Raw genomic sequence first — 57,671 nt, 5'->3', positions numbered from 1 at the left:
GATGATGAAACCCATGAACGCTGGCTTGCGAATTCGGCGGCCAAGACTGACCGACCGAACGGGCAGGACCCGGATCAGCAGCGCGCCGGACGGGCCAAATATGATGCGGCGTTCGGGGCATGGTTCGAACGGTTCGCCGCCAAGGTGCTGGTCAAAGACCGGGCACCGGCACAGCTTGGATGCTGTGATTAGGGCCTAGGCGTTTTCGGCGACATTCATGTGATGTGAAAGCCAATCGCGGATTGCGGTTTCATCAAGCGACAGGGTTTGAGCCATGCCGCCATGAAATTCATCCCAGGCATCGGCATATTCATCGCGCACGCCAACCAGAACCGGGATTTCAAGCACCATGGCGCGTGAAATCACATCACGCAGGCCACGGCCATCGGCCTCGCTTCGGCCAAAGCGCGCGACAATCAACAGATCGCAATCGGTTTCGACATCGCGTTCAAGCTGCTCGGAAAGCGATGACAGGGCATCGCCATCAAGCTTGCAGCCCTTTGCCATCGCACCACGGTTTTTGGTGATCGGCATTTCATCGCCGCTGCGCAGATTGCGGACATAGACAAGCGTGCCACAATCCCGATCCTTGCGGCGTTTTTGCACGTAACCGGCAATGCGGTTGGCGTCAAAACCATGGGCAATTTCGCCCAGCACGTCGTCAATCGGGTCTTTTGGCCGGAAAGGGATACCGGCCAAAAGGGGCCCGTTTTCTTGGGTGTCTGTCACGCTGTCTGGTCCATCTTCACTTTATTGCCATTCGGGAACACCCGACATATCAGGAAGATGATGCGCGATCCCTTTGTGACAGTCGATACAAGTCTTTTCACCGGTAAATAAAAATTTCTGATGAGCCTCGGACGCGCGGGGGCTTTGTCGGGTGGTATCCATCGATTCCGCGGAATGGCAGTTCCGGCATTCGAGCGAATTGTTGGCCGAAAGCCTTGCCCATTCGTGCTGGGCCAGTTCAAGACGTTTCTCCAGGAACTTGTCACGGGTGCTGATGGTGCCAAAGAGTTTACCCCAGACTTCCTTCGAGGCCTGCATTTTACGGGCGATCTTGTCCGTCCATTCATGCGGCACATGGCAATCCGGACAGGTTGCGCGAACGCCCGACCGGTTGGTGTAGTGGATCGTGGTTTTCAGTTCCTGATAAACGTTGTCGTTCATTTCGTGACAACCGATACAGAATTGTTCGGTGTTGGTGGCTTCAAGGGCGGTGTTGAAACCGCCCCAGAAAATGACCCCGGCGATAAAGCCGCCAACCGTCAGGAAGGCCAGACTGTAATGCACGCTGGGCGTTGTCAGTACCGTCCAGTGCCTTTTGATAAAGTTCTTCATCGGCCCCCTCCTTATTCCGCGATGCGGGTGCTGTTATTGGGCAGGAGTTGGTCGATATCGACAAAGTTGTTGTCGACCAGAGGTTTGACTTCTTTTTGCGGCACATGGCATTGCGTGCAGAAATAGCGACGCGGGCTTACCGCGGCCAGGAACTGATTATCCCGATCCATGAAATGGGTGATCGACACCATTGGTGCGCCACTGTCACCCGTGCGCGAGCGGGCATGACAGGACAGGCATTTATTGGCGTTGCGATCAATCTGGTAGCCTTCGATATCATGGGGGATGGTCGGCGGCTGTTCCGGGTAGTTGCGCGGGCGTTTTTCGCTGTTGTCTTCAAAGTTCGACATTTGCGGGGCCGGGGAAACCTGATCAGGGGCGGCACTGCGTAATGTGGTGATCGGTTCGGCGGCCATAGCCATGCCTGCAATGCCAATGATCGCAAGGGAAAGCAGCCATTTTGCGGATATTTTCATGGTTTCCTCCCTCACACTTTTTCAATGCGGATGGCACATTTCTTGAAGTCGGTCTGCTTGGACATCGGATCGGTGGCATCGAGCGTGACCTTGTTGATCAGTTCGCTGGCATCAAACCACGGAACAAAGACCAGTCCACGGGGGGGCTTGTTCCGCCCGCGGGTTTCAACACGGGTGCGCATATCGCCACGGCGTGACGTGATTTTGATTTCATCCCCGCGGCGCAGACCCTGTTCGGCCGCATCATCGGGATGCATGAAGCACACGGCATCAGGGAAGGCGCGATAAAGTTCGGGCACGCGCTGGGTCATGGAGCCGGAATGCCAGTGTTCGATCACACGGCCGGTGCACAGCCAGTATGGATATTCTTCATCCGGGCTTTCGGCGGCCGGTTCATAGGGCAGGGCAAAGATGCGGGCCTTGCCATCCTTGTGGCCATAGAATTCGACCCCGGCGCCGGGCGTGACATAGGGGTCATATCCTTCGCGGTATCGCCACAGGGTTTCCTTGCCATCGACCACCGGCCAGCGCAGACCGCGAACTTCGTGATAGGTATCAAAGGGTGCAAGGTCGTGCCCGTGTCCGCGACCAAAGGTGGCGTATTCTTCGAACAGGCCCTTTTGAACATAGAAGCCGTATTCTTTGGATTCCTGGTTGTTGTAATCAGGCGATGTCTGTTCCAGCGGGAACTTGTCGACATTGCCGTTGCGATAGAGCACGTCAAACAGGCTCTTGCCACGCATTTCCGGTGCCTTGGCCAGAAGGTCTTCGGGCCAGACATCTTCCATGGTGAAGCGTTTGGAAAATTCCATCAATTGCCACAGGTCGGATTTGGCATCGCCCGGCGCATCGACAAGCTGATGCCACATATGGGTGCGGCGTTCGGCATTGCCGTAACAGCCTTCCTTTTCCACCCACATGGCGGTTGGCAGGACAAGATCGGCGGCCTCGCAGGTGACAGTGGGATAGGCGTCCGAGACCGTGATGAAGTTTTCCGGGTTGCGATAGCCGGGCCAACCTTCCTCGGTCATGTTGGCGGCAGCCTGCATGTTGTTGTTGCACTGAACCCAATAGGCATTGAGCTTGCCATCGCGCAGCATGCGGTTCTGAAGCACCGCGTGATAGCCGACCTTATCGGGAATGGTGCCGTCAGGCAGTTTCCAGATTTCTTCGGCATGTTTGCGGTGTTCAGGGTTGGTCACCACAAGATCAGCGGGCAGGCGATGGGCAAAGGTGCCGACTTCGCGGGCGGTGCCGCAGGCAGACGGTTGTCCGGTCAGCGAGAAGGGCGAGTTGCCCGGCTCGGCGATTTTGCCGGTCAGAAGATGGATGTTGTAAACAAGGTTGTTGGCCCAAACCCCGCGGGTATGCTGGTTAAAGCCCATGGTCCAGAACGAAGTGACCTTGGTATCGGGATCGGCATAAAGTTCGGCCAATGCTTCGAGGCGTTCCTTGGGAACCCCGGTCAGTTCATGGGTTTTATCAAGGGTGTATTCCGCGACAAATTCGGCATATTCGTCGAATGTCATGTCGGTCGAACCACCGGCATCGGCGGCGTGTTTGGCCGATTGTTCCCGCGGATCTTCCGGGCGCAGGCCATAGCCGATATCGGTATTGCCACGACGGAAAATTGTGTGCTTGTTGACGAAGTCGGTATTGACCCGGTTGGTTGAGATGATGTGATGGGCGATATAGTTCAGGATCGCCAGATCGGTTTGCGGTTCAAACACCATCGGGATATCGGCCAGATCAAAGCAGCGATGCTCGTAGGTCGACAGCACGGCAACCTTGACATGCGGGGCAGACAGACGGCGGTCGGTCACTCTTGTCCAAAGGATCGGATGCATCTCGGCCATGTTCGAACCCCAGAGCACGAAGGCATCGGCTGCTTCCATATCGTCATAGCAGCCCATTGGTTCGTCCATGCCAAAGGTCCGCATGAAGCCGACCACGGCAGAGGCCATGCAATGGCGGGCATTGGGATCAATATTGTTGGACCGGAAACCGGCCTTCATCAGTTTGGAAGCAGCATAACCTTCCCACACGGTCCATTGGCCGGACCCGAACATGCCAACCGAGGTCGGACCTTTGGCCTTAAGGGCGGCTTTCCATTTTTCGGCCATGACGTCAAAGGCCTCGTCCCAGGAAACCGGTTCGAAATCGCCATTTTTGTCAAACACGCCGTTCTTTTTGCGCAACAGCGGTTGGGTCAGACGGTCCGTGCCATACATGATCTTGGACAGGAAATAACCCTTAACGCAGTTCAGACCGCGATTGACCGGGGACAGAACATCGCCATGGGTGGCAACCACATGGTTGTCCTTGGTCGCGACCATCACCGAACAGCCGGTGCCGCAGAACCGGCACGGGGCCTTGGACCATTTAAGCTGGGTATGTTCGGACTCAGTGACCAGATTTTGGGCGGATGCCGGCAAACTGATGCCGGCCGCAGCGGCCGCAACGGCGGCGGCCTTGGCTTTAAGGGCATCTCGGCGGGATATCTTTGCCTTGAACATGGTTTCGTTCCTTGATCCAGAAAGCGGAGTGCTTTTTAAAATTTTCAGTTGGCTTTTTCGCTGTGGTGAAACACCAGATTGACGCCAAGGACGCCGGGGATTTCACCGATCTTTTGCATGGTGTCGGCCAGTTGCCGGTCAGTATCGGCTTCAAGCACGACAACCAGCTTGCCGCTTGCGTCTTCGGAGGTGACTTCCGCACCCGCAACGCTTGCAAGCCGGGATTTAAGATCGTCCATCTGTTCGGGACGGGTTTGCACGATCATGCTGGAGATCACCCCGATATCTTCATTCATGGGCATATTCCTTGTGCGGTGTGATCAATATGGCATCGGCCGGGCAGGCCCCCTGACAGGCCCCGCATCTTGTGCAGGTATCGCTATCAATGATGACCCTTGCCCGTCCGCCCAGTTGTGGCGGAATGCGAATGGCCCGTTCCGGGCAGATGTCGCCACAGGACCGGCAATAGATGCCCTGTTCGGCAAAGCAGTTTTTGGCGACCGTGATATCAAGATGCCATGCCGGTTCGACTGAGCGGTCAAACACGTTTTCAGAGCAGGCATCGGCGCATGCCTCGCAAAAACTGCATTCACCCTTGTTGAAATCAATGGCAGGCAGGTTCGCACCATCAAGGGCAATGATGCCTTCCGGACATGCAGGCACACAGTCCGCACAACCGGTACAGTTGGCATCGAATTGAACAGCCCAGGGGGGACGGATTGCCGATAACTCCGGGCGTGATTGCACATCCGTTCCCGAACGGAACCGGTCCAGAAATGCCCTGCGGCCCGGATCTTTGAGGGTATCAGGCATAAGCCCGCCCTCCGCCGATCAGACCGGTGGTCCGGGCGGGCCCGCAAACATTTGATAAATCCAGATTGAAAAACCGAGCCCGCCGACAATCGCGACCGCAAGGGCCGGTGCCAGAACAATGGCCAAGAACAGGAAACTGCGAAGTTCCGTCTTGCGCCGGGCATCACCTTCTAGAGTGATTTCTTCCGTCATGGTCGCGTCTCTCTCTGTCTCATTTCTGAGGTCAGAAGCCTTACAATCGCATCAGTTTGGGTGCGTATGCTGGCATTCTTTTCAAGGCTCCCTCATTGAGGTGGGGAGTACCCGGACAGAGTGTAAGGGTATTTGGGGTCGTTGGGCAATCCTAAGTATAATAAGTATTATTTAATTAATATTATAACGATTATAAAAAGCGGCTGTGTTGCAGGCGGTTCCGGGGAAAGGGCCGAGACGGGACTAGAACCGGTCAATCACCGTAACGCCGGTTCCGGCGAAGTGATTCATGTTCATCAGGGCGGTTGCGCCTTCGGCGAGTGTGACTCGATCCCCGATCAGTTTTTGCGGGGCGAGTTTGCCGGTCATGATCATGTCGATCATCGCGTCATAGCGGAATGCCTGCATGCCGTGGCTGCCAAGAATTTCAAGTTCATGGGCAACCACCCGATCCATCGGAACCTTGGCATGGGCGTGGTCACCGGTCATCAGGCCGATCTGGATATGTTTGCCGCGTTTGCGCAGGGATGAGACAGAGTTAAAGCAGGTCACCGCACTGCCAAGGGCATCGACAGAAACATGAACGCCGCCACGCGTCATGTCCTTGATCGCGGCAGGAATGTCGTCAATTGTCTTGGCATTGAGAACGGTATTGGCACCAAGTTCCTTGGCAAATTCCAGTTTGGTGTCGTCGATATCGACCGCAACCACATAGGCCCCGGCGGCCGCGGCAATCATGATTGCCGACAGACCGACACCGCCCGCGCCGTGGACCGCAACCATCTGACCAGCAGTTACCTTGCCCTGGTCAATCACGCCGCGGAAACTGGTGGCAAAGCGGCAGCCAAGGCTGGCGGCCGTCGCATAATCCATTTCATCAGGCAGGCGCACCAGATTGGTGTCGGCATAGTCAATGGCGACATATTCGGCAAAACTGCCCCAATGGGTAAAGCCCGGCTGGAACTGATGATCGCAGACCTGATGGTTGCCGCTGTGGCATTCGGGGCAGTGGCCGCAACCCGATACAAACGGAACGGTAACGCGATCGCCTTCTTTCCAGCGTTTGATATCCTTGCCGACCGCAACCACGGTTCCGGCAAATTCATGGCCGGGCACGTGGGGAAGCTGGACATCGGAATCATGACCCATCCAGCCGTGCCAGTCACTGCGGCACAGGCCCGTGGCACCAACTTTGATCACGACACCGCCATTGGTCGGGGTGGGATCGTCAAGTTTCTGGACGTCAATCGGACCCTGATATTCGGTGAAGAAGGCGGCGCGCATTGGAATTCTCCGGGGATGGTGTTACGCGATCAATTATTGTCTTTGTTGTTGTCCGGATGCAAGCGGACAACTTTGGGAACGCCAACAGACGGCTTGGCCGCCGGTTTTTCCGACGGGGCAGGCTGATAGCGTCCCCACGGGGATTTGTCGGCATTTTCGCCTTCCTTGCCCCAGGGGCCGCGCTGATCATCACGCATATGGGCATGCTTGGCGGCACGTTCGGCCTCGTAGGCTGCGGCCCAAGGCGGAATGTTTGATCCGGCATTGCCATCGCGTGCCTTGCGACCCGGGCGATACATGCCGAATGCCGGTGCGGCGGATCCATCATGCCAAAGCGGTACATTGCGATGTTTGAACAGCGGGATCAGCGCCATCCCGGCAACAAAGCCGGCGATATGGGCGACCCATGCGATGCCGTCATCAGCCCCGCTGCCAAAATTGATGATCTGGGTTACAAACCAGAAACCGAGCACAAAGACCGCCGGGACATAGAAAATAAACACCCAGAAGAACCAGACCAGCACGCGTGCCTTGGGATAGAGCAGGAAATAGGCACCAAGCACCCCGGCAAGCGCACCGGATGCGCCGATCATCGGAATTTCGGACTGGGTATCAAGGATGCCATGCCCAAGGGCGGCAGCAACCCCGCAGATCAGATAGAAGACCAAAAAGCGGAAATGCCCCATCGCGTCTTCGACATTGTTGCCGAAAATCCACAGATACAGCATGTTGCCGCCAAGATGCATCCAGCCGCCATGCATGAACATGGCCGAGAAAATCGACAGGAAGTCAAAACCCGCGGGGAAGGGGGAAAGTTCCGGCGGCAAGCTGGCATGGCCAAAAACGATGGCCGGGATCGCGCCATATTGCAGATTGACCAGCTGCGCCGAACGCGGATCGAGCGAAACCGTTACGAGGAAAACCAGAACATTGACGGCAATGATCCCATAGGTGACCCAGGGCGTGATGGTGGTCGGATTATTATCCTTGATCGGCAACATCGACGATAAGCCTGTTCCCTGTTTTACGAAGAGGCGAAGGGTATCTGTTTCCCGAAATCAGGCGACATCTGCCTGATGACGCGGTGTCAGCCGATCCCGCAGATAGGTTGCCAATTGGCGATATTCGCGTTTGCGGGCCGAACTTCTGCGCCAGACCATACCAATCCGGCGGATCGGCACCGGGTTTTCAAACGGCATGATTTTCAAAAGATCGGGACGGCGTGCCTCGACCTCAAGCGACATTTCAGGAAGCAATGTCGATCCAACGCCAGCAGCAACCATCTGAACCAGTGTCGAAAGGCTGTTGGCCTGAAAATCGGCGGACTTGCTCCAACCGGCTTTCTGGCAGACTTCAAGCGCCTGATCGCGCAGGCAATGGCCGTCTTCCAGCAGCAACAGCTTTTCATCTTTGATATCGGTGATTTCAAGGCGGCGCTTGTGGGTCAGCGGATTGTCCGGGCTGCAGGCAAAGACGAACTGGTCTTCGAACAGATCAAATTCTTCGAGCCATGCTTCTTCGATCGGCAGGGCAATCAGGGCAAGGTCAAGTTTACCCGCCGAAAGCAGCTTGATCAGGTTGCCGGTCTGATCTTCGCGCAGGAAGGGCTGCAATTTCGGGAAGCCGGATTTGATGCCGGTCATGACATCGGGCAACAGATACGGGCCGATGGTCGGGATAACGCCGATATGGATCGGGCCTGACAGCGGTTCGGTTGCGGCCTGTGCCATGGTGGTCAGTTCGTCGACTTCCTGCAAGATGCTTCGCGCCCGCGAAACGACTTCTTCACCCAGCGGCGTGATCAGGACCTGACGCTTGTTGCGTTCAACAAGCTGCGCACCAAGAAGGTTTTCAAGTTCGTTGATCGCCGCCGACAGGCTGGGCTGCGTGATAAAGCAAGCCTCGGCCGCACGGCCAAAATGGCCGCATTCCGCAAGAGCAACCAGATACTTGAGCTGCTTGATACTTGGTTGGGCAGCCATAAATTTTTCCTATCAACAACTGAGGATTTATCTATTTGTCTTAGTTAGTCCATTTCACTACAAATCGCCAGCAGGGAGTGCATTTTTTGCACTTGCACACAAGATGACGCGGCCTGTCGGGGGCCGTTAATCGGGAATTTTAACTGGGTTATGGAGTAACCAAACTAATGCTTACCGTTGGTGATATTCTTCCTGAATTCAATCTCACTGGTGTTTCGGGTAAAACCCCGGACAGCTTCGCACCGGTTACTGACAAGTCCTATGAAGGCAAATGGAAGATCCTGTTCTTCTGGCCGAAAGACTTCACCTTTGTCTGCCCGACCGAAATCGTTGGTTACGGCGAACTGAACGGTGAATTCGAAGACCGTGACGCGGTTCTTCTGGGTTGCTCGACCGACACCGATTTCGTCCACGCTGCATGGCGTACCCACCACGAAGATCTGGGCGACAGCCCGTTCGTATGGCTGGCTGACGAGAAAAAAGAACTGTCGGCTGCTCTTGGTGTTCTGGCGAAAGATGCCGGTGTTGCCCTGCGTGCGACCTTCATCGTCGATCCGGACAACATCATCCGTCACGTCCAGGTTAACGACCTTAACGTTGGTCGTAACCCGCAGGAAGCACTGCGTATTCTTGACGCGCTGCAGACCGACGAACTTTGCCCGTGCAACTGGAACCAGGGTGATGCAACCCTCTAAGTCGCCCTTGGTGATTTAGTCCAGACGATATTGGGGTCGGGCATCTGCCCGATCCCGTTTCAGCCAAAACATTTTCATTCCATGTTTCAAGCTTTGCCCGACCGGTGCAGGCACTGGCTGATCTGTTTTTGTTTTTGCATTTTGTTTCAGGGGATACCCAAATGACGTCGATTATCGAAATCAAGGACGCAATGCCGGCCTATGCCAAGGATTTGAAACTGAACCTGTCGAGCATGGCAAACAATCCGGGCATGACCGACCAGCAGGTTTACGGCACCGCCCTTGCGTGTGCCTTTGCATCGCGCAACGCCAAACTGATCAAGGCTGTTGCCGCAGAAGCAAAAGAAAAGCTGTCCGAGGAAGCAATTGAAGCCGCCAAGGGTGCGGCGGCAATCATGGGCATGAACAACATCTATTACCGTTTCGTCCATCTGGTTTCGGATGCCGAATACGGTTCGATGCCGGCCCGCCTGCGCATGAACATCATCGGCAAGCCGGGCATTGATAAAGCCGATTTCGAGCTGTTCTCGATTGCAGTTTCGGCGATCAATGGCTGTGGCATGTGCATCGATTCCCATGACAAGGTCCTTAAAGGTGCCGGTGTCAAAAAGGAAACGATCCAGAACGCGATCCGTATTGCTTCTGTGATCCATGCGGTTGCTGTTGTCATCGACGCAGAAGACGCGCTGGCCGAGTAACGCCGGGCGCGTTCAGCAAGACCTAAAAAAAGAGGGTGTCAAAATTGACACCCTCTTTTGTTTTGGATGGTTGTGCTGATCAGGCTTTGCGTTTGTTCCGGTAACTGACCAGTACGGGCAGGATGACAATCAGTACCGCCATCACATAAAGCCCGATACTTTCCCAAGACGAGATCAGGATAGACCAGTCCCCGCGCGAGATGGAAAGAGCACGGCGCAGGTTATCTTCGAACAGATGACCCAGCACAAAACCCAGAATGATCGGTGCCAGCGAGAATTCGAGTTTGCGCAAAATCCAGCCGAAAATGCCAAACCCGATAATCAGCAACAGATCAAACGGATTGCCGACCACAGAATAAACGCCGATGAAGGCAAGAACCGCGATCAGCGGGCTTAGATATTTCTGCGGGATTGTCAGCATTCTGGCAAACAGGCCAACCAGCGGCAGGTTGATCACCAGCAGGGCGAGGTTGCCGATATACATCGAGGCGATCAGGCCCCAGGCGATTTCCGGACGCTGTTCAAACATCATCGGACCGGGCGTGACGTTAAACAGCATCAGCGCACCAAGCAGAATGGCCGTCGTTCCCGATCCCGGAATGCCAAGCGTCAGCATCGGAACCATGGCCCCGCCAGCCGCGGCATTGTTGCCGGCTTCCGGTGCGGCCAAACCACGCGGATCACCGGTCCCGAACTTTTTACGGTCTTCGCCAGCCATCCGCATTTCGGTGCCATAGGTGACAGCCGATGCAACCGAGGCACCAACACCGGGCAAGACACCGATGATAAAGCCGATGATCGAAGACCGCAGCATGGTCCAGCGGATCTGCATCAGGTCTTTCCAGGTGACGAAGCTTTTGCCGATTGGCAACAATTTAAGCTTGCCCGAGACCTGCTGTTCGACAAGGTGGATCAGTTCCGCCATACCAAAGAAGCCAATCACCACGACAAGGAAATCAAACCCGGCAAGAATATCGGGAATGCCGCCGGTATAGCGCGGAACGCCGGTATTGGCGTCGATCCCGACCGTGGCCAGCATCAAGCCGATAGCAGCCCCCATCAGTGTTTTGACCTGATTTTTACCGACAAGCGATGACAGGCTTGCAAAGGCAAAGACCATCAGGGCGACATAGTCGGCGGGGGTGAAGGTCAGGGCGAATTTGGCAAGGAACGGACCAAAGAGCGACATCAGAATGACGGCAATGGTGCCACCGACAAAGGAGGCAACAGCCGAAATCGACAAGGCCCGGCCAGCTTCGCCGCGCTTGGCCATCGGGTTGCCATCAAGGGTGGTCATCACCGCCCCGGCATCGCCCGGCACATTCAAAAGAATGGATGAGATACGCCCGCCATATTCGGCACCATAATAGATGCCAGCCAGCAGGATCAGGGCAGATTCAGGCGGCAGACCCATGCTGTAGGCGATGGGCAGCAGAATGGCGACGCCATTGATCGGACCAATACCGGGCAGCGCACCAATCAGGGTTCCGGCAAAACAGCCGATCAGGACGAGCAACAGGTTCAGCGGCATCAAGGCGACACCGAAACCGCCACTCAGGCCAGTTAGAACTTCATTCATGGGGATAAACTCACAAAAGCGGTGCCAGCAGACCTTCTGGCAGGTTCAGGCCCAGCAAAAAGTCACAAATGCCGTATCCGATGATGCCGGTCGCACATCCAAAGGCGATGGCGTGCAGGCGGTTTGCGCCCAGCATGACGGAAAAGAGACTGCAGAACAGGGCGGTTGAAACCACAAAGCCAAGCGGTTCATAAAGTTCTGCGTAGCCCAGCAGCATAAAGACAAGGATCAGCAAACGAAGCCAGACACTGCGTGCGAGTGCCAGTCGGATGGGATCAGGGCGAACAAGGATGTAAAGGCTGCACAACAGGAAGACGATGGCCAATACCTGTGGCCATGTTTCCGGTCCGAGCGGGTCATATTGAAAAGGCGCCTTGATGACGGCAAAGGCAACATAGGTGTAGATGCCGCCTGCAATCAGGGCACACAGGGCAAATAGGCGATCAGCCATTGGGATCTCCGGCCTAGCGAGCGCAAGAAAACAGGCGATCCCCCACAGGGAGAAAGGGGGACCGCCCATGTTTGGCGATTACTGGATCAGGCCAGCTTCTTTGGCGATGGCGCGAAGCTTCTGGATGCGTTCCTTGACATTGTCATCAAGGTCCTTGCCTGCGATGTTGAGCGGCAGAAGGCCTTTGTCATGCTGGATTTTGGCGAATTCTTCGCTGCCATAGGCTTCCTTGAAGGCTGCTACCCATTTGTCATAGGCATCGTCAGAAACGTTTTTGCCCATGTAGAAGCCGCGTATGATGGTCCATTCCGCGTCATAACCAAGTTCCTTGGTGGTCGGGATGTCGGCAAACGGTGCCGGCAGACGGTCCGGGGACATCACAGCCAGAACACGGAGCTGACCGGTTTCAAGATGTGCGGTCATTTCACCGATGTCGCCGGTATAGACATCGATGCTGCCACCCAGAAGACCGGTCAGAGCGTCGCCGCCACCATCATAGGCAACATAGATCATTTTGCGCGGGTCACGGTCGACGGCCTTCAGCAGAAGGGCTGCTTTCATCCAGTCCTGCGAACCAACCGAACCGCCTGCACCGATTGCAAGGCTGCTTTCATCGGCTTTGACCTTGTTCATCAGGTCATCAAGGGTTTTGAATTCGCTGTCGGCACGGACAATAACGGCACCGAAATCAGCACCGACGGTTGCCAGAAAACGAACGTCGTTTTCGGTCCATTCGCCATATTTGCCCGTCGCGATGTTCAGAAGCGAGCCGGAAGAAAAGGCGACGATGGCATTGGGGTCATCGGTACGGGTGGTGTTGAACAGCGTGATGGCAACGGCGCCGATGCCGCCAGGCATGAAGCTTACCTGCATCGGGTTGCCAAGTTTGTCACCGATTCCACCCTGTGCGACGCGGCAGGTCAGGTCAAAACCGCCACCCGGTTTTGCCGGTGCAATGCATTCAGGTTTTTTGATATCTGCGGCATGTGCGCTTCCAAAGAAGCAGCTGGCCATGACAACAGATGCTGCGAACAGCTTTTTCATAATGGTATCCTCCCGTTGGATTATTGTTTCCGCGTATCAATCGTCGATCCGCAAGATTGCTATACGCCACGAGACTGACCTTGCCATGACGGTGTTCTGACGGGAGGCTGACCGCTTCCTGACCTGAAGCTGACATCAAATGTAACAAATTGTAAGAAGCCGAAACCGAGCCTAAAATCCGGCCATGCGAATTCTTTTGATCGAAGATAATGAAACACTCGCGGAGACGATCACCGATCGTTTGACCGCGGACGGCCATGCCATAGATTGCGAGCGCGACGGCGAGCTTGCGAATGATCTGTTGCGCCACAAGCAGTTCGATCTTGTTCTTATGGATATCAATCTTCCGGGGCGCAGCGGGTTCGAGATTTTGCGATCCATGCGTGCGCGCGGCGATACCACACCGGTTCTGATCCTGACCGCAAGATCGGAAATTGATGATCGTTTGATCGGGCTTGATGGCGGGGCGGATGATTATATCGTCAAACCGGTTGATCTTCGGGAACTGGCCGCACGGTGCCGCGTTTTGATCCGTCGACGGACCGGGGCGGCATCAAATGAATTTCGTGCGGGAAATCTTGTATTTGACCGGGCGGCAAAAATTGCGACGATTGACGGGCGCGATGTTGAATTGCGCAACAGAGAAGTACAGTTGCTTGAAATCTTTATCGGCAATCTGCAACGTGTTCTGACCAAGGAAGATCTGGCCGATAAGGTGTATTCGTTTGACGAAGCACCAAGCATGAACGCGGTCGAGCAGATGGTCACCCGGTTGCGCAAGAAACTGAGCGGCGGGCCGATCATCCTCAAGACCATTCGGGGACTTGGCTATATTGCCCATATTGCGGAAGAATAAGGTGGCGGTTCAACATTCCCTTCGCCAGCGGCTTTTGGTCAGCATGGCGGCCGGGTTTGCGATCATCCTTGTCAGTATTGCCATCGGTATCTGGAGCTATGCCAGGGATGCGGCCAATCATTCCTATGACCGCCTTCTAAGCGGGGCGGCGTTTGCCATTCTGGAACGCACATTGGTAACCCCCAATGGTCCCGGGGTTGAAATCCCCTATTCCGCACTTGAGATGATCGGGCTTGCGGAAAGTGACCGGGTATTTTACCGCATTTTTGCAGCTGATGGCACGACCCTTACCGGGTCTGAAAGCTTGCCGGTTCCGGATCAATACCGCCCGACGGACCAGCCGGTTTTCTTTGATACCCGTTATAGCGGCGAAGATGTGCGCTTCCTGCTTCAGGGGCGGTTTCTGGCCGGGGCCGGTTATGGTGACTGGGTGGTTGTTCAGATCGGACAGACACGCATTGCCCGGGATGCCTTTGCCCGGGAAATGATGATCAATGCGATTGCGCTTTTGTTGTTTGTCACGGTGATCGGGCTTGGGTTTGTCTGGTTCGGGATTAACCGGGCGCTTTCGCCGCTGATCGGGATTGAACGACAATTGCGCCACCGCGAACCGACCGATTTTTCACAGATCCTGATCACGCCGCCACGTGAAGTTGCCAGCCTGACCCGTTCGATCAACGGGCTTATTTTACGACATAAGAAAAGTCTTGATAACGCGCAGGCCTTTATCGCCGATGTCGCGCATCAAACCCGAACATCCCTTGGCGCGTTACATGGATTGCTTGAAAGTGCCAGCCGTCAGCCAGATGCGGAACAAAGACAGGTCCGCATCGCCCAGGCCGAAGAACAGGCGGAAAGAACAATTCGTCTGACCAATCAGTTGCTTTCGCATGCCATGATCATTCATCGCGCCGATAATACGCCGCTTGAACGCAAGGTTCTAATTGATGTCATCCGTGCGGTGTTTGGCGACATCATTCGGGATTATCTGAAATACGATACGGACTTTTCCATCGAAAGCGACGGGGAACCGGATACGCACACATATGTGATGCTTGATGAAATCGGGATCCGGGAAGCGTTGCGTAACCTGATTGACAACGCGATCAAACATGGGGCTGCCCCGCACAAGATCGATATTGTCGTGCGTTCATCGGGTTCACATTGCCATCTGATAGTTGATGATAACGGGCCGGGGATCGAGGGTGCGAAACATGCGTCGGTGCTGCAGCGGTTTTCAAGTCTGAGCACCGGTACGGGCCTTGGTCTTGCCATCGTCAAGGCGGTGGCGGACCGGCATGGTGCGGACCTTAATCTTGCGCAGTCACCAAATGGTGGCTTGCGGGTAGAGATGGTGTTTCCTGTGGTCGGAGGGGCAGAAGAATGACAATGCCACGGGGCAATATTTTGTCGGCCTGCATGCGGGTTTTGATTGCGATATTTGTTGCGATGGGGGCGTCAGTTTGGGGCACCCAAGCATCTGCACGCGTGCAGGTGCATGTCTGGTCAGCGACCGATACGTCGGCGGTTGAGCCCTTTATCAAGGTGTTCGAGGCGCGCTATCCGGACATTGACGTTGTCTATAGCGAGTTCAATACCAGCGAGCTTTATCAGGTTGTCATGTACAACATTGATAACCCGAAGATGGAAGCCGATGTGATCATCAGTCCGGCCATGGATTTGCAGGTCAAGCTGGTCAATGAAGGACTGGCATATCGGTTTGAACCGGAAAATGCCGACGCGATCCCCGGCTGGGCGCAATGGCGAAACGAGCTTTATGGATTTTCCTTTGAGCCCGCGGCACTTGTTTACAATAAGAAGGCGTTTGCCGGATTAAAGAACCCGGTTTCCCATACCGACCTTTCCAATCTGGTGCGTGACAATCCGGAATTGTTCAGCGGAAAAATCGGGACATACAACATCCGGCAATCGGGGATTGGCTATTTCTTTGCCACCCAGGATGCAATTCAGAATAACCAGACATCGCGTTTGACCGAAAGTTTTGGTCGTGCCGGGGCAAAGCTTTATTGCTGTTCTTCGGAAATCCTTGATCGGATTGCAACCGGGGAACTGGTTCTGGGCTATAACGTGATCGGGTCCTATGCGATTGCCGCCGCCGAAAAGAACCCGGATATCGGTGTTTACTTCCTGCGGGATTACACAATCACAATGAGCCGCACGGCCTTTGTGCCCAAAACGTCGCAGGCCAAATACCAGGCCCAGCTTTTTATCGACTTCCTGCTTTCGCGCGATGGGCAACAGGTTCTGGCAGACAATTCATCCCTGATTCCGATCAACCAGAATGTGGAAACGGTTCTGACACCGCATCTGGAAAACATTCCGGTTTTTCGGGTGAAGCTGGGCATCGGACTTTTGGGTTTTCAGGACGAGCTTAAAAAGAATAGCTTCCTAGAGGATTGGGAATCCTCGATTTTATGGAGCGGTGGTCAGAGATAGACTGCCCTGGGCATCATGGAAAATTCAAGCCCCGGTGACGGAATGTGACCGGGGCTTTTGCATGGGTCAGGCATCAGCAAGTTCGGCAAGGCCGAGATGTTTCAGGCTGGCGTCGATCACCTGATCGGGTTGATCGAAATGCGGGATGTGGCCGCAATCCTTGATCAGCATTTTGGTAGCTGGGCCGCCGACATTGGCGCAGATGGTGTCGACCTGATCGTCACTGCCGAACTGGTCGTCATCGCCCTGAATGACCAGAAGCGGGCAGGTGATGTTGGCCAGTTCATCCACCATGTTCCAGTCGCGAAATGCCGGTTGACGCCAGGTATCGACCCAGGCGCGGAACACCGCATCGGTCTGGAAGAAGTGATGGCGTTCTAGCTTTGATTTCCAGTCGGTATTGGCATAGATGCCCGCCGCATCGTTGATCCCGGCAATCGTGACGTCTTCGACATAGACGTGGGCGGCCTCGGAAATAACTGCGGTGACATTGTCCGGGAAGCGGGCCGCATATTTAAGCGCAATGGTCGCCCCGTCACTGTGGCCAAACAGGATTGGTTTGATCAAACCCAGTTCGGTGATCAGGCCATGCAGATAGATGTCGCTTTCGGTGTTGTGGAAATCAATCGCACGCGGGATATCACCATCGGCATGCGGGTCGGATCGACCATGCCCGCGCCGTTCATAGACAATCACCGGATGGCGGGTTGCGGCGGCAAGCTTGGCGGGGAAATCCCGCCACATGCGGATCGTGCCCAATGCTTCATGCAGGAAGATGATGGTCGGGGCGTCTTTGCGGACGTCATCGGGTATGATCCGCTGACAGGACAGGCTTATCCCGTCGACGGTGGCATAGAAGGTTTCATTTTTCATGTCTTGTCCGATTTATCGGTAATTCAGTGCGTAATTGTTGAATTCGATAATGGACAAAAAAACAGGGCCCGGCAAGTGCCGGACCCTGAATGATTATTCCTGATCCCGAAAATCGGGAACAGAAACCTTATTTCAGTGCTGCGCAAGCACGTTTGATACGTGCGCATGCTTCGGTAAGGGCCGCATCCGATGTCGCATAGGAAATGCGGAAATACGGAGCCAGACCGAATGCCGAACCCTGAACCGCAGCAACGCCTTCTGCTTCGAGCAGGTAGGTGACGAAGTCGGTGTCGGTTTCGATTTTCTTGCCATCCGGGGTGGTTTTGCCAATGGCGCCCGCACAGGACGGGTACACGTAAAACGCACCTTCCGGGGTTTTGCACGACAGGCCTTCGCATTCGTTCAGGGCTGCGACAACAAGGTCACGGCGCTTTTTGAAGACTTCTGCGCGTTCTTTCAGGAAGTCCTGCGGACCGTTCAGAGCTTCGACCGAAGCAGCCTGGCTGATCGAGGAGGTGTGGGTGCTTGACTGCGACTGAACCTTGTTGATCGCTTTGATCAGGTCTTTCGGGCCCGCAGCATAACCAAGACGCCAGCCGGTCATCGCATAGGATTTCGACACACCGTTACAGGTCAGCGTACGCTCTTTGAGTTTCGGCTCGATCTGGGCGATGGTGGTGAATTCGAAACCGTCATAGACGAGGTGCTCATACATGTCGTCAGACATGACATAGACGTTTTCGTGTTTCAGAAGAACGTCGGCAATCGCACGCAGTTCGGCACGCGAATAAGCAGCACCAGTCGGGTTCGACGGCGAGTTCAGAACAACCCATTTGGTGTTAGGCGTGATCGCAGCTTCGAGCTCGGCAGCGGTGATTTTGAAGTCGTTTTCTTCCTGGCATTCGACCACGACCGGGGTGCCCTCGGCCATCAGGGTCATGTCCGGGTAGGAAACCCAGTACGGTGCCGGGATGATGACTTCGTCGCCCGGGTTCAGCGTTGCGAAGAACGCGTTGAACAGGGTCTGTTTGCCACCACAACCAACGGTGATCTCGTCGATAGTGTATTCCAGGTCGTTTTCACGCTTGAACTTCTCGACAATTGCCTTGCGCAGCTCGGGAGTGCCAGCAACCGGAGTGTACTTGGTCTTGCCAGCATCGAGCGCTGCTTTGGCAGCTTCTTTGATGTTGTCGGGGGTATCAAAATCCGGCTCGCCTGCGCCAAGACCGATAACGTCAACGCCAGCTGCCTTGAGTTCAGCGGCTTTGGTGGTTACGGCAATGGTGGGAGATGGTTTGATACGGCTCAAACGGTCGGCAATAAACGCCATTGGTCTGTTTCCCTGGAATGAAAAAAGAAGTGAAAAGAATCGCGTTCTTTCGGATCGGACCCTACGCCTGCCCTAGAAGAGTTTCAAGGCAGATTCTCGCCATTTGCGGGTTCTTTGGGATGAATTTATCCAATTTTCGGGCCTGTATGCGCTTTGATCGGGAAGAACAGGATGCATAACGTCAGTGATCGGGCATTGTTCCGGGAAAACTGATCCTGACGTCTCCTGACATTTCCTGACAGGAGCTGTCAGGGGTGGGGCTTGCGATCAGGCGTATCTGACTTATAACTAGGGGCAAGATCAAAAGAGGGATTTGCCCGATGGATGCGCTACCGGAATTTCTGACCAAACGTCGCCCGCCCGTTGAAGGTTCGCGGGAATTCAAGCTGGTGACGGATTATCAGCCCGCCGGCGATCAGCCATCGGCCATCGCCGAACTGATGGCGGGCATTGACGGCCATGAACGCGATCAGGTTCTGTTGGGTGTGACCGGGTCGGGCAAGACCTTTACCATGGCCAACATCATCGCCAATACCCAGCGCCCGGCACTTGTCCTTGCGCCAAACAAGACTTTGGCGGCACAGCTTTATGCCGAGATGAAGGGCTTCTTCCCGGAAAACGCGGTCGAGTATTTCGTTTCCTATTACGACTATTACCAGCCCGAAGCCTATATCCCGCGTACCGATACCTATATCGAGAAAGACAGTTCGATCAACGAACAGATCGACCGGATGCGTCACGCCGCAACCCGCGCCATCCTTGAGCGCAATGATTGTATCATCGTGGCATCGGTATCGTGCATTTACGGTATCGGCGCGGTCGAAACATATCTTGAGATGACCCAGCGCATTGCGGTTGGCGACGAGTTTGATCGCAACGACATCATGAAGCGATTGGTCGAGTTGCAATATACCCGCAATGACGCGGCCTTTTCGCGTGGCACCTTCCGGGTGCGTGGTGATGTTCTTGAAATCTTTCCGGCCCACGCCGAAGACCGTGCATGGCGCGTTTCAATGTTCGGTGACGAGATCGAGGAACTGGCAGAGTTTGACCCGCTGACCGGGCATAAATTTGCAACCATGGATTCGGTCACGGTTTATGCGAACTCGCACCATGTGACACCGCGCCCGACCCTTGTGCAGGCGATGGCCGGCATCAAGCAGGAACTGAAAGACCGTCTGGCCCAGTTCCGCGAAGAGGGCAAGTTGCTGGCAGCCGAGCGGATTGAACAGCGCACGACCTTTGATCTTGAGATGATGGAAACGGTTGGCCATTGCAAAGGGATTGAAAACTATTCCCGCTGGCTGTCGGGCCGTAATCCGGGCGATCCGCCGCCGACCCTGTTTGAGTATCTTCCGGAAAACGCGTTGCTGTTTGTCGATGAAAGCCACGTGGCTGTGCCGCAGATTGGCGGCATGTTCAGAGGCGACTATAATCGCAAATTTACCCTGTCCGAGCATGGGTTCCGCCTGCCAAGCTGCGTTGATAACCGTCCTTTGAAGTTCGAGGAATGGGAAGCCATGCGCCCGCAAAGCGTGTTTGTTTCGGCAACACCGGGCAATTGGGAAATGGAACGCACCGGGGGCGTTTTTGCCGAACAGGTGATCCGTCCGACCGGGCTTATTGATCCGGTTTGCATCATCCGTCCGGTTGAAACCCAGGTCGATGATCTTTTGGGCGAAGCCAAGGCATGTGCGGCCAAGGGGCAGCGTGTTCTGGTCACGACCCTGACCAAACGCATGGCCGAAGATTTGACCGAATATTTGCACGAACATGGCGTTCGTGTGCGGTATCTGCATTCCGATATTGATACGCTTGAACGTATCGAGATCATCCGTGATTTGCGACTGGGCGTGTTTGACGTTCTGGTCGGCATCAACCTTTTGCGCGAGGGGTTGGATATCCCGGAATGTGCGCTGGTTGCTATTCTGGATGCGGACAAGGAAGGGTTCCTGCGTTCCAAGACGTCACTGGTTCAGACCATTGGCCGTGCGGCGCGTAACGTTGACGGTCGGGTGTTGCTGTATGCCGACAAGATGACGGACAGCCTGGAATATGCGATTGGCGAAACCAACCGCCGCCGTGAAAAGCAGATGGCCTATAACGAGGAACATGGCATCACGCCTGAAACGGTGCGAAGCAAGATCAACGATGTTCTCGAAAGTGTGGCGGAACAGGATTACGTCACGGTCGATACCGGCGTTTCGGGCGATACATTGATCGGCCATAACCTGCGTGCGCATATCGAAGATCTTGAAAAACGGATGCGCGAAGCGGCAGGCAATCTTGAATTCGAAGAAGCAGCTCGTCTGCGTGACGAGATCAAGCGTCTTGAGGATCAGGAACTTGGACTGGCCGAAGCAGGCCCGATGGCGCGCAAGATCGGCACCAGCGGACCGGGATCAAAATCAGCCAATGGACCCAAATATAAAGGTCGACGTCGCAAGGGCCCATAACCTTGCATGGCACAGTTGCTCGATTGATGGTTGATGAATATTCATTCATATCAATATAAGCCGTGGCAATCGGTGCAACGAAACCCAATCTGCAAATGAAGGGGCAGTTTAGCGCCGGTTCAAACTGTTGGGTCGTGCCAGATGGAGAATATCTTGGTGCAGCGCTTGGTCTTCGCGATGATGTTCTGTGCCTTTGGTTTGATCAGCCTTTTGGTGGCTGTTCAACCATCGGTGGCGCGCACCCTGATTGTTGCGGTCAATAATGCGCCGCCCTATCGGGTCATATCGGTCTACACCAACAGCGCGTCCTATTCCGGAATTTACATTGACGTTATCCGCGACGCGGCAAAGCGCATCGGGCTTGATCTTTCGTTTGAGGTCGTGCCGTTCAAACGTGCCTTATATTTGCTTGAACGCGGTGAGGCGGATTTGATGTTGGGCCCGAACCGTACCGATGAACGCCAGAAATATATGTATTATTTCGGCGCGGCCTTACCCGACGAGCCCAAGGCCGTCTATATCAACGAGATTGGCGCAGAAATACGCGACATCAAGGATCTTGATGAAAGGTCGGTTGGTGTCCTGCGCGGGGCAAATTACAACCGCCAATTTGACGAAGCCAAAGGAATCCGTCTGGTCGAGGCCGCGGATTACAGTACGCTGTTTCGAATGCTTGATATGCAGCACATCAATGCGCTGATCGTGCCCGAACTTCAGGCCGTCGAACAAATCAAGCGGGAAGGGCCGTATCATATCCGCAAGGCGGAACTGGTTTTGCAGGGGCAGCCATCCTTTATCGCGATTTCCCGCCGGTCAGACTATTTCACCGATGGCAGTTTTACAGAACTGGAACGGGTTCTTGTCGAAATGCGGCAGGATGGCACGTTTGGTCGAATTTATAGCCGCTATGCAACGCCAGCACAGTAGTGCGAAGACGTAAAAGAAAACGCTGACAACCATGCAGAATTGTCAGCGTTTTCGATTTTGTGATCCGGAACGGACAGGGAGGGATCACATAAACAGTTTCTCGTTTTCCATGCCCTTGTAGATATCGGCCACGTATTCGCCATAACCGTTGTAAATCTGTGTCGGGACACTTTCGCCGTTATTGAGCAGTCGCTCGTAAGCCTGGCTCCAGCGTGGATGGGGAACACCGGGGTTCACATTGGCCCAGAAGCCGTATTCGTCGCTGTTGATGTCTTCCCAAAAGCTTTTGGGGCGCTGATCCGTGAAGGTAAAGCGGACGATGGATTTGATGTTTTTAAATCCGTATTTCCATGGCGTGACCAAACGCAGTGGCGCGCCATTCTGTTTGGGCAGTTCTTCACCGTAGATGCCAGTGGCGATCATGGTCAGTTCATTGGTGGCCTCGGCCATAGACAGGCCTTCGACATAGGGCCAAGGATACCAGAACTGACGCAGGCCTGGCATGGTGTCCTTTTGGCTGGCAGTTTCCATTTCGACATATTTGGCACCCGACAGCGGTTTGGCGAAATCAACCAGCGCCTTCATCGGGAAACCGGACCAGGGAACGGTCATTGCCCATGCTTCGACACAGCGGAAACGATAGACACGTTCTTCGAGCGGCATCTTGCGCACGAGGTCTTCGAAATCAATTTCGATCGGATTTTCGACCAGACCGTCAATCTTGACCGTCCATGGACGGGTGTTCATGGCCTGGGCGGCCTCGGAAATCGATTTGTGGGACCCGAATTCATAGAAGTTGTTATAGGTCAGCGCCTTGGCCTTTTCGGTCAGTTCGCGATCAACCGTATAGGCGGGATTGCGGGCAACCGGATAAAGGGAGGCGGTTGATGCCGCACCCTGTGCAAACGCGCTGCCAAGCGGCAAGGATGCGGCTGTCGCACCGATGGAACCGGCAGCGATGCCTTTCAGAAACTGTCGACGGTTTTGGTAAACCGATTGCGGTGTTGCGTCGCGTTCCGGGATTTCCCAACCCTTCTTTCGGCGTATCAGCATGTCGTCCTCCAATTGCGCAGTTGATCCACTGTCCGTGCAAAAGCCGCTTTGGGCAAGTCACGCCTCGGTGATCAGTTGGTGAAATGCCATCGAATTCACCTGCTTAGGCCCGAGGTTCTACGTCAAAAGTGGGTGATCTGATCAAGCGAACGATCAATTGATCGTGCGAAGTGATCGGATGGCGGGTAGAATGATCGCAAACAACATTGATCAGGGTGGATTGCGTGTTTGAATTCAAGGATATCGAAATTCTGCAAGATATCGTCAAGGCGGGCGGTTTTCGCGCCGCTGCACAGAAATATAACCTGTCACAATCGGCGATATCGGCCCGTGTATCGGGGCTTGAGAAGAAACTGGGTATCATGCTGTTTGATCGCAGCAACCGGCAGGTCCGCTTGACGGCGGCCGGTTTGCGATTTGTCGAGGAAGCCCAGCGTCTGTCGCGGGCACGTGATCGTATCTGGCAGGAACTGACCCATCCCGGTGAACTGAGCGGAACTGTGCGGATCGGCGTTGCCGAAACCATCGTGCATACGCTTTTGACCGATATGCTTAACAAGTTGAAGGATGACTTTCCGAAGGTGCGTTATGAGTTGTCGGTGGATACATCCGGGCAGTTGGGCAAGGCACTTGAAAATGACGAGATGGATGTTGCGATCATGCTGCGCGAATCCGTGCCCCAAGGTGCGGTGGCAGCCCCGTTAAAGCCGGTCGAACTGGGATGGTATTGCGCCGAAACGATGGAATTGGGGGACAAACCCCTGTCGTTAAGTGAGTTGGCAAGCCATGCAATCGTGACATTTCCAAAAGGTACGCCACCGTTTCGCGAGGTCGAAAGCATCTTTGCCGCGCCCGATATTTCGCAACCGGCACTGCATGGATCCGCATCGCTTTCAACCGTGAAACATCTGGTCGCGGGCGGCTTCGGGATTGGGGTTTTGCCGACCTTGATGGTCAAAAATTCCGTTTGGGATGAACACATTAAGCAGATTCCTGTGCGGGATGAAGCATCCCTTACCGCGCTTCATTTTGTCATCACCTATTACCCGGAACGAAACCGTGAAATCGGTGCGGCCGTGCAGGAGGCTGCAAAATTGTTTGATCAGATTGATCGTTAAATACGATCAAAAAACAGATAAAATGATTTCTTGACAAGATCGGTCCCGTTTCACAATCTTTGTAAAGAGGCAGAGAATGGGACTGAAAAATGAACGCGTCACAAAGCGCCACCCGTTCCGTTGACACCGCAAAGGAAGCTATATCGTCGATAACGCCACTGGCGTTGCGCAAGGCGATCCGAAGCGGCGAACATACAGGGACAACTACCGGCTATTCTTCGGGTTACCTTCAGGGCAACCTGGCGATCCTGCCGGCTGACTATGCAGATGAGTTTCTGCAATTCTGTGCAAAGAACCCAAAATCATGCCCGTTGATCGGGATGTCCGAACCGGGATCACCCCACATCCCGGCACTGGGCGCGGATCTTGATATCCGCACCGATATTCCGGGCTATCGCATTTTCCGTGGCAGCACCGATTTTACCAGCACCAGTGACCTGACCGATGTCTGGCGTGATGATCTGGTAACGTTCGTTCTGGGCTGTTCGTTTTCCTTTGAAGCGGCAATTACCCGTGGCGGTGTGCCTGTGCGTCATATGGATGCGAACCGCAACGTGCCGATGTATGTGACCAATATCGAAACGTCGCCTGCCGGCCGTTTCCATGGTCCGTTGGTGGTTTCGATGCGCGCCTTTACGCCCAGCGATGCGATCCGGGCGATCCTTTATTCTGATCGATATCGTTTGGCCCACGGGGCACCGGTTCATATCGGTGATCCGTCGCAAATCGGTATCGCCGATATCATGAAACCGGACTTTGGAGATGAACCCGTCATTCATGAAGGGGACATTCCGGTTTTCTGGGCGTGTGGAGTCACGCCGCAGATGGCAATTCGCAATGCCTTACCTGAATTTGCCATTACGCACGAACCCGGCTTGATGCTTGTGACCGATGTCCTTGCCGAAGCCGCGGAATTTTCCCTTCAGACCAAACCTGAAACAAACCAATCATAAACGTTACATCAGAGGAGTTTTCTTATGAAAAAGATGGTTTCTTCGCTTTTGGCAGTTTCTGCCCTTGGTGCGGGCTTTGCCGCAACCCCGGCATTCGCCGAAGACCTTTCGGTCGTTGGCAGCTGGAGCAGCCTGCCGCTTTATAAGCAGTACGAAAATCCGTTCTGGACCGAAACGTTCCCGGCAGATTCCAAAGGCGCATTCAATGTCGAGATGACCACCCATGACCAGATGGGCATCGGTGGCGGTGACGTTTTCCGTATTCTCAGCGACGGCGTTTTCGACATTGCGATGACCGTTGGTGATTATGCAGTTGGCGATGCACCGGAGCTTGAAGGCCTTGACGTGCCGCTGGTCGCAAACACCGCAGCCGAAGCAAAAGCAATGGTCGAAGCAGCCCGTCCGATGGTTGATGACATCTTTGCAGAACGTTTCAACGCCAAAGTTCTGGCCGTTGCACCGTACCCGCCGCAGGTTGTTTTCTGTGCGGGTGAAGTCAACACCCTTGCCGATCTTAAAGGCAAGAAAGTCCGTGGTTCGGGCCGTATGACCACCAAGTTCCTCGAAGCACTGGGTGCGACCGGCGTGAACGTTGCCTTCTCGGAAGTTCCGGGTGGTCTTGAGCGTGGCGTGATCGATTGTGCCGTTACCGGTGCCGGTTCGGGTTACAGCGCAGGCTGGTGGGAAGTTTCCGATCACCTGATGACCATTCCGCTTGGTGGCTGGGATCCGGTTGTGACCGCGATGAACATGGACAAGTGGAACAGCCTGAGTGCCGATCAGCAGTCCTTCATCATGGATGAAGTCAAAACCAAGTTCGAAGCACCGGCTTGGGCGTCTGCCGCAGACGCACTTAAAACCGATGTTGCCTGCCTGACCGGCAATGGCACCTGCCCGGCAGGTGAATCCGCCAAAATGAAACTGGTTGAAGTTTCCGAAGCGGACGTTGCCAAAGCCAAGGAAATCCTGACCACCACGGTTCTGCCGGAATGGGCAGAGCGCGCAGGTAACGATTGGGTCAAACGCTGGAATGATAGCGTTGGCGCGACCGTCGGTGTTACCGTACCGCTGAACTAATCAAAAGTGTATGGCGGAGACCGAAATCGTGACCCAAAAACTGATTGCGGCCATCCGCCGCACCAACCGCATGATCGCGCTGCTCGTCGGACTTGTTCTGATGGGCAGCGTGGCCCTGATCATCGCCGAGATTTTGCTGCGTGAAGTTGGCATCTCGCTTGGCGGGTCAGAAGAAATTTCAGGTTATGTCATGGCAGGTGTTGCAAGCTGGGGGCTGTCCTTTGCCCTGACCGAGCTTGCCCATGTCAGGATCGACCTTATTCGTCTGAAATTGAAGCAGCGCGGCAAGGCATTCCTTGATTTGCTGTCGATTGTTGCACTTGCCGGTGTGGCATCGGTTGTCGCCATTCAATGCTGGCCGGTTCTGGCCAAGACCATCGAACGTGGATCAACAGCCAATACGCCGCTTGAAACACCGCTTTGGATTCCGCAGATCATCTGGTTTTCCGGATGGCTGTGGTTCGCGGTCTGTTCCTGTGCGCTGGTGATCCTTACCCTGAGTCTTTTGATGCGACGCGATCTTGAACAGGCGGATACGCTTGTTGGTGCCCGCTCTGAACTGGAGTTGGAAGCATGATTTTCGCTGTTACCGCATCCTTGCTGGGTCTTTTGGCCCTGTCGATCCCGGTCGGGATTGTCCTGTTCCTTTTGGGGATTGGTGTTGATCAGTTCTTTACCCCGTTTCCGCTGTTGCGCGGGCTGGGTCAGGTTGTCTGGTCTTCGTCAAATTCATCAACTCTGATCGCCATTCCGTTCTTTGTGCTGCTGGGTGAAATTCTGGTGCGCGGCGGGATTGCTGCGAAAACCTATGAAGCGCTTGATAAGTGGTTCTCCTGGCTGCCCGGTGGCCTGATCCATGCCAATATCGGCACGGCAACCATGTTCTCGGCAACGTCGGGTTCCTCGGTCGCCACGGCGGCAACTGTTGCAACGGTTGCGATGCCCCAGGCCGAAAAGCTTGGTTATGATCCCAAACTGTTTTCCGGTGCGATTGCCGCAGGTGGCACACTGGGCATCATGATCCCGCCATCGATAAACCTGATCGTTTACGGGTTCCTGACTGAAACATCGATCCCGCGTCTGTTCCTGGCCGGTCTGGTGCCGGGCCTTGTGATGGCGGTGGCCTTCATGCTGGTGACTGCGGCGCTTTGCAAAGTCAAACCGTCGCTTGGCGGGCAGAGCCGGTCCTTTACCTGGTCGGAACGTTTCGTCAGCCTGAAGCATTTGCTGCCCATTCTGGTGCTGTTCTTCGTGGTGATCGGATCGATCTATGCCGGTTGGGCGACCCCAACGGAATCCGCCGCAGTTGGTGTTGCCATCGCGCTTTTGATTGCCGGTTTCAACAAGGGTGTTTCCAACGAGATGATCAAGCTGTGCCTTTTGGGCACGGTGCGGATTACCGCGATGATCATGCTGGTGATTATCGGCGCCTATTTCCTGAACTTCACCCTGACTGCGGCCGGTATGGGCCGCGAGCTTAAGGAACTTCTGGTCGGTCTTAATCTGAGCCCGATGGGGACCCTCTTGGTGGTGATCGCGCTTTATATCGTGCTGGGCTTCTTTATCGAGACCCTGTCGCTGATGGTGGCGACCATTCCGATCATTGTCCCGATCATGGTTGGTATGGGCTTTGACAAGGTCTGGTTCGGTATCCTTCTGATCGTTCTGATCGAGATGGCCCTGATTACCCCGCCGGTCGGATTGAACCTTTATGTCGTGCAGGGTGCGCGCAAGAACGGACGTTTGTCCGAGGTGATGCTGGGTACCATTCCGTTTGTTCTGGTGATGGTGGCCATGATCGTCGGCCTGATCTTCCTGCCCGACCTTGCACTGTTCCTGCCCGAATATCTCTGATCAGGCAGGTCTGAATTCCTTAAATAACCGAGGCGGAATACGAGCCGGACAACCCGGTTCGTATTCCTGCCCCGCGTCCGGTCCCGGCTTCCCCAGCCCGACGGATGATCGAAAACAAATGAACCCGGATTACAAAAATGCAGATGAATTTCACCCTTGCGGGCAAAGAAATCGCCTTTGATATCACCCATTGCACCGTTGCCGGCTGGACCGGGCGCGATGCCCATGCCATCCAGCATCACATTGACGAACTGGCCGCAATCGGCGTAAAGCCGCCTTCAAGTGTGCCGCTTTATTACCGTACCGCATCGGGCATGGTGACCCAGCAGGACGTGATTGAAGTTGTTGGCAAAGGTACATCGGGCGAGATCGAACCGTTCCTGATCGCAAGTGACGGTGTGCTGTATATCGGTCTGGCATCGGATCACACCGACCGCGAACTTGAAGCGCATTCGGTTGCCCTGTCCAAGCAGATTTGTGAAAAGCCTGTCGCACAAGATATCTGGCGTTTTGACGAAGTCGCCGATCACATCGAACAGATCGAAATGCGGTCGTGGATTTCCGAGCAGGATGGCGATGACTGGGTTCTGTATCAGGAAGGCACGATTTCCTCGATCCGTCCGTTGACCGATCTGATTGACGGTTCGGGTCTGATGTCATCGACCCCGGCAGGCAAGGCATCGGTGATGCTGTGCGGGACCCTTGGCGCCAAGGGCGGCGTGCGTCCGGCAAAACGTTTTAAAATGGCATTGCATGATCCCGTGCTTGGCCGCACGATCGAACATTCCTATACAATCAATGAATTGCCGGAAATTGCCTAAGCCAGTTTCCGTCTGAAACAAAACGACAAAAGAAGGATGAGGCCGCCAAATGGGTGCGATGATCGACAAGGCACAAGCAGCAATCGACAAGGTAAATGAACTTGGCGATTTGAAGGGCAAAATCTTTACCGAGTTTGACCCGGAGCGGATTTTGGCGGCTGCGGAAAAGGCCGAAGAACTGGCAACTGCCAATCCGGACCTTCCGCTTGCCGGGATGCTGGTTTCGATCAAGGACCTGTATGACGAGGCGGGTATTGCCACCACGGCGGCCTCGAAACTTCTTTTGGATCGCGCACCGGCCGAAACCGATTGTGATGTCGTGCGTCTGGTCAAGGAAGCCGGTGCGATCCCGTTCGGGCGGACAACGCTTAGCGAGTTTGCCTATTCCGGTGTGGGCCTTAACCCGCATTACGGAACGCCCGGCAATGTGTTTGATGCCGATGGTATTCCCGGTGGATCAACATCGGGTGGCGGTTTGACCGTTGCCCATGGTCTGGCCGATATCGCCCTTGGCACGGATACAGGTGGATCGATCCGAATTCCGTCGGCGATCAACGGCCTTTATGGTTTCAAGCCAAGCCGTCTTTGTGTTTCGGGCAAGGGCATTCATCCGCTGGCAAAAAGCTTTGATACGCCGGGGCCGCTTGCCCGTGATCTTCAGACCGCCATCACGGTTTATGAGGTCATGACCGGTGAAACCGTCCCGACCACAGCCCCGGCATCGTTGCGCATTGGTGTGCCGACCAGCGGGTTTGTGGATGGTCTTGATGATCGGGTCAAAGCCGAATTCACAGCGATTTGTGACAAGCTTGAAGCCGCCGGCCATGAATTGGTCGAGGTCGAGCTTGGCTTCATTGCCGAGAACGCCATCCTGAACAAGAAGCTGGTGGCGTTTGAAGCACATGCGATCTATTCGGGTGATTTTGACAAACTTGAAACGGTTGGCGACCCGCGCGTTTTTGCCCGTTTGAAATTTGCCGAAACGCTTTCGAAGGATGACATGATTGCCGCATATGCCAAGCGCGTTGATGTGGTTTCAATGTTCAACGCCGCCATGGCCGATGTGGATGTGATGATCGCACCGACCTTGCCGATGATGGCGCCGAAGATTGCCGAGGTCGAAGCCGACTTTGACAATCTGAATGCACTGATGTTGCGCAATACCGGTTATTTGAACCTTGTTGATGCTTGCGCGATTTCAATGCCGGTTGCGGTGGACGGCGAAACCGTTCCCGCCGCCCTGATGATTGCCGCCCCGCACGGGCAGGATCATGTGGTTTTGAATGCCGCGCGGCAACTTGATCCGTTGTTTGGCTAAGCACCCGATACAGACAAAAAAACGGCCCGGACGTGAATTCCGGGCCGTTTTTGTTTGGTCGGGACGCGTAAATCGTTGTGATCAGCCTTCAAGAAGCGAACGCAGCATCCATGCGGTTTTTTCGTGAACCTGAATGCGGGTGGTCAGAAGATCGGCGGTCGCATCATCGTCAGAGCTGTCGCAAATCGGATAAAGCGAACGCGCGGTTTTGATCACGGTTTCATGGCCGGTCACCAACTGACGGATCATGTCCTTGGCAGCAGGCACACCTTTTTCTTCTTCGATCGAAGACAGTTCCGCATAGGCCGAGAAGCTGGCCGGGGCGAAAGCACCAAGCGAACGGATACGTTCGGCGATTTCGTCAATCGCGGTGGAAAGCTCGGTATATTGTTCTTCGAACATGGTGTGCAGGGTCTGGAACATCGGACCGGTGACGTTCCAGTGGAAGTTATGGGTTTTGAGGTACAGCGCATAAGAATCAGCCAGAACGCGGCCCAGGCCGTCGGCGATTGCAGTGCGGTTCGTCTCGTTAATTCCGATATCAATCTGCATGTGCTATCTCCTTTTATCGGGGATGGGGAACGCCCCGAAGGTTTACTGTGTCTTTCTCTTTAGAAAGACTATGAAACATGCGGAAAATTTACGCCAATCAATAGTTTAATGATTTGCAATAGATCAATTCTATTACAAAAAGTGTGGTTATAGATTTTACCATTCGGGAGGGGCTACTTTCCCGATTTCTGGTGTTGGGCCACCACACTGTCGGCCTGTTTTCCTGCAAGTTCCTGCATGTGTGAATAACGTCTTGTGAAGAAACCTGTTCCCTGCGTCAGTGATCTTAATTCTGTGACCATGTCGGCGGTTTCCGATGTCGGTATCTGGACATCGATTTCATCCCAGCCCTGCCAGCCATCCTTGGCGTTGAAACCAAGAATTTGTCCGCGTCGTGTGCTGACCAGACGCTGGGCCTTGGATGTGAAGTCCGAGGGGATGGAAACGGTGCATTGATCAACCGGTTCAAGCAAAACCGGCCCAGCGTCCTTAAGTGCATCGCCAATCGCGATGCGTCCGGCCATCTGGAAGGCCTGATCGGAACTGTCGACCGTGTGATAGGACCCGTCAACCAGTTTGACCGCCACATCAATCACCGGAAAGCCAAGCGGGCCGGATCGCAATCCGTCGCGCACACCTTTTTCAACAGCCGAGATATATTGACGCGGAATAGCGCCGCCAACGATATGTTCGGAAAACTCAAACCCGTCCCCGCGTCCCTGCGGGCGCAGTTCGATGGCGGCATCTCCGAACTGTCCGTGACCGCCGGTTTGCTTTTTATAGCGTCCGCGTGCGGCGGATGGTTTGCGAATGGTTTCCTGATATCCGGTCAGAACCGGGGTCGTGGCAATTTCCAGATGATAGTGATCATGAAGATGGGCCAGCGCACATTGCAGATGAATGTCGCCCTGTCCGGACAGGACAAGTTGGCCGGTGCTTTCATGATGCCCGAAGGTCAGGGAACGGTCCTGTTCGCAAAGGTGACGAAGTGCTTCGCTGAGTTTGACGTCATCGCCGGGTTTGGTGACTTCAAGCCCGGTTTGATAAAGCGGGGGCAGGGGATCGGGCCACAAACTGTCAATCTGGCCATCGGTGCCGATCAGGGTGCCGGTGCGCAATTTTTCCACCCGTGGCAGACCGACAACCGCGCCGGTGACACCAAGATCGAGTTTTTCATGTTTGTCGGCAATGAGGGTGCAGAGGCTCGAAACCTTGTCAGGGCCAAAGGCATCGCCATTTTTGATCTGTCCGGACAAAACACGGGCAAAACAAAACCGTCCAGCATGTGACAGATGGACGGTTTTAAAAATTTGCAGCACAGATTGGCTGCCATCGGGTTCAATGCCCAAGCGATGGGCGCAAACGTCCGATGTCGGGGCTTCGTGCCGCAGGGCTTTGAGCAAACGGACAATCCCGTGATCCTGTTCGGCCGAGCCAAAGAAAACGGGAACGATCAGGTCCTTGGCCAAATCCTGTTCGAGATTGTCATATATCGTGTCGGCCGCCGGTGCCTGATCTTCGAGGATTTGTTCAAGAAGGGCATCGTCAAAATCGGCAAGGGTTTCAAGCAGTCCCTCGCGGGCTTCGCCTTCGCGGTTGGACAGGCTTGATGGCATCGTAATCAGTTTGGACGGCTGACCTTCCAGATATTGATAGGCGCGTTCCGAGACAATATCGACAAAGCCGGTAATCGCAGCATCATGCCCGTCGCCGTCGCGGATGGGAATTTCGCGCAGGATCAAGGGCCGTTCCGAGATCGATTGCAGGGCATCAATATTGTTCCGCAGACTGATACCGGCATGATCGGTCTTGTTGATGAAAATCAGATGAGGGATGCGGTTGCGATCGAGAAATTTAAGGATTGGCGCAACGGTCATGACCCGCGTCGGATCACAATCCACCACCACAATCGCGACATCGCAGATCATTGCGGCTTCGCGGGCGTCCTGGGCAAAGTCGACAGAGCCGGGGCAATCAATGAAATGCCATTCTTCGCCGAGATAGGTTGTTTGAACCGATGTGAGTTCGGTGCTCATTTCGCGGGCGCGCGATTGGGGATTGTTATCCCCGACGGTATTGTGATCGCGGATGGATCCTTTGCGATGGATGCGCCCGGTGGCAAGAAGCAGGCTTTCAAGCAGGGATGTCTTGCCGCTGGAATAGGGACCAATCAGGGCGGCCACACGCGGCGGATGGGGGGCGGACGAGGATGTTGAACGGGCAGTGCCGGGCATTGGCATCTCCTTGCACAAGAAGACCGTTATCCCATGGAGCCGAGTAAATCTGCCTTCGGTTCCACGCTGTTGCGGCGTTTGCCGCCGGTCTGGACGTTTCGAAGGCCCGGTTTTGTCCGGGGCGTTATTCTGCGACAGGATGCGCGCGGGGTACGTAAGCCCAAAGCCAATTCACGGGACCAGCGACAGGCGCGAAACAGTTTGTGCTGTCGCTGTTGGCAATGCATCCCATCAATAGATCATGGTTGCTATCAATAGTATCAAGGGGTTGGGGTGAATGTGCCCTGATTTGAACATAATTCGCCCCGAAATGGCCCAATCAGGCCTGTTTTCCCGCCTTGTTCTTCGGCAAATTTCATTCTTGTCAGTCGAGGAAATGGCCAGTCCAATCTGTCCCCCCTCACAAGACTGAGCCGATTGTTTTCAGGTTTGTTCCCCCACCTGGAATGCCGCGACTGACAGGTCTCCCCAAGACCATAATGACCCCGAATATGTTGGGGCGGGTTTAACCCGCCCCTTTTTTTTGCGTGCAGCATTGTCGGGGTGCCGTATTTGCCCCAATTCGCCCGCAAATGGTCATTAACGACAGCTTTTTAAGCCCTATTTACATGGCATATTCCTAATTGTCGGAAGCGAAAACATCGATGCAGTGTACTCCCTCACGACGCATCGGGGCCCGATTGAACGTTTTCTCCCCCGTTACGTTCAAACCCCACGGGCAAGGCAGCGCTTCCGATCGGTCTCCCCAAGACCATCTGTCCCCAAGATCCCGGGCGAGCTTATAGCTCCCCGGGTCTTTTTTTGTCCGCCGGTCATGGTATTCCTGCCGATTGGCGCGGAATGTCTATTCGTTGAAATTGCGGGCGATTGTCGTTCCCGCCGCAAGGTCCTGGTCGATGCTTTTGTCGGGGTGGTCGGAACCGTTCCGGTTTCTGGTTATGCCGAAAACCGGTGTCGCAGATTGTCGCCCGCGTACCGTGACTTCGCCTCGTGATATCCAGTCGGGGATATCGTAATGATGGCCGCACGCCTTTACGGTCGCCTCTGATGCCAGAATATAGCTGTTAAATTGCTTGTTCATGGTTTCCAGTCGGGCGGCAATATTGACGTTGTCGCCATGCACCGTCAATGTCAGGCGATTCTCCGAGCCGACTGCGCCGGTCATGATTTCACCAGTATTGATCCCGCAACGGGTTTTAAGTTTTCCTCCGAACCCGTAAATGCGGTTCTCCGAGACATCCTGAATGGCCAGTGCGGTGCGCACCGCACTCAGTGCATGATCGGTATCAGGTGTCACAGCATTAAAGGTTATCAGCATACCATCGCCTTGGTATTGGGTAATGACGCCGCCAAACCGCGAGATCACCGCGTTGGTTTCCGTAAAATACTCGTTAAGCATGGTGGCCAGTTCTTTGGGCGTCAGCGTTTCGGCAATTGACGAGAACCCTTCGATGTCGGTGAACATTACCGTGGCGATCACCGCATCACCGTCGCCGGGTTTAATCTGTTGTTCGGCATGGGTGATGCGGTTGGCAATTTCCGGCGAAACAAAGCGTGACAGATCGCGTGCCGCAATTTCGTCGGTGACGGCCCGAATAAAGGATCGTTTGGCCCGCATGACTGCAATGGCAAGGACCAGTGTTACCAGAACGATTGCAATGATCTTGTCGATCTCGGCCCCGATCAGAATCGCGTTGGAGGTCAGATATGTCACGTAATCGCGGGTGATCATGCTTTTCCCGCCTTCGCTCCAGATGGCGTAAGACGCAAGAACCAGCCATCCCAGCGCGGCTGTGGCCCCGGCAATGAGGATATAGCGAGGATCAAAGCGCAAACTGCGTAACGCAATGAAGATGAAGACATACATCATGGTCGGGGCTTTGAGATAGAAGCTTGCCGGTTGCATGTACTGGATATGGAAACTCCAGATCAAGACAAGCAGCAGACCGATATCGGCGATCACTGACAATGTCAGGAACCAATCGGTCAGTGCATTGCGATAGGCCAGCGCAAGACGTTTGAGCGTGAACAGGTAATAAAGTCCCAGGGCCCATGGCACGGGTTTTATCGCGTCGCTTAGGGATGTACTGGGGGAAATGGCATAGAGACTGGCAAAAATCGTGACGAGCAAGAGCTGTATCCAGCCAATCAGTTTTTCGCTGTCATGTTGTTGTTGGTCGATTGCAGCTTGCACCCGTTCGGGCAGATGGTTTTGTGCTTTGTTGCCAAACAGGAATGCGCCGAGGGTGCTTCTCATGATCTGCAGTTTCCCGGTTATGGTGCGGATTGAACCTGCTTGACCAACGGAAAACGCCAAAGGCGGGGGACGCAGGATCATGCATCGTCAACTATGCCAGCATCGAACAAGTATACATGTCTGCCCGATGGTCTGCATCTGTGTACGGTCAGAGTGCGATCAGAGATGGGAAAAGCGAAAAAAAAGCCGGGCAACAAATGTGCCCGGCAAGTTTATCAGGGAGGCTTCACGTCTGGGAGTGATGAAACATAGCGTTCGAGGCTTCACGTCAAAATTCGCTTTTGTTCGGTTTTAAATAAATATATCATGGCCTTAGTGTTCGTTGTTGTTCGCCGGAAATTGTATGCAATTGCCGCGAAACGGATGCAAATTAGTCCCCAGCTAGTCCCCGGAAACGGGGCAGGAGAGACCGGCCATGCGAAAGCGCCTTACCGACCGTTTCCTTGCGACCCTGAAACCACCGCCTAACGGGCGTCTGGAAGTCACCGACGATTCCGGGGCGGGGCTGGTATTCCGAATGTCGAATGACGGGGCCTGTTCGTGGGCGGTGCGTTATTCCATTGCCGGAAAGCAAAAGCGCGTCACATTGGGCCGTTATGTGCAGGCAGACCCCAAAATCGGCATGACCCTTGCCAGTGCCCGGAAAAAGGCGGCGGAAATCACCGCAAACGCCAAAGAAGGCACCGACCTGCCCGATAAGGAGGCCCGCCAGCGGGCAGAGGCCGAGCAAGCCGCCAAGCGCCCCCAGACGGTCGAGTCCCTCTTGCGCCGCTATGTCGATGCCTATTGCAAGCAAAACCAGCGCAAATGGCTGGAAACCGAACGCATGTTTGAAAATCATGTTTACCCGGTAATCGGGCGATTGCCGCTTTCGGATTTGCGCCGTGCCGATATTGTCGCCCTTCTGGACCATTTGCAGAATGACAAGGGCTTTACCGCGCAAGTGAACCGGGTACGTAGCAATCTGATTGCCGCGTTCAACTGGGCGATTGAACGGGAATATCTTGATGCCAACCCGGCGGCGGCGGTGAAACGGCGCAAGATTGAAAAGCCGCGCAACCGCACCCTTTCGGACGCCGAACTGATTGCAATCTGGAAGGCGGCGGACAAATTGCCCTATCCGTCCGGGCCTTATCTGAAAACGCTTATTCTGACCGGGCAGCGCCGCGATGAAGTCCGGTGCATGACATGGGACGAAATCCGCCACGCCGCACTTGCAGGATGCCGTGACGGGGCGCAAGCGGCGGGCGGTATGGCATGGGTTATCCCCGGCGAACGCAATAAATCCAAGCGTGACCATATCGTGCCGGTTTCCGGCCTGTTTGAAAACCTTCTGGCAGACTTGCCGCGCCTGTCCGATGCCCCCACCGCCCCGGTCTTTACTTCCAACGGGCAAAAGCCCTATGCCGGAACCCGGCGGCTTAAGGAAATCATAGACCGCGAAAGCGGTGTGACCGGCTGGGTGTTTCACGACATCCGCCGGACGGTGCGGACAAATTTTGCCATTCTGGGAGTATCAAGAGAGGTGGCCGAACGGGTGTTGAACCATGCCACCCCGTCACTGGAAGGCACCTATAACACCCATGAATACTGGCCGGAAAAACGCGATGCCTTGCAGCGGTGGGCGGATCGGCTGTCGATGATGCTTGAGGGCGGATCGGACAATGTTGTGCCGTTACGTTCTGGGGCAAGTGTTTGATTGGGACATCAAATGACGAATGATACGCAAGCTGGTAGTAATTTTCTTTACGACGAAACCAGTGCAGAGAATTTTATTAAGCCGACAATGAATATATATGAGGCCTTGCGCTGGATTGCTTTTGGGTTGCCGCCTCTAAAAACGCCAGCGTTGGAAGACATGTTTCTTTATGATGATGTTCTTGCCTGTCGGGAAGAAAAAGCGGGTCCGATTCCTGAATTGGCATCTTTCAAAATGTTCTACGATGAAGAAGCAGAATTGAAAAAAGCGCTTGTTATGGGAAGGCTGGGCGCACGTGGATTAGATGATGCCGACATTGCATGTGACGGTGAGTGGGGGCCTTCAGAAAAAGACTTGATTGATATTGACCAAACATTTTGGGAGTTGTTCGAAGGGTGGAACTATCAGCAACCATACAGCAGAGTAAATTTTGGTTTTTGCGGTTGGTATGGGCATGTCCAGTTCAAAACAGATGCTGTTATTGCACTGTTTCCGATCAGTAGCCGCGTTCATAGAGATTGTGTCAGTGCCGAGAACGATATCTATCAATGCACAACGGTTACAGAAGAAAAAGAAGAGCGCAAAAAACCGGGACGAAAACCCAACATTCCAAAAGATGAAATGTACAAGGCAATTGCAATCTGCGCACTGGCGGGGAAAATTGACACGGATATGAGTGAAGATGCTGCTTCTGCTGCCGTGTTTGATCTTTTGGAAAAAAGTGGAATTTCGAACATCCCAAAAGCTGACACCATTGGGAGAGATTACCTCCGCAAACTGCGTAAGGATGCCAGAATTAAATCAGGGAAAATGCCTGCTGAATCTATTTCCCCGGAAGAATAATCTATTTCCCCTATTTCCCTGACTGGTTTAGGCGATTTTAGTCCGCCAACATGCTTGTGTTGTTGCAATTGTGCGCAGCAAAACAAGAGGTGACTAAATGACATTGCTGTACTCAATTCCAGATTGCTGCCGACTTCTGTCTATTGGCAGAACTACGGTGTACGGATTGCTTCAATCCGGGCAATTGGAAAAGGTTAAGATTGGCCGTAGGACTCTTGTAACCCGGAAATCAGCACTTGCGCTTGCAGGCCTCCTTGAAAATCAGGAGGGCAACGGATGCTGATTGTATGGAAAAGCCCGGCATCGCGGGGAGGCGATGTCCGGGCTAAGGGTCTTTCAATTATTAGACGGGATTACTGTAACGCAGCTTACCCGTTTGCACAATTCCTGTTTCCGCTGGCGGATATAGCCGGGGCAATGCTGGAGGGTGTGAAATGAAACATCCAAAGCAAACAATGCGTTTTCTCTTGCCCGGTGCAGGCTGGGCGCGTGTTGCCAATGGCCGGGTGGCGTGGGCACTTGCGGAATTGCTAAGGGCTGGAAAGCGCGGGGTTACGCCAATAGATAATCCTGGCCCCCGCTGGTCAGCATATATATTTACCCTTCGGACCGAATACGGTCTTGATATCGAGACGGTGAATGAGCCGCACGGTGGCCCTTATCCCGGCACACATGCGCGTTATGTCCTAAAATCCCGTATCGAGGTCGTAGAATGAATGTCTGGCGGTGGGGGCGTAATTGCCCCCGCCACCTTTCCGGTCATGCAGGAGGGTGGCAGAATGGGTAACAGGAAACGCAACAAGCTTTTGCCAAATGGGCGCAATCAGCAAAGCCGTTTTGTGAAGCTGGAGCATTTCGAAATGGACTGCCCTGCCTATCGGGAAATGTCCTTACTGGGCAAAGCGTCATTAATGGAGTTTCGTCGCCGATATGATGGTCGAAATAATGGCGAAATCAGTTTTTCCGTCCGGGAACTTGGCAGTCGTCTGGGATGTGCCGATAACACGGCAAACAAGGCGATTTGGGAATTGCAACGGCTTGGCTGGATCAAGGTAGCAGTCAAAGGCACATTCACGCGCAAAACCCGTCATGCGACAACATGGATTCTGACCAATCAGCCATTGGGGGATGAATTGCCAACCAAAGAATATGCCAGATGGAGACCGGAAAATTAAAACCCGGTATCAGATCTTAATACTGTCGGTCTCACCTGTTGAGACCGGCTGTATTATCTTCCCCGGCAAATAGGCCCTTACGGTCTTAATTTTTAATACCGAAACCACAAAAACCGCTGCTTTGACGGTATCAACTTTTGCGACACATATAGTTTACCATGTGGGGACGCACCGAATTTTTAGAAACGGTATCGCGAGAAGACCGTTGGTCCGATTGTTGGAATTTTTAGAAGCGGTGAAATGGCGGGGGAAGATTTTTCCATAGTCACATGCGAACAAGAGGGCTTTGCGGATAATTTCGTGAAACCGAAAAAAGGGCGGCTATCCGGTTTGCGGGCGAGTTTTTCGTATCCGTAAAAAAAAAGGGCAACAATCCGGGCCTCAAGATTTTTCTGACATCGTTACGCGAGAGGAAAATAGGTTTTCTGGCGGCTCAGAAATCGAACATTGCCCAGCCAGATGGAAATTCGGGTATTAGTTTGTTGTCATGCAGCTTCTACGCGATATGCTGTTGAACAATGTTGAAAGATATTGCTGTGCGCTTCTGTCAGATGAATTTCCGGTAGCGATAAAAAGGGGAACAAAATGAAAATCGCGAAACTGTTAAGCCTCTTCGTGTTGCTTTCTGCTGTGTCGGCGTGTTCCTCCATTAACTACAATTACAGCGGCAAGACAGAACTGTTTTCCGAGCCAGCCATTAACGAAGTACAAGAGGCTTCTGTTGGGGACTACATGCTTAACCAAGGCAGGCGAGTAACGACGGAATTTCTTACGTTATCTCACCTGATCGACGGGGTTGCATACGATATTCCGCCGGGGTCTTATATTCGGATAGGTGACTACAAAGGTAATCCGTATTTCTCTACCACCAACACCAAAGGTCAGAGTGTTGTTTACCTTCCGGGCTTTATCGACCCTCCAATTGCCTTGCACACCAAAAAAGACAACGAAGTATGCGTTACCTCTGTCTCCTATCAGTCTGCATCTTGCTATGACGGACAGATGAGAGTTGAGGAGCTATCTGCAAGAGATAATCAGAGTGTTCAACAAACCTTGATTTACAGTGGTTCGGTTGGAAAAAAGATCAACATATCATATCGGGAATTCAATGACGGGCTTGCCAGAGACGCATTTACCAATGATGTCGAGTACGATATGGGGGAGTCCAATATCATTGGTTACAAGGGCGCTCGCATTGAGGTTCTGGATTACGACAATAGAACCATCAAGTTTAAGGTTTTAAAGCATTTCCGAGACGACTTTTCCTACGAGATAAAACCCAAAACAAAATGAGACTATCTGTTGCGAGGGCGTTAATCCATAGCCGTTGGTAAGCAGCTAAAATAAGTCGAATACTAAATTTCCCGGCGAGCAGAGAGGTGACATGCAAAAGCTCATCTATCTAGTGATTGTCCTTCTGATTGATATCTCGCCTGCATTGGCGGAACCAGTTTCGTTAACTGATTATCTATTGACGATGGATAGGACAGCGGTGCAGTTTTCAGGTCGGATCAAGTACGATAGCCGAGAGCGGGAGTTTACGTTCTATGACAATAATCGCGATCCATTCGGAGTTACGGTCGATGCTGGAAGAGATGACCGGGAGCGAATTGAGGCAGAGTGCGATAATCCTAGCTTCATAGTGTCCTACTCTGAACTGTGCACCATCTCAGGTCGTGGAACCGTCGAAATTAGAGGGTCGCGGGTTTACATCAGCATCGAGAAAATTGATCAATTGAGTAAATAGCTTACGAGCAAAAGCTATTTGTTGCCTAACCTAGAGTGTCTGGTAGGTTTTATTGCCCAATTTTCCTTAGCCGTAAAAAAGGCGCAAGAATCCGGGCAGGAAGAATTTTCCGACATCGTATGTGAGGGCGTGGGACAATTGCCAGCGTGGCGTTAAGCGGCCTGTGTGATTGCCTCGGAAACCATGCCGAGTTTCTGCAAATTAGTCCCCAGATAGTCCCCAGAGGTGGAAACAAGGCAAAAAAAAGCCGGATACATAGAGTATCCGGCAAGTTTATCAGGGAGGCTTCACGTCTGGGAGACGTAGGACCCTTCGCAGGGCCCTGGGTAAGCCGGACAGGGCGTCCGGCTAAGACCGAAATTCGGTCAGGGAGAAAACTCTGTACCGCGGTGCGGTGTGTACCGCTGCGGTTCGAAGAGGAAGATAGCGTTTTTGCCGGGAAAGACCACTGCCAAATTGCTCTTTCAGCCATGCAAAATCTGCATAAATGTTGGGCTGCTGCTAATCATCTGTTAATGCATTGAAAATGAATGATTTTTTAGATGTGAGCCGTTTCACTTGCTTGTGGATTGGGCAGATCTGAAGATTGTTCATTGTGCACAAGCACAAAAAAAAATGCCGGTAGCAGGGGGGCGCTACCGGCAAAGATCAACAGGGAGGCTTACGTCTGGGAGACGTAGGGAATCTTGGGGAAGATTCCTGTGCCGGATTTCGTTCCGGCGGACGGATCATGCGGAGATCAGGGAAGTTGAAGCGATCTCGCTTTCGCGTCTGCTCACAACTTATGATGCAAATATACGGATGCTTATCTTTAATTTAAAATAGAATAACCTCAGACCAACCATGCACTTAATGCATGGCGGAAAAATGTCAGTAATTTTAAGGAATTATGACGAGACGTGCGTCAGGCGCATCGCATTTTCCGTCTATTGGATGGTCTTGGCCGACCATTGGGTAAGCATTTTTGCATGAAACTTTGGATTGGGCTGGCGGCGAGGCGGGTTCTTGGTGCCGTTTGGTTGCGCTGGCGCATTTTAATGCACGACAAAGTGTGTGGTGCATCGAGAAGGAGATTGCTTTGCTGCACAGTGTTAAACGGTGTCCGGGATATCCGGGCGGGGGAGTATGTGCGGTGGTGGGCCGATTCTTTGTTATGCGTCTCCCCCGTAAGACCGGGAGGAGATGGTATATGCATGAGTCGCAATGCAAAACGGCCCGGATGAAACCGGGCCGTTAAAATCAAAACATCTCTTTCGAGGCAGGATTACTTTTCGGCCGCAGGGGCGCCAGTCGCCGCCGCAGCAGCCTTTGACTTTACCTTGGCAATTTCTTCGATCAGGAAGTCACGGAATACCGCGATGCGCTTTGAATGGCGCAGTTCTTCCGGATAGACGAAATAGGCATCGAAGCTTGGCCCTTCGAGTTCCGGCAGGATGCGCACCAGATTGCTGTTGGTTGGCAACAGGTAATCTGGCAGAGCCGAAATACCAAGCCCGGACTCGGTCGCACGGAAGATGCCGTAAATATTGTTCAGCTTCAAAATCGGGCGCATGTCCGGTCGGAACTGCTGAGCGGTGGCCATCATCCAGTTGACGTTTGATACCGGCGGACGGGCATCTGCCCCATAGATGATCAGTCGGTGATCTTTGAGGTCTTCCGGTGTCTTGGGCATGCCGTACTGCTTGATATATTCCGGCGATGCGAAGACGTGATAGCGCAGTGTCATCAACTGACGCTGTACGAGATCGGCCTGACGGGGCGGCTGCATACGAATGGCGACATCGGCCTCGCGCATGGCAAGATCGAGTTCCTCGTCATTGAGAACCAGCGACAATTCGATTTCGGGATAACGTTCAAGGAAGTCATTGATGCGCGGGGTCAGCCAGGTTGAACCAAAGGCAACCGTGGTGGTGACTTTCAGCGGGCCGCTTGGGCGTTCCTTGGATTCCCGAATGCGGGCCTCGGCCATGGAAAGTTTGGCAAAGACATCATGGGCGGTGCGATACAGAAGTTCACCCTGTTCGGTCAGGATAAGACCGCGTGCATGGCGGTGAAACAGCGGAACTTTGACACTTTCTTCAAGCGCACTGATCTGCCGACTTACGGCCGATTGGCTCAGATTAAGGTTTTCCCCTGCGTGAGTGAAGCTCCCGGCTTCCGCAACAGCGTGAAATACACGCAGCTTGTCCCAGTCCATAGACCCGCTCCTAGATGTCACTGCCGCACGTTTCTGCGCCAGTCCCCTGATAATACTTCTCTTCTTTTAGGGGTAATTTGGTTTCAACACTGTTAAGCGCCTCACACAAACGACCCTGCCGCATGATTGGGTGGAGTCCCAAATAACCAATATGAGGCCTGTAGCTTTTTCTGCAAGCAGGCATTTTCCCAAATATTGATTTCGCAGATGCGTGTTTCTTGTGAAATGTCAGGTAATTGGCATGATCACGGTGATCTGGAAGCATTAAAAAAGGGGATGCAAAAATGCATCCCCTGAATATGTTTCGGACCGGTTTATGCCTGTTTTGGCCCCGGTTGATCTTTCTGATCAGGCTTCGTGTTCGGCAATGAACTTTTCAGCTTCAAGGGCGGCCATGCAGCCCATGCCAGCGGCCGTCACGGCCTGACGGTAAACCTTGTCGGTGACGTCGCCAGCAGCGAACACGCCCGGAATATTAGTGACGGTGCTGCCCGGTTTGACCAGAACATAGTTTTCGTCATCCATATCAACCTGGCCTTTGAAGATGGCGGTTGCCGGATCGTGACCGATGGCAACAAAGAAGCCGTCAGCCGGAATATCAGTGACTTCGTCGGTTTTGACGTTGCGGACACGCACGGCCTCGACGCCATCCATCGGGCCATCGCCGCCCAGAATGTCATCAACAACACTGTCCCAAACCACATCGATCTTTTCGTGTTTGAGAAGGCGTTCCTGCAACATTTTCTCGGCGCGCAGTTCATCACGACGATGGATCAGGGTGACTTTCGAGCAGATGCCGGCAAGATACAGGGCTTCTTCAACAGCGGTATTGCCGCCACCAACAACCGTTACTGGCTTGTTGCGATAGAAGAAGCCGTCACAGGTCGCACATGCCGAAACGCCACGGCCATTGAATTTTTCTTCGCCCGGAAGACCAAGCCAGCGCGCCTGCGCACCGGTCGAGATGATCACGGTTTCGGCAATATAGGTATCGCCGGAGTCGCCCTTGCAGACGAACGGGCGTTTGGAGAAATCGACCTCGGTGATCAGGTCATGCACCATCTTGGTGCCGACATGTTCGGCCTGTGCCTTCATCTGGTCCATCAGCCACGGACCCTGAATGACATCGGCAAAGCCCGGGAAGTTTTCAACATCGGTGGTGATCGTCAACTGACCGCCCGGCTGAAGACCCATAACCATCATGGGTTCAAGGTTGGCGCGTGCAGCATAGATCGCCGCAGTGTAGCCGGCAGGGCCGGAGCCGATGATAAGGACTTTGGTTTGATGTTCCTGGGCCATGTTCTTTGTATATGTCCGAGATTGATAAAATGTGCAGTCGAACATATGGGCAGACCGGACAAGACGCAACCGCTTGACGCAAAGTTTGAATGGGCAATATCGCGTTTTTTGAATGGTGAAATTGTACGAAGCCACACGGTAATTTTGTTATCGCATTGACAGACCGGGGCAAGTCGCGGATTGCAGGCGTCAAAACCGGCCAAAAAGCGGATTTTACTGCATTTTCAGTTACGGCATCCAAGCGCAAGATTGCATTATTTGTCGGAATATATTATTGCCTGCAACTTGCCCCGCTGTAATATTGTTTCAATCGGGGTAACTTTCGCGCACAGAATCGAGGATTAAATGCAACGGGTCAAACTCGACAAGATCGACCGCAGAATTTTGCGCGATCTACAGGAAGATGGCCGTATGACCAATGTGGAACTTGCACGTCGTGCAGGTATCTCGGCCCCGCCCTGTTTGCGTCGTGTGCGTGCGCTTGAAGAAACCGGTTTCATCCAGGGCTATCACGCCGATGTTGATGCGCAGGCACTTGGTTACAATGTGACCGTGTTCGCGATGGTCGGTCTTGCCAGCCAGGCCGAACATGATTTGCGCGCGTTCGAAGCCCGCGCAGCCAACTGGCCCGAAGTTCGTGAATGCCACATGGTGGCCGGCGAGATGGATTTCCTTTTGAAAATCGTCTCGCATAGCTGGGACGAATATCAGAAGTTCCTGACCACCCAGCTGACGGTTGCGGAAAATGTAAATCATGTGAAATCGGCACTGTCGATTCGAACCGCTAAAAACATGCCGGGCGTGCCAATCGATATCGATGCCGAAGACTGATCGCTTCGACCGTTTCAGACGTATCAAAAACCGGTGTCATCCTGTCACCGGTTTTTTTGTGCCCCAAAAGGGCGGAAACCCTGATCACAGGTGAAAAAGATTCTCGTCTGGGTGGTAATGGCGGGTGGCACCATTCATATGCGACAAGGGTGCCATGCGTTCGCCGACAGTACCGGTTTTAGTCAAGGTTACGCGCATTAAAGTTTTTCTAATTTACTGAAATATAACAAAAAATATCATTTCTGATTTTTGCAGAAAGTCAGCGGAATAGCAGATAACCCTACTAAACGTAGGGATGAAAAACCTTGTAAATGCCGACTTTTAGTCATACATAGCAAGAACCTATACCAATGGGGTGAATTTCATATCTTAGGATAGTAATTGGAAGCGTTCAAAAATTTCCATAAAACCAGCGCCATACAGCCAGATGACGAAAATGGCTGGGCCGGTATTGTGCCAACAATCGCGTTTGCCGTGTGTGGCGTCGTGTTGCTGGTGCTGATGTCTTATCGCCCTGTGCATGACATGACCGGTGTGGGAATGGTTTTCCCGTTTTCCCTGTCTGAGGATGAAATTCTTGTGCAGGTAGGGGCGGCCGGTGGTCGCGTGGTCCGATTTGGCGGTTTCGGGCATATGGCTGTTGTCGTGCGCGATGATGGCATGGTGCCGCAGTCCGATGATTTCGGTGCTCTTTTTACCCTGTCTCCGCTGATTGCTTCAGCATGTTTTGATCTTGGCGAAACCAAAAACGCCTTTTGACGTCTGGGTGCATGTCTATGGAAAAGTTACTTGAAATTCGGGCCAGCGCGCTCAAGACATTGTTTGTTATTTTGGCTCTGCACATTCCGCTCAGCGGGATTGCAGGCTATTTCGCAAGCAATGACGCCCTGTCGCCGCTTGTTGCCAGTGCTGTGTTCGCAGTGATTGCCTTTGCGGTATATCGCATGGCTGGTGAACAGGCCCAGATTTCACGCTTTATTGTGTCGTCTGCGATGATCTTGCAGGTCGGGGTGCTGGTCTATGCATTCCGCGGCCATCATTGGCAGATCGACATTCATATGTACTTCTTTGCAGCCCTGGCCGTGCTCGGCGCGCTGGTGTGCTGGAAGACGATTGTTGTCGTGACCGGCGTTATTGCCCTTCATCACCTGATCCTGAACTTTGCCGTACCTTACTGGGTATTCCCGGAAGGTGGACAGTTCTGGCGGGTGGTTTTGCATGCGGTGGTGGTGATTGTCGAAGCCGGCGTTCTGATCTGGTCGTGCAAAAGCCTGTATTCGACCCTGGCCAATGCCGAAACTGCACGTAACGAAGCGGTAACGGCTGCGACCAAGGCAGAAGAATTGCTGGAACAGAACGAGCATCTGCGCAAACAGCGCCAGATCGAGCGCGAACAGTATAAGCGCGAGCTGGCCGAACAGATTACGACCCTGATTGGTAAATCCGCAGGCGCGGTCGATGATGAATCGGTCCAGCTTCAGAAACGTGCGCAGCTTATGAATGATCGTGCCCGTGTTGGTCGTGATGCATCCAAAGGGGCCGTTCACGCATCCGAGGAAACATCGCAGAACGTTGAATCAGCAGCATCCGCCGTTGACGAGATCAATGCATCGGCCGAGGAAATCTCGCGCCAGATTGGACGTGCACGCGAAATTACCAACAATGCCGTCGATCGTTCGACCACGGCAAGTGAACGCATTGAATGGTTGTCGAATGCGGCCGAGAAGATTGGCGAAGTCGTCAATCTGATCACGGATATTGCATCCCAGACCAACCTTCTGGCGCTGAACGCAACCATCGAAGCCGCCCGTGCAGGCGAAGCCGGTAAGGGGTTTGCGGTTGTTGCCAACGAGGTCAAAAACCTTGCGAACCAGACTGCACGTGCGACGGACGAGATCGCCCAGCAGATTTCGGAAATCCAGGCGGCAACTGGGGATTCTGTTTCGGCGGTCAAAGGGGTATCGGAAACCATCGGGGATATGGTTGAGGTTGCCGCGACCATTTCATCGACCATGGAACAGCAACAAAGTGCAACCCGCGAAATTGCACACAGCCTTGGCGTGACCGTTGAAGCGACCCGTGATCTGTCCGATTTGATCCATCAATTGTCCCAGATTTCTGAAGAGACCGGGGCAACAGCGACCGAATTGCTGGGCAGTGCGGATCATCTTGGGTCCGAGGCAACCGACCTTAACCGCAATATCGAAGCCGTTCTGGAACGGTTGGCAAAGGCGGGCTGAGGGTTCAGCATAAGTGCATCAATATCGAAAAGCCGGGCAGATTGTTGCCCGGCTTTTTTTGTTTTCATTTGTGGTGCTTTGCGTGCAGGCACAAAAAAACGGCCCGATAAAATCGGACCGTTTTCGGATCAGGAACGTTCCCGAATTACGAGAAGTCGACCTTTAAAATTTCGTAGCTTTTGATGCCGCCCGGAACGGTGACTTCGACGGAATCACCAACAGACTTGCCGATCAACGCCCGGCCAATCGGCGAGGTGGTTGAAATGCGGCCAGCATTGATGTCGGCCTCGATCGGGCCAACAACCTGATAGGTGGTTTCTTCGTCGGTATCTTCGTCGACAAGATCAACCTTGGCGCCGAATTTAACAACGCTGCCCGCCAGTGACGGAACGTCGATAACTTCGGAACGGCTCAGGACATCTTCGAGCTCGGCAATACGACCTTCGCAGAAACTTTGGCGTTCGCGTGCGGCATGGTATTCGGCGTTTTCCGAAAGATCACCATGTTCGCGGGCTTCCGCGATTGCCTTGATGATTTCAAGGCGTTCGACGGATTTGCGATGCTTCAGTTCTTCTTCGAGGCGCTGATGCCCTTGCGGGGTCATTGGTACTTTTTCCATCGCGCTCACAGCCTATTCTTATTAGCGGTCGATACTACAAAATCAACCGCCCGGCATTTTACCGCCGGGCGGTTTAAACTTTTCAGTCGGGTTCTAAAAGAACCTCAGTACTTGTCCCCAAGATATTCCTGAACCGGACGAACTGCAAGTGCGCCGCGCTTCAGGTTGTCGATGGCGCGCAAAGTTGCACGCGCACCGGCGACAGTGGTGTAGTACGGAATATCATCGGTAAGAGCAGTACGACGGATCGAGAAACTGTCGACCACGGCCTGTTTGCTCTCGGTGGTGTTGAATACCAGGTTGATATCGCCGTTCTTCATCATGTCCACGATATGGGGACGTCCTTCCTGTACCTTATTGACCGGGGTGACGTCCAGCCCTTCTTTTTCAAGAGCTTCTGCGGTGCCGTGCGTCGCAACCACGCCAAAGCCAAGGGCAATCGCATCGCGTGCGAGTTGAACAGCGGCCGGTTTATCGTGATTTTTAACCGAGATGAAGACCTTGCCTCCCAGCGGCAGCATATGGCCAGCAGCCATCTGTGCCTTGGCAAAGGCGCGACCGAAATCGGTATCAAGACCCATGACTTCGCCGGTCGAACGCATTTCCGGGCCAAGCAAGGTGTCAACGCCCGGGAAGCGGTTGAACGGAAGGACCGCTTCTTTGACGGCGATGTGCTTGAACGGGCCGTAATCGATGTCAAAGTCACCGAGTTTCTCGCCCGCCATGATGCGTGCGCCGATTTTGGCAATCGGGTTGCCGGTTGCCTTGGCGACGAACGGAACGGTACGCGATGCGCGCGGGTTGACTTCGATCAGATAGATCGTGTCGTCCTTGATCGCGAACTGAACGTTCATCAGGCCAACAACATTCAGGGCTTTTGCCAGCTGAACGGTCTGTGCCTTTAGGCGTTCGATCATTGCTTCGTCAAGCGAGTAAGGCGGCAGCGAGCAGGCAGAGTCACCAGAGTGAATACCGGCTTCTTCGATGTGCTGCATGATGCCTGCGACAAAGACGCTTTCACCATCAGAAACCGCGTCCGCGTCGATTTCAATCGCATCCTGCAGGAAGCTGTCGATCAGAACCGGGCTTTTGCCGGAAACCTGAACGGCTTCGTGCATGTAGCGCAGCAGGTCTTCGGTGGTGTGGACGATTTCCATCGCACGACCGCCAAGAACGTAGCTTGGGCGAATGACGATCGGGTAACCGATGCTTTCGGCGATTTTGACAGCTTCGTCAACCGAACGGGCAATGCCGTTGGCCGGCTGTTTCAGGCCAAGCTGGTGAACCAGTGCCTGGAACCGGTCACGGTCTTCGGCAAGGTCGATGCTGTCCGGGCTGGTGCCGAGGATCGGAATACCGGCTTTTTCAAGGGCTGCAGACAGTTTCAGCGGGGTCTGGCCACCATACTGAACGATCACACCAAGCAGTTCACCGTTCGACTGTTCAAGCTGGCACAGCTCGATCACGTCTTCGGCGGTCAGCGGTTCGAAATACAGGCGATCAGAGGTGTCGTAGTCGGTTGAAACCGTTTCCGGGTTGCAGTTGACCATGATTGCTTCGATGCCTGCTTCGCGCAGCGCATAGGCCGCGTGCACACAGCAATAATCGAACTCGATGCCCTGACCGATACGGTTCGGACCACCACCAAGGATGATGACCTTCTTGCGGTCGGTGACTTCGGCTTCGTTTTCCGGTTCGAAGAAGCCGTCGCCTTCATACATGGAGTACATGTAGGAAGTACGCGACGGGAATTCGGCAGCGCAGGTGTCGATACGCTTGTAAACCGGGCGCAGGCCAAGGGCCTGGCGATCTGCACGTACCGAGTCTTCTTCCTTGCCTGCCAGTTCGGCCAGACGGGCATCCGAGAAGCCGAGCTTCTTGAGGCGCAGCAATTCCTGTTTGTCGGCCGGAATGCCGTTGGCGCGTACTTTTTCTTCTTCGGCGACCAGCATTTCAAGCTGCTTGAGGTACCAGGGGTCAAACTTGGTTGCCGACTGGATTTCTTCAAGCGTCAGGCCATGACGGAATGCCTGGGCAGCGTAAAGGATACGGAACGGGATCGGCTGGGTCAGCTGGGCGCGGATCGCAGCTTTGTCAGGTGCACCTTCGATCTTGACTTCATTCAGGCCGGTAAGGCCGGTTTCCATCGAGCGCAGGCCTTTCTGAAGGCTTTCAGCAAAGCAGCCGCCAATCGACATGGCTTCGCCAACCGACTTCATCGCAGTGCCGAGAAGCGGCTTGGCGCCCGGGAACTTTTCAAAGGTGAAGCGCGGGATCTTGGTGACGACATAGTCGATGGTCGGTTCGAACGAAGCCGGGGTTACGCCGGTGATGTCGTTATCAAGTTCGTCGAGCGTGTAGCCGACTGCAAGCTTGGCTGCAATCTTGGCGATCGGGAAGCCGGTTGCCTTGGATGCAAGTGCAGAAGAACGCGACACGCGCGGGTTCATTTCAATAACGATCAGACGACCGTCTTCCGGGTTCACAGCGAACTGAACGTTCGAGCCACCGGTATCAACGCCGATCTCGCGCAGGACAGCCAAGGAGGCGTCGCGCATGATCTGGTATTCTTTGTCGGTCAGGGTCAGGGCCGGTGCCACAGTGATCGAGTCACCGGTGTGGATGCCCATCGGATCGACGTTTTCGATCGAACAGATGATGATGCAGTTATCCGCATGGTCGCGGACAACTTCCATTTCATATTCTTTCCAGCCGAGGATCGATTCTTCGATCAGAACCGTATGGGTCGGCGAGATCGCCAGACCGTTGCGGACGATCTGTTCGAACTCTTCACGGTTATAGGCGATGCCGCCGCCTTCACCGCCAAGGGTGAAGCTCGGACGGATGATTGCCGGAAGACCGGTATGTTCAAGGGCAGCAACCGCTTCTTCGTAGGTGCGAACCATTGCGGAACGCGCACTTTCAAGGCCAATCTTGTCCATGGCGTCACGGAATAGCTGACGGTCTTCGGCCTTTTCGATGACGTGCTTTTTCGCACCGATCATCTCGACGCCGTATTTTTCAAGCGTGCCGTTGTCATGCAGGGCAAGCGCGGTGTTCAGCGCGGTCTGGCCACCCATGGTCGGCAGAAGCGCGTCCGGGCGTTCCTTTTCAATGATCTTGGCGACCATTTCCGGTTTGATCGGCTCGATATAGGTCGCATCGGCCAGGTTCGGGTCGGTCATGATGGTCGCGGGGTTCGAGTTGACCAGAATGACGCGGTAGCCCTCTTCTTTCAGGGCCTTACAGGCCTGGGCACCGGAATAGTCGAATTCGCAAGCCTGACCAATAACAATCGGGCCAGCACCGATGATGAGGATTGATTTGATATCTGTACGTTTCGGCATGTCGTTTTCCGCTTTTCGCAGGGCGGGCGCGCGTGCTGCACCGCCTCGTTTAAGTCCGTTAATCGCGTATCGTGGGAACCTTGTCCTGATCAGGTGATCAGGACTTGGCTTCTTCGATCAGACCAACGAAACGTTTGAACAGGTAGTGGCTGTCATGCGGCCCCGGCGATGCTTCCGGGTGGTACTGAACCGCAAAGGCCGGTTTGTCTTTGGCGCGAAGGCCAGCAAGCGAACCGTCAAACAGAGAGAAGTGCGTCGCTTCGACATTGTCAGGCAGGCTGTCCTTGTCGACCACAAAGCCGTGGTTCTGCGAGGTGATCTCGACGACCCCGGTGGTGGTGTCCTTGACCGGATGGTTCGCACCGCGATGACCAACATCCATTTTCTTGGTTTTTGCACCAAGGGCCAGTGCCATCATCTGATGACCAAGGCAGATGCCAAAGACCGGCTTGCCGCTGTTGATCAGTTTCTGGATGGTCGGAACCGCGTATTCGCCGGTTGCTGCCGGGTCACCAGGACCGTTCGACAGGAAGATTCCGTCCGGGTTCATCGCCAGAACTTCTTCGGCGGTGGTGGTGGCCGGAACAACCGAGACCTTGCAATCAAGGCTTGCGAGGTTGCGCAGGATGTTGCGTTTCACACCGTAATCGATGGCAACAACATGGTGTTTGACATTGCCAAGTTTGCCGTAACCGCCTTCACGCGACCACAGGGCTTCGTCCCAGTCGTAACCGGTCGTGCAGCTGTTATCCTTGGCAAGGTCCATGCCTTCGAGGCCCGGCCATTCATTGGCCTTGGCGATCAGGGCAGGGATGTCAAATACGCCGTCCGGGTTGTGGCAGATCACACCGTTCGGTGCGCCTTCGTTACGGATGCGCTTGGTCAGGCGTCGGGTATCAACACCGGCAATCCCGATCCGGCCATGTTCGGCCAGCCATTCATTGAAATGTTTCCGGGCGCGGTAGTTGGAGGGCTCGGTAATGTCCTGGCGCAGGATGCAGCCAAGGGCAACCGGTTTGGCATTTTCGATATCTTCGTCGTTGGTGCCGACGTTACCGATATGCGGGAAGGTAAAGGTAATCATCTGACCCGCATAGGAGGGGTCGGTCATGATTTCCTGATAACCCGTGATAGAGGTGTTGAAGCAGACTTCACCGACGACCTCTCCTCGGGCACCGACGCCGCGTCCCCAAAAAACTGAACCATCTGCGAGAACCAGAACGGCAGAAGCACCAGGAGGCGGGGTGTGCGTGGGCGCTGACATTGGCAAATGTCCTTTCGATCTTTCCACGGTGAGACACGGAGTCTTTTTATATATAATAATTACGGGCAAGCCGACAAAAACGACTGCAATCTGAGTGCATACCGGACATGCAGACGTGCAAAGTCGATCCCAGCATGTTGGACTATACACCCGAAAGTGACAGCGGGCCGTGCTGGAAGCGAAGCAAATCGTAATCCCGGTAGGCAAATTGGCGGATGTCTACGGGAGTCGCGAACCCATGTCAAGAACGCATCTAAACTTTTATTTTCCTAGGAAAATCAACGGTTTGCCGGGGAAGGTTTTCTTTGCTTCCGATGCTGTTATGCGGTATGTTCGCTCCTTTCTTCCACAGAATCAGAGATGAGCCATGCTGCGATCGCAGCTTAATGACGCTTTGAAAAAGGCCGTCCTTGCCAAGGATGCCTGCTCCGTTACCACCGTGCGCCTTATCCTGGCGGCACTGAAGGAGCGCGATATCGCCGCACGTGGCGAAGGCAACACCGATGGCATTTCCGATGATGACATCATCAATCTGCTTCAGGCGATGGTCAAACAGCGCCGCGAAAGCATCGAAATGTACACCAAGGGCAACCGCCCGGAGCTTGCAGATCAGGAAGCCGCCGAAATTGGCGTGATTGAAAAGTTCCTGCCGGTACAGCTGTCGGATGACGAAATCGAAGAGGCCGTTCGCGGCACTGTGACCGAAATCGGTGCGACCTGTCTTAAGGATATGGGACGCACCATGGCGGCCCTGCGCGAGAAATACAACGGCACCATGGATTTTGGCAAAGCCGGTGGCGTTGCCAAAAAACTTCTGGGTTAATTCCAGTCAGACCTATTTTATTGAAAGCCGGACGTGTAAAATCGTCCGGCTTTCGTCGTCCCGAAGCTCTGCGTAACGGTTTAAATAACAAAGGCAGGGACGGGGCAGAGACCATCAACAGGGTTGCGCATCTGCGCAAGCATATCACGGGATCGGGACATTATGAGCTTTCCCCAGTCGTTTCTGGACGACCTGCGGGCACGGGTCGGACTGGCAGACATTGTCGGTTCATCGGTGAAGCTGATCAAACGCGGCCGGGAATATTCCGGGCTGTGTCCGTTCCATTCCGAAAAATCCCCATCCTTTACGGTCAATGAGCAAAAGGGTTTCTATCACTGCTTTGGCTGCGGTGCGCATGGCGATGTCATCAGCTTTTTGATGAATACCCGCGGGCTTACCTTTGTCGAGGCGGTCGAGGTGCTGGCCAACCAGGTCGGCATGGATGTGCCCAAGCCGTCGCGCGAAGCCCAGGAACGCGAACAGAAAGCCAAAACACTTTATGAAGTGATGGAGGCGGCCTGTGCATTCTTTGAGCGCATGTTGCGCATGCCCGAAGGCAGGGAAGGTCTGGAGTATTTCCACCGTCGCGGGCTGGATGACAAAACGATATCCGATTTCCGCCTTGGATTTGCGCCGGATAACCGGGCGGCACTCAAGGCCGCGCTCAAGCGTGAAGACATTGACGAAAAACTGATGATCGAGGCCGGGCTTCTGATCGAGCCCGAAGACAGCGGTCGACAGACCTACGACCGGTTCCGCGGACGGGTGATGTTCCCGATCCTGGATCGTCGCGGACGGGTGGTGGCGTTTGGCGGGCGCGTGATGGGCGATGCCAAGCCGAAATACCTGAACAGCCCGGATACGCCGCTGTTTCACAAGGGACGGCTTCTTTACGGTTTGCCCCAGGCACGCGAAGCAGCACGCCATGATGCGCCGATTATTGTTACCGAAGGCTATATGGATGTTATTGCCCTGCATCGGGCAGGATTCCGCGGGGCGGTTGCCCCGCTTGGCACGGCGGTCACGGAAGAACAGATTGGCGAACTTTGGAAAATGACCAATGAGCCGGTGCTGTGTCTGGATGGGGATGCGGCCGGGAAACGTGCGGCCTTGCGCGCGGCCGAACGTGCGCTTCCGATCCTGCGGCCGGGGAAGTCATTGCTGTTTTCCATTTTGCCGGAAGGCGAGGACCCCGACAGTTTGATGGCCGGGCCGGGGGGATTTGAAAGCTTTAAAAAGATCATTGAACAGGCCGTGCCGCTGGCCGAGCTGGTCTGGCGGATGGATGTGGGCGCGCACAAGATTGATACGCCTGAACGTCGTGCCGCACTTGAAGCCGATATCAATCAGCGGATTTCGGTGATTGCCGACGAGGCCGTGCGCGGCCAGTACAAGTCGATGTTTACCGACCGTATCTGGAAATTGTTCAAGGGTGACCGGGGCGGAAACGGGGCTGCGCGCGGGGCCTCCGGTGGCGGATATCAAAATAAAAAGCCCGCCCGGGGTGGCAAACGCGGAAAAAATGACCATTTCTGGGGTCCGGCCGGAAAAGCCGTGCCGGGCATGTCGCGACCGCCAATGCAGAAGAAGCGGGATTTGCAGGACTCCATTCTTTTGCTGACATTGATCAATCATCCGGCTTTGCATGACGAGATCGGTGAACAGCTTGGAATCTATAGTTGTGCAGACTCCGCGCTTGACAATCTTCGTCGGGCCGTCTTAAAGCTGCTTGATGACGATCCTGGACTTGATTCCGATTCAATCAGGACCCATTTGGAGCGCGACGGGCTGTCAGAGACAGTTTTGCGGGTGGTTAGTGTGGATGTGATTGCACACGCCGCTTTCGCCAAGCCCGAGACGCCGCTCGAACGGGCCAGAACGGGTTGGAAGCAGGTTTTTTCCATGGCTGTAAGCTCCCTGGAGGACGAAGAGGCAAAATACGCCGTCCGACAGTTGGCAGCAGATACCAGTCAGGAAGAATGGGAGAGGTTTTCTCACAGGCGTGAGGATCTCGCCCGTCGCCGGGAAAATGTGTTTAAGCTCGACGACTGATTCTTGGTGCCCTGTATCAGAATCGGCGATCGGGCTATTTGTGATTTGCGCTGAGATGACAGTGCGTGGGACAACAACGGTACGAATGTACCCAGCGGGAAACGGGGAATAGATGTCGTCTAAGACTTCGAACGCTGAAGAGAAAAAAACCTCTTCTGAAAACGCAGACGGACCTCTTCTCGATACATATAAAGCGGCCATCAAGAAGCTCATTGCCAAGGGCAAGGAGAAAGGCCACATCTCGGTCGATGAGTTGAACGCGGCACTGCCGTCGGAACATTTCTCGTCAGAGCAGATCGAAGACGTGATGAGCAATCTCAACGAGATGGGCATCAATGTCATCGATGGCGACGACGCAGATGACAATGACGACGACAACGAGGATTCCGACAGCGATCCGAGTGGCAATATTTCTGCCGATGATGTTGGCCGGACCGATGATCCGGTGCGTATGTATCTGCGCGAGATGGGCAGTGTTGAACTGCTGTCGCGTGAAGGCGAAATCGCCATTGCCAAGCGTATCGAGGCCGGTCGTGACATGATGATTGGCGGGATTTGCGAATCCCCGCTGACCATTCGTGCGATTGTGAACTGGCATGATCAGCTTCAGGCTGGTGAACTTCTTCTACGTGACGTTATCGACCTTGAAACCACCTATGGCGGTGGCCCGGATGCCGAAATCGGCGCCGAAGAAGGCGAGGATGAGGACGTCGATGCCGAGGCAGATGTCGAAAACTTCGATTCTGCCAATGAAGAGGATGATGAAGACGCCGAGACCGAAACCCCTGAAAATATCGGCGGCGAGGAAGCCGAGGAAGAAGAGGACGATGATGAAGAGTCCGAAGATTCCGAAGGCGACGAGGAAGGCGACGGCGAGGATGAAGACGAAGACGAGAACGAGCAGGTCAACGTTTCTCTTTCCAAGATGGAAGAAGAACTGACCGAGCAGGTTCTCGAGAAATTCGAACTCATCGCCAAGACCTATGAAAAGCTGCACAAGGCGCAGGAACAGCGACTGGTAGCCCTTAACAAGGGTGAAACCGTTCCGGCGGCGACCGAAAAGCGCTATGCCAAGCTCAAGAACGAGATGGTCGAGCTGATGGAAGATGTTCACCTGAACAACTTCCGCATTGAAGAGCTTCTGGATCACCTGACGGGTCTTAACAACCGTCTTTTGGGTCTTGAAGGCAAGCTTCTGCGCTTTGCCGATCGTTGCAAGATCAAGCGTCCCGATTTCGTCAAACAGTATCAGGGCCATGAACTTGACCCGAACTGGATGGAACGCGTTGCCGGTTTGCCGGGCAAGGGCTGGAAGGCCTTTATCGAACGCTATCCTGAAGAAATCGCCAAACTGCGTGAAGATGTTGGTGGTGTTTCCGCCGAAGTCGGCCTTCCGATCAGCGAATTCCGCCGCGTTTACAGTGTTGTGAACCGGGGCGAACGCGAAGCCGGCCGTGCAAAGAAAGAGATGATCGAGGCCAACCTGCGTCTCGTGATCTCGATCGCCAAGAAATATACCAACCGTGGTCTTCAGTTCCTTGACCTGATTCAGGAAGGTAACATTGGTCTGATGAAGGCGGTGGACAAGTTCGAATATCGCCGCGGTTACAAATTCTCGACCTATGCGACCTGGTGGATCCGTCAGGCCATTACGCGTTCTATCGCCGACCAGGCCCGTACGATCCGTATTCCGGTTCACATGATCGAAACCATCAACAAGCTGGTGCGTACCTCGCGTCAGATGCTGCATGAAATCGGTCGTGAGCCGACCCCGGAAGAGCTGGCAGAAAAGCTTCAGATGCCGCTTGAAAAGGTTCGCAAGGTTCTGAAAATCGCCAAGGAGCCGATCTCGCTCGAAACCCCGATCGGGGACGAGGAAGACAGTCATCTTGGTGATTTCATCGAAGACAAGAACGCCGTTCAGCCGCTTGATGCCGCGATCCAGGCCAACCTGCGTGAAACCACCACACGGGTTCTGGCGTCGCTCACGCCGCGTGAAGAACGTGTTCTGCGTATGCGTTTCGGGATCGGCATGAACACCGACCACACTCTCGAAGAGGTTGGTCAGCAGTTCTCTGTGACCCGTGAACGTATCCGTCAGATCGAAGCCAAGGCGTTGCGCAAGCTCAAACATCCGTCGCGCTCGCGCAAATTGCGTTCGTTCCTCGATTATTAAGAATTCAGGCGACGTTCGGGCTTGACCTTGGCCCGAAAATCGCTAGTTTTCGGGACCGCACCGGTGATCTGGTGCGGTCTTTTCTTTACCCGGACTTTTGTCTTGGGGGCCCGTAGCTCAATTGGTTAGAGCCGACCGCTCATAACGGTCTG

Annotated in this window: 52 protein-coding genes (1 of these 52 running past the window's edge); 28 read left to right on the top strand and 24 right to left on the bottom strand. The window is 54.2% G+C overall.

The window, feature by feature from the left end; genetic code table 11:
- Window positions 1-192, top strand: the 3' portion of a protein-coding gene (locus TH19_RS02865) for a glutamine amidotransferase-related protein (RefSeq protein ID WP_114100841.1). It extends 546 nt beyond the left edge of the window; the window shows 192 of its 738 coding nt (coding positions 547-738); the start codon falls outside the window, past its left edge; the stop codon is at window positions 190-192.
- A 3-nt stretch (window positions 193-195) separates the two neighbouring features.
- On the opposite strand, the gene TH19_RS02860 is transcribed toward TH19_RS02865, so the two are convergent.
- The 10 genes from TH19_RS02860 to TH19_RS02815 all read right to left on the bottom strand — a co-directional run bounded on the left by TH19_RS02860 (window position 196) and on the right by TH19_RS02815 (window position 8,604).
- Window positions 196-729, bottom strand: coding sequence for a DUF2478 domain-containing protein (locus TH19_RS02860; protein WP_114100840.1), 534 nt, complete (start codon window positions 727-729; stop codon window positions 196-198).
- Between the two features lie 21 nt (window positions 730-750).
- The gene (locus tag TH19_RS02855) at window positions 751-1,341 is read right to left on the bottom strand and encodes a NapC/NirT family cytochrome c (RefSeq protein WP_114100839.1); all 591 of its coding nucleotides are present in this window, start codon (window positions 1,339-1,341) and stop codon (window positions 751-753) included.
- Between the two features lie 11 nt (window positions 1,342-1,352).
- On the bottom strand, window positions 1,353-1,817 hold the full coding sequence (locus TH19_RS02850; RefSeq protein WP_114100838.1) for a nitrate reductase cytochrome c-type subunit: 465 nt from the start codon (window positions 1,815-1,817) through the stop codon (window positions 1,353-1,355).
- Between the two features lie 11 nt (window positions 1,818-1,828).
- Complete coding sequence (gene napA / locus TH19_RS02845) at window positions 1,829-4,333, bottom strand: periplasmic nitrate reductase subunit alpha (protein WP_114100837.1); 2,505 nt, start codon at window positions 4,331-4,333, stop codon at window positions 1,829-1,831.
- A gap of 44 nt (window positions 4,334-4,377) precedes the next feature.
- Entirely contained in the window at window positions 4,378-4,629 is a 252-nt protein-coding gene (locus TH19_RS02840; RefSeq protein WP_181846284.1) for a chaperone NapD, read from the bottom strand.
- Entirely contained in the window at window positions 4,622-5,146 is a 525-nt protein-coding gene (gene napF / locus TH19_RS02835) for a ferredoxin-type protein NapF (RefSeq protein WP_114100835.1), read from the bottom strand. The genes TH19_RS02840 and napF overlap by 8 nt, the downstream gene beginning before the upstream one ends.
- Before the next feature lie 18 nt (window positions 5,147-5,164).
- Complete coding sequence (gene napE, locus TH19_RS02830; protein WP_114100834.1) at window positions 5,165-5,338, bottom strand: periplasmic nitrate reductase, NapE protein; 174 nt, start codon at window positions 5,336-5,338, stop codon at window positions 5,165-5,167.
- A gap of 243 nt (window positions 5,339-5,581) precedes the next feature.
- A complete protein-coding gene (locus TH19_RS02825; protein ID WP_114100833.1) occupies window positions 5,582-6,622 on the bottom strand; it encodes a zinc-dependent alcohol dehydrogenase family protein in 1,041 nt (346 codons plus the stop codon).
- Between the two features lie 29 nt (window positions 6,623-6,651).
- Window positions 6,652-7,623, bottom strand: a complete 972-nt coding sequence (locus TH19_RS02820; protein ID WP_114100832.1) for a rhomboid family intramembrane serine protease — start codon at window positions 7,621-7,623, stop codon at window positions 6,652-6,654.
- A gap of 57 nt (window positions 7,624-7,680) precedes the next feature.
- Complete coding sequence (locus TH19_RS02815; protein WP_114100831.1) at window positions 7,681-8,604, bottom strand: LysR substrate-binding domain-containing protein; 924 nt, start codon at window positions 8,602-8,604, stop codon at window positions 7,681-7,683.
- 167 nt (window positions 8,605-8,771) lie between these two features.
- On the opposite strand from TH19_RS02815, the gene TH19_RS02810 reads away from it, so the two are divergent.
- Both TH19_RS02810 and ahpD read left to right on the top strand, forming a co-directional pair.
- Window positions 8,772-9,299: a peroxiredoxin gene (locus TH19_RS02810; protein WP_114100830.1), complete on the top strand. Its 528-nt coding sequence runs from the start codon at window positions 8,772-8,774 to the stop codon at window positions 9,297-9,299.
- 161 nt (window positions 9,300-9,460) lie between these two features.
- Window positions 9,461-9,997 (top strand): alkylhydroperoxidase, AhpD family, encoded by a 537-nt coding sequence (ahpD, locus tag TH19_RS02805; protein ID WP_114101204.1) that lies wholly within the window; start codon window positions 9,461-9,463, stop codon window positions 9,995-9,997.
- A 79-nt stretch (window positions 9,998-10,076) separates the two neighbouring features.
- On the opposite strand, the gene TH19_RS02800 is transcribed toward ahpD, so the two are convergent.
- The 3 genes from TH19_RS02800 to TH19_RS02790 all read right to left on the bottom strand — a co-directional run bounded on the left by TH19_RS02800 (window position 10,077) and on the right by TH19_RS02790 (window position 13,071).
- Entirely contained in the window at window positions 10,077-11,576 is a 1,500-nt protein-coding gene (locus TH19_RS02800; protein ID WP_114100829.1) for a tripartite tricarboxylate transporter permease, read from the bottom strand.
- Window positions 11,577-11,586: 10 nt separating this feature from the next.
- A complete protein-coding gene (locus TH19_RS02795) occupies window positions 11,587-12,027 on the bottom strand; it encodes a tripartite tricarboxylate transporter TctB family protein (RefSeq protein WP_114100828.1) in 441 nt (146 codons plus the stop codon).
- A gap of 78 nt (window positions 12,028-12,105) precedes the next feature.
- Complete coding sequence (locus TH19_RS02790; protein WP_114100827.1) at window positions 12,106-13,071, bottom strand: Bug family tripartite tricarboxylate transporter substrate binding protein; 966 nt, start codon at window positions 13,069-13,071, stop codon at window positions 12,106-12,108.
- A gap of 184 nt (window positions 13,072-13,255) precedes the next feature.
- Between TH19_RS02790 and TH19_RS02785 the strand changes: the two genes are divergently transcribed.
- The 3 genes from TH19_RS02785 to TH19_RS02775 are packed head-to-tail and all read left to right on the top strand — an operon-like array spanning window position 13,256 to window position 16,384.
- Complete coding sequence (locus tag TH19_RS02785; RefSeq protein WP_114100826.1) at window positions 13,256-13,927, top strand: response regulator transcription factor; 672 nt, start codon at window positions 13,256-13,258, stop codon at window positions 13,925-13,927.
- 1 nt (window position 13,928) lies between these two features.
- A complete protein-coding gene (locus tag TH19_RS02780) occupies window positions 13,929-15,314 on the top strand; it encodes a sensor histidine kinase (protein WP_114100825.1) in 1,386 nt (461 codons plus the stop codon).
- Window positions 15,311-16,384, top strand: a complete 1,074-nt coding sequence (locus TH19_RS02775) for an ABC transporter substrate-binding protein (RefSeq protein ID WP_114100824.1) — start codon at window positions 15,311-15,313, stop codon at window positions 16,382-16,384. Before TH19_RS02780 ends, TH19_RS02775 begins: the two co-directional genes overlap by 4 nt.
- A gap of 66 nt (window positions 16,385-16,450) precedes the next feature.
- On the opposite strand, the gene TH19_RS02770 is transcribed toward TH19_RS02775, so the two are convergent.
- Together TH19_RS02770 and TH19_RS02765 are read right to left on the bottom strand one after the other, a co-directional pair.
- Window positions 16,451-17,257 (bottom strand): alpha/beta fold hydrolase, encoded by an 807-nt coding sequence (locus tag TH19_RS02770; RefSeq protein WP_114100823.1) that lies wholly within the window; start codon window positions 17,255-17,257, stop codon window positions 16,451-16,453.
- A 127-nt stretch (window positions 17,258-17,384) separates the two neighbouring features.
- Entirely contained in the window at window positions 17,385-18,587 is a 1,203-nt protein-coding gene (locus TH19_RS02765) for an aspartate transaminase (protein WP_114100822.1), read from the bottom strand.
- 320 nt (window positions 18,588-18,907) lie between these two features.
- Between TH19_RS02765 and uvrB the strand changes: the two genes are divergently transcribed.
- Together uvrB and TH19_RS02755 are read left to right on the top strand one after the other, a co-directional pair.
- Entirely contained in the window at window positions 18,908-21,043 is a 2,136-nt protein-coding gene (uvrB, locus tag TH19_RS02760) for an excinuclease ABC subunit UvrB (RefSeq protein WP_114100821.1), read from the top strand.
- A 156-nt stretch (window positions 21,044-21,199) separates the two neighbouring features.
- Window positions 21,200-21,970 (top strand): substrate-binding periplasmic protein, encoded by a 771-nt coding sequence (locus TH19_RS02755; RefSeq protein ID WP_181846283.1) that lies wholly within the window; start codon window positions 21,200-21,202, stop codon window positions 21,968-21,970.
- Window positions 21,971-22,054: 84 nt separating this feature from the next.
- Here TH19_RS02755 and msrP read toward each other — a convergent pair whose 3' ends face one another.
- Window positions 22,055-23,023 (bottom strand): protein-methionine-sulfoxide reductase catalytic subunit MsrP, encoded by a 969-nt coding sequence (msrP, locus tag TH19_RS02750; RefSeq protein WP_114100819.1) that lies wholly within the window; start codon window positions 23,021-23,023, stop codon window positions 22,055-22,057.
- Window positions 23,024-23,247: 224 nt separating this feature from the next.
- On the opposite strand from msrP, the gene TH19_RS02745 reads away from it, so the two are divergent.
- The 7 genes from TH19_RS02745 to TH19_RS02715 all read left to right on the top strand — a co-directional run bounded on the left by TH19_RS02745 (window position 23,248) and on the right by TH19_RS02715 (window position 30,164).
- Window positions 23,248-24,141 carry a LysR family transcriptional regulator gene (locus TH19_RS02745; protein ID WP_114100818.1) on the top strand — a complete coding sequence of 298 codons (894 nt, stop codon included), beginning with the start codon at window positions 23,248-23,250 and terminating at the stop codon, window positions 24,139-24,141.
- 89 nt (window positions 24,142-24,230) lie between these two features.
- Window positions 24,231-25,094, top strand: coding sequence for a putative hydro-lyase (locus TH19_RS02740; protein ID WP_114100817.1), 864 nt, complete (start codon window positions 24,231-24,233; stop codon window positions 25,092-25,094).
- 24 nt (window positions 25,095-25,118) lie between these two features.
- Complete coding sequence (locus TH19_RS02735; RefSeq protein WP_114100816.1) at window positions 25,119-26,171, top strand: TRAP transporter substrate-binding protein; 1,053 nt, start codon at window positions 25,119-25,121, stop codon at window positions 26,169-26,171.
- 28 nt (window positions 26,172-26,199) lie between these two features.
- The gene (locus tag TH19_RS02730; protein ID WP_114101203.1) at window positions 26,200-26,748 is read left to right on the top strand and encodes a TRAP transporter small permease subunit; all 549 of its coding nucleotides are present in this window, start codon (window positions 26,200-26,202) and stop codon (window positions 26,746-26,748) included.
- Window positions 26,745-28,025, top strand: coding sequence for a TRAP transporter large permease (locus tag TH19_RS02725; protein WP_114100815.1), 1,281 nt, complete (start codon window positions 26,745-26,747; stop codon window positions 28,023-28,025). The genes TH19_RS02730 and TH19_RS02725 overlap by 4 nt, the downstream gene beginning before the upstream one ends.
- Before the next feature lie 137 nt (window positions 28,026-28,162).
- Entirely contained in the window at window positions 28,163-28,846 is a 684-nt protein-coding gene (locus tag TH19_RS02720) for a DUF2848 domain-containing protein (protein WP_114100814.1), read from the top strand.
- A gap of 49 nt (window positions 28,847-28,895) precedes the next feature.
- Window positions 28,896-30,164: an amidase family protein gene (locus TH19_RS02715; RefSeq protein ID WP_114100813.1), complete on the top strand. Its 1,269-nt coding sequence runs from the start codon at window positions 28,896-28,898 to the stop codon at window positions 30,162-30,164.
- 81 nt (window positions 30,165-30,245) lie between these two features.
- Here the strand turns inward: TH19_RS02715 and TH19_RS02710 are convergent, their stop codons facing one another.
- From TH19_RS02710 to TH19_RS02700, 3 genes are all read right to left on the bottom strand, one after another.
- Window positions 30,246-30,716 (bottom strand): Dps family protein, encoded by a 471-nt coding sequence (locus tag TH19_RS02710; protein ID WP_114100812.1) that lies wholly within the window; start codon window positions 30,714-30,716, stop codon window positions 30,246-30,248.
- A gap of 173 nt (window positions 30,717-30,889) precedes the next feature.
- Window positions 30,890-32,950: an elongation factor G gene (locus TH19_RS02705; protein ID WP_181846281.1), complete on the bottom strand. Its 2,061-nt coding sequence runs from the start codon at window positions 32,948-32,950 to the stop codon at window positions 30,890-30,892.
- 844 nt (window positions 32,951-33,794) lie between these two features.
- Window positions 33,795-35,207: an adenylate/guanylate cyclase domain-containing protein gene (locus TH19_RS02700; protein ID WP_114101202.1), complete on the bottom strand. Its 1,413-nt coding sequence runs from the start codon at window positions 35,205-35,207 to the stop codon at window positions 33,795-33,797.
- A 415-nt stretch (window positions 35,208-35,622) separates the two neighbouring features.
- Between TH19_RS02700 and TH19_RS02695 the strand changes: the two genes are divergently transcribed.
- The 7 genes from TH19_RS02695 (at window position 35,623) to TH19_RS02665 (ending at window position 40,671) form a co-directional block, all read left to right on the top strand.
- Window positions 35,623-36,906, top strand: a complete 1,284-nt coding sequence (locus TH19_RS02695; protein ID WP_114100810.1) for a tyrosine-type recombinase/integrase — start codon at window positions 35,623-35,625, stop codon at window positions 36,904-36,906.
- Between the two features lie 12 nt (window positions 36,907-36,918).
- On the top strand, window positions 36,919-37,749 hold the full coding sequence (locus TH19_RS02690) for a hypothetical protein (RefSeq protein WP_114100809.1): 831 nt from the start codon (window positions 36,919-36,921) through the stop codon (window positions 37,747-37,749).
- A gap of 97 nt (window positions 37,750-37,846) precedes the next feature.
- Window positions 37,847-38,032, top strand: a complete 186-nt coding sequence (locus tag TH19_RS23225; RefSeq protein WP_114100808.1) for a helix-turn-helix domain-containing protein — start codon at window positions 37,847-37,849, stop codon at window positions 38,030-38,032.
- Window positions 38,033-38,183: 151 nt separating this feature from the next.
- Window positions 38,184-38,465: a winged helix domain-containing protein gene (locus tag TH19_RS02680; RefSeq protein ID WP_114100807.1), complete on the top strand. Its 282-nt coding sequence runs from the start codon at window positions 38,184-38,186 to the stop codon at window positions 38,463-38,465.
- A 63-nt stretch (window positions 38,466-38,528) separates the two neighbouring features.
- A complete protein-coding gene (locus tag TH19_RS02675; protein WP_147250698.1) occupies window positions 38,529-38,924 on the top strand; it encodes a GntR family transcriptional regulator in 396 nt (131 codons plus the stop codon).
- A gap of 585 nt (window positions 38,925-39,509) precedes the next feature.
- The gene (locus TH19_RS02670) at window positions 39,510-40,217 is read left to right on the top strand and encodes a hypothetical protein (protein WP_114100805.1); all 708 of its coding nucleotides are present in this window, start codon (window positions 39,510-39,512) and stop codon (window positions 40,215-40,217) included.
- Between the two features lie 91 nt (window positions 40,218-40,308).
- On the top strand, window positions 40,309-40,671 hold the full coding sequence (locus tag TH19_RS02665) for a hypothetical protein (protein ID WP_114100804.1): 363 nt from the start codon (window positions 40,309-40,311) through the stop codon (window positions 40,669-40,671).
- 1,264 nt (window positions 40,672-41,935) lie between these two features.
- On the opposite strand, the gene TH19_RS02660 is transcribed toward TH19_RS02665, so the two are convergent.
- A complete protein-coding gene (locus TH19_RS02660) occupies window positions 41,936-42,868 on the bottom strand; it encodes a LysR family transcriptional regulator (RefSeq protein ID WP_114100803.1) in 933 nt (310 codons plus the stop codon).
- 348 nt (window positions 42,869-43,216) lie between these two features.
- Entirely contained in the window at window positions 43,217-44,167 is a 951-nt protein-coding gene (gene trxB / locus TH19_RS02655) for a thioredoxin-disulfide reductase (protein WP_114100802.1), read from the bottom strand.
- Between the two features lie 345 nt (window positions 44,168-44,512).
- On the opposite strand from trxB, the gene TH19_RS02650 reads away from it, so the two are divergent.
- The 3 genes from TH19_RS02650 to TH19_RS02640 all read left to right on the top strand — a co-directional run bounded on the left by TH19_RS02650 (window position 44,513) and on the right by TH19_RS02640 (window position 47,238).
- Window positions 44,513-44,998, top strand: a complete 486-nt coding sequence (locus tag TH19_RS02650; protein ID WP_114100801.1) for an Lrp/AsnC family transcriptional regulator — start codon at window positions 44,513-44,515, stop codon at window positions 44,996-44,998.
- Window positions 44,999-45,379: 381 nt separating this feature from the next.
- Complete coding sequence (locus TH19_RS02645) at window positions 45,380-45,757, top strand: hypothetical protein (RefSeq protein WP_114100800.1); 378 nt, start codon at window positions 45,380-45,382, stop codon at window positions 45,755-45,757.
- A 17-nt stretch (window positions 45,758-45,774) separates the two neighbouring features.
- The gene (locus TH19_RS02640) at window positions 45,775-47,238 is read left to right on the top strand and encodes a methyl-accepting chemotaxis protein (protein WP_181846280.1); all 1,464 of its coding nucleotides are present in this window, start codon (window positions 45,775-45,777) and stop codon (window positions 47,236-47,238) included.
- Window positions 47,239-47,383: 145 nt separating this feature from the next.
- Here the strand turns inward: TH19_RS02640 and greA are convergent, their stop codons facing one another.
- The 3 genes from greA to carA all read right to left on the bottom strand — a co-directional run bounded on the left by greA (window position 47,384) and on the right by carA (window position 52,468).
- On the bottom strand, window positions 47,384-47,857 hold the full coding sequence (greA, locus tag TH19_RS02635) for a transcription elongation factor GreA (protein WP_114098030.1): 474 nt from the start codon (window positions 47,855-47,857) through the stop codon (window positions 47,384-47,386).
- 104 nt (window positions 47,858-47,961) lie between these two features.
- Window positions 47,962-51,204: a carbamoyl-phosphate synthase large subunit gene (gene carB / locus TH19_RS02630; protein ID WP_114100798.1), complete on the bottom strand. Its 3,243-nt coding sequence runs from the start codon at window positions 51,202-51,204 to the stop codon at window positions 47,962-47,964.
- Between the two features lie 97 nt (window positions 51,205-51,301).
- On the bottom strand, window positions 51,302-52,468 hold the full coding sequence (carA, locus tag TH19_RS02625; RefSeq protein WP_114100797.1) for a glutamine-hydrolyzing carbamoyl-phosphate synthase small subunit: 1,167 nt from the start codon (window positions 52,466-52,468) through the stop codon (window positions 51,302-51,304).
- A 367-nt stretch (window positions 52,469-52,835) separates the two neighbouring features.
- Here carA and TH19_RS02620 point away from each other — a divergent pair, with 367 nt between their 5' ends.
- The 3 genes from TH19_RS02620 (at window position 52,836) to rpoD (ending at window position 57,519) form a co-directional block, all read left to right on the top strand.
- On the top strand, window positions 52,836-53,291 hold the full coding sequence (locus tag TH19_RS02620; protein WP_114100796.1) for a GatB/YqeY domain-containing protein: 456 nt from the start codon (window positions 52,836-52,838) through the stop codon (window positions 53,289-53,291).
- 162 nt (window positions 53,292-53,453) lie between these two features.
- Window positions 53,454-55,343: a DNA primase gene (gene dnaG, locus TH19_RS02615; RefSeq protein ID WP_114100795.1), complete on the top strand. Its 1,890-nt coding sequence runs from the start codon at window positions 53,454-53,456 to the stop codon at window positions 55,341-55,343.
- Between the two features lie 112 nt (window positions 55,344-55,455).
- Window positions 55,456-57,519, top strand: coding sequence for an RNA polymerase sigma factor RpoD (gene rpoD, locus TH19_RS02610; RefSeq protein WP_114100794.1), 2,064 nt, complete (start codon window positions 55,456-55,458; stop codon window positions 57,517-57,519).
- Window positions 57,520-57,671 lie beyond the last annotated feature (152 nt).

This window comes from Thalassospira profundimaris (genome assembly GCF_003326675.1).
GTDB classification, from domain to species: domain Bacteria; phylum Pseudomonadota; class Alphaproteobacteria; order Rhodospirillales; family Thalassospiraceae; genus Thalassospira; species Thalassospira aquimaris.
The sequence above is the reverse complement of the archived record's forward strand: the minus strand, read 5'-3'. Positions and strand labels throughout refer to the sequence as shown.

Excerpts from the sequence above, each read along its gene's own strand:
- TH19_RS02855 (WP_114100839.1), bottom strand. The coding sequence starts at position 1,341 with ATGAAGAACTTTATCAAAAGGCACTGGACGGTACTGACAACGCCCAGC.
- TH19_RS02850 (WP_114100838.1), bottom strand. The coding sequence starts at position 1,817 with ATGAAAATATCCGCAAAATGGCTGCTTTCCCTTGCGATCATTGGCATT.
- napA (WP_114100837.1), bottom strand. The coding sequence starts at position 4,333 with ATGTTCAAGGCAAAGATATCCCGCCGAGATGCCCTTAAAGCCAAGGCC.
- TH19_RS02840 (WP_181846284.1), bottom strand. The coding sequence starts at position 4,629 with ATGAATGAAGATATCGGGGTGATCTCCAGCATGATCGTGCAAACCCGT.
- napF (WP_114100835.1), bottom strand. The coding sequence starts at position 5,146 with ATGCCTGATACCCTCAAAGATCCGGGCCGCAGGGCATTTCTGGACCGG.
- napE (WP_114100834.1), bottom strand. The coding sequence starts at position 5,338 with ATGACGGAAGAAATCACTCTAGAAGGTGATGCCCGGCGCAAGACGGAA.
- TH19_RS02825 (WP_114100833.1), bottom strand. The coding sequence starts at position 6,622 with ATGCGCGCCGCCTTCTTCACCGAATATCAGGGTCCGATTGACGTCCAG.
- TH19_RS02820 (WP_114100832.1), bottom strand. The coding sequence starts at position 7,623 with ATGTTGCCGATCAAGGATAATAATCCGACCACCATCACGCCCTGGGTC.
- TH19_RS02815 (WP_114100831.1), bottom strand. The coding sequence starts at position 8,604 with ATGGCTGCCCAACCAAGTATCAAGCAGCTCAAGTATCTGGTTGCTCTT.
- TH19_RS02810 (WP_114100830.1), top strand. The coding sequence starts at position 8,772 with ATGCTTACCGTTGGTGATATTCTTCCTGAATTCAATCTCACTGGTGTT.
- ahpD (WP_114101204.1), top strand. The coding sequence starts at position 9,461 with ATGACGTCGATTATCGAAATCAAGGACGCAATGCCGGCCTATGCCAAG.
- TH19_RS02800 (WP_114100829.1), bottom strand. The coding sequence starts at position 11,576 with ATGAATGAAGTTCTAACTGGCCTGAGTGGCGGTTTCGGTGTCGCCTTG.
- TH19_RS02795 (WP_114100828.1), bottom strand. The coding sequence starts at position 12,027 with ATGGCTGATCGCCTATTTGCCCTGTGTGCCCTGATTGCAGGCGGCATC.
- TH19_RS02790 (WP_114100827.1), bottom strand. The coding sequence starts at position 13,071 with ATGAAAAAGCTGTTCGCAGCATCTGTTGTCATGGCCAGCTGCTTCTTT.
- TH19_RS02785 (WP_114100826.1), top strand. The coding sequence starts at position 13,256 with ATGCGAATTCTTTTGATCGAAGATAATGAAACACTCGCGGAGACGATC.
- TH19_RS02775 (WP_114100824.1), top strand. The coding sequence starts at position 15,311 with ATGACAATGCCACGGGGCAATATTTTGTCGGCCTGCATGCGGGTTTTG.
- TH19_RS02770 (WP_114100823.1), bottom strand. The coding sequence starts at position 17,257 with ATGAAAAATGAAACCTTCTATGCCACCGTCGACGGGATAAGCCTGTCC.
- TH19_RS02765 (WP_114100822.1), bottom strand. The coding sequence starts at position 18,587 with ATGGCGTTTATTGCCGACCGTTTGAGCCGTATCAAACCATCTCCCACC.
- uvrB (WP_114100821.1), top strand. The coding sequence starts at position 18,908 with ATGGATGCGCTACCGGAATTTCTGACCAAACGTCGCCCGCCCGTTGAA.
- msrP (WP_114100819.1), bottom strand. The coding sequence starts at position 23,023 with ATGCTGATACGCCGAAAGAAGGGTTGGGAAATCCCGGAACGCGACGCA.
- TH19_RS02740 (WP_114100817.1), top strand. The coding sequence starts at position 24,231 with ATGAACGCGTCACAAAGCGCCACCCGTTCCGTTGACACCGCAAAGGAA.
- TH19_RS02735 (WP_114100816.1), top strand. The coding sequence starts at position 25,119 with ATGAAAAAGATGGTTTCTTCGCTTTTGGCAGTTTCTGCCCTTGGTGCG.
- TH19_RS02725 (WP_114100815.1), top strand. The coding sequence starts at position 26,745 with ATGATTTTCGCTGTTACCGCATCCTTGCTGGGTCTTTTGGCCCTGTCG.
- TH19_RS02720 (WP_114100814.1), top strand. The coding sequence starts at position 28,163 with ATGCAGATGAATTTCACCCTTGCGGGCAAAGAAATCGCCTTTGATATC.
- TH19_RS02715 (WP_114100813.1), top strand. The coding sequence starts at position 28,896 with ATGGGTGCGATGATCGACAAGGCACAAGCAGCAATCGACAAGGTAAAT.
- TH19_RS02710 (WP_114100812.1), bottom strand. The coding sequence starts at position 30,716 with ATGCAGATTGATATCGGAATTAACGAGACGAACCGCACTGCAATCGCC.
- TH19_RS02705 (WP_181846281.1), bottom strand. The coding sequence starts at position 32,950 with ATGCCCGGCACTGCCCGTTCAACATCCTCGTCCGCCCCCCATCCGCCG.
- TH19_RS02700 (WP_114101202.1), bottom strand. The coding sequence starts at position 35,207 with ATGAGAAGCACCCTCGGCGCATTCCTGTTTGGCAACAAAGCACAAAAC.
- TH19_RS02695 (WP_114100810.1), top strand. The coding sequence starts at position 35,623 with ATGCGAAAGCGCCTTACCGACCGTTTCCTTGCGACCCTGAAACCACCG.
- TH19_RS02690 (WP_114100809.1), top strand. The coding sequence starts at position 36,919 with ATGACGAATGATACGCAAGCTGGTAGTAATTTTCTTTACGACGAAACC.
- TH19_RS23225 (WP_114100808.1), top strand. The coding sequence starts at position 37,847 with ATGACATTGCTGTACTCAATTCCAGATTGCTGCCGACTTCTGTCTATT.
- TH19_RS02680 (WP_114100807.1), top strand. The coding sequence starts at position 38,184 with ATGAAACATCCAAAGCAAACAATGCGTTTTCTCTTGCCCGGTGCAGGC.
- TH19_RS02675 (WP_147250698.1), top strand. The coding sequence starts at position 38,529 with ATGGGTAACAGGAAACGCAACAAGCTTTTGCCAAATGGGCGCAATCAG.
- TH19_RS02670 (WP_114100805.1), top strand. The coding sequence starts at position 39,510 with ATGAAAATCGCGAAACTGTTAAGCCTCTTCGTGTTGCTTTCTGCTGTG.
- TH19_RS02665 (WP_114100804.1), top strand. The coding sequence starts at position 40,309 with ATGCAAAAGCTCATCTATCTAGTGATTGTCCTTCTGATTGATATCTCG.
- TH19_RS02660 (WP_114100803.1), bottom strand. The coding sequence starts at position 42,868 with ATGGACTGGGACAAGCTGCGTGTATTTCACGCTGTTGCGGAAGCCGGG.
- trxB (WP_114100802.1), bottom strand. The coding sequence starts at position 44,167 with ATGGCCCAGGAACATCAAACCAAAGTCCTTATCATCGGCTCCGGCCCT.
- TH19_RS02650 (WP_114100801.1), top strand. The coding sequence starts at position 44,513 with ATGCAACGGGTCAAACTCGACAAGATCGACCGCAGAATTTTGCGCGAT.
- TH19_RS02640 (WP_181846280.1), top strand. The coding sequence starts at position 45,775 with ATGGAAAAGTTACTTGAAATTCGGGCCAGCGCGCTCAAGACATTGTTT.
- greA (WP_114098030.1), bottom strand. The coding sequence starts at position 47,857 with ATGGAAAAAGTACCAATGACCCCGCAAGGGCATCAGCGCCTCGAAGAA.
- carB (WP_114100798.1), bottom strand. The coding sequence starts at position 51,204 with ATGCCGAAACGTACAGATATCAAATCAATCCTCATCATCGGTGCTGGC.
- carA (WP_114100797.1), bottom strand. The coding sequence starts at position 52,468 with ATGTCAGCGCCCACGCACACCCCGCCTCCTGGTGCTTCTGCCGTTCTG.
- TH19_RS02620 (WP_114100796.1), top strand. The coding sequence starts at position 52,836 with ATGCTGCGATCGCAGCTTAATGACGCTTTGAAAAAGGCCGTCCTTGCC.
- dnaG (WP_114100795.1), top strand. The coding sequence starts at position 53,454 with ATGAGCTTTCCCCAGTCGTTTCTGGACGACCTGCGGGCACGGGTCGGA.
- rpoD (WP_114100794.1), top strand. The coding sequence starts at position 55,456 with ATGTCGTCTAAGACTTCGAACGCTGAAGAGAAAAAAACCTCTTCTGAA.